Origin of the sequence: Zestomonas insulae (genome assembly GCF_016901015.1) — a bacterium.
Taxonomy (GTDB): domain Bacteria; phylum Pseudomonadota; class Gammaproteobacteria; order Pseudomonadales; family Pseudomonadaceae; genus Aquipseudomonas; species Aquipseudomonas insulae.
In genome coordinates this window covers 279,099-334,078 of sequence record NZ_JAFEUP010000005.1, presented here as the reverse complement: position 1 = coordinate 334,078, position 54,980 = coordinate 279,099, and the positions used below count along the sequence as shown (strand labels likewise).

Here is a 54,980-nt window from a genome sequence, read left to right as displayed (position 1 = left end):
CGGTCGGCGACTTCCATCGCCTCTTCCTGGTCGTGGGTGACGAACACGCTGGTCAGGTTGATCTCCTCGTGCAGGCGCGCCAGCCAGCGGCGCAGCTCCTTGCGCACCTTGGCGTCGAGCGCGCCGAACGGCTCGTCGAGCAGCAGGATCTTCGGCTCCACCGCCAGCGCGCGGGCCAGCGCGATGCGCTGGCGCTGGCCACCGGAGAGCTGCTCCGGGTAGCGGTCGGCGAGCCAGTCGAGTTGCACCATGCTGAGCAGCTCGAGGACCTTGTCCTTGATTTGGCTCTCGCTCGGGCGCACTGCCTTGGCCTTCATGCGCAGGCCGAAGGCAACGTTGTCGAACACCGTCATGTGGCGGAACAGCGCGTAGTGCTGGAACACGAAGCCGACGTTGCGATCGCGCACGTCGTGCTGCGAGACGTCCTCGCCATGGAACACGATATTGCCGGCGTCCGGGGTCTCGAGGCCGGCGATGATGCGCAGCAGGGTGGTCTTGCCGCAGCCGGACGGGCCGAGCAGGGCCACCAGCTCGCCGCTGTGGATGTCCAGGTTGATGTCGTTCAGGGCCTTGAAGGCGTTGAAGTTCTTGCTGACGTTACGGATTTCGATCGACATGACTCATTCATCCTCAGCCGTGTGGCGTAGGCGGGACAGACGGGATTCGGCCCACTGCTTGAGCAGCAGGATGACCAGGGCGAGCAGCAGCAGCAGGCTGGCGACGCTGAACGCGGCGACGTGGTTGTACTCGTTGTAGAGAATCTCGACGTGCAGCGGCAGGGTGTTGGTGACGCCGCGGATATGCCCGGAGACCACCGAGACCGCGCCGAACTCGCCCATCGCCCGCGCGGTGCACAGCACCACGCCGTAGATCAGGCCCCATTTGATGTTCGGCAGGGTGACGTGCCAGAACATCTGCCAGCCGTTGGCGCCGAGCAGGCGCGCGGCCTCCTCCTCCTGGGTGCCCTGTTCCTGCATCAGCGGGATCAGTTCGCGGGCGACGAACGGGAAGGTGACGAAGATGGTCGCCAGCACGATGCCCGGCACGGCGAAGACGATCTGGATGTCGCGGTCCTGCAGCCATTCACCGAAGTAGCCCTGGGCCCCGAACAGCAGCACGTAGATCAGGCCGGCGATCACCGGCGAGACCGAAAACGGCAGGTCGATCAGGGTCACCAGGATGCTCTTGCCGGGGAACTCGAACTTGGTCACGCACCAGGCGGCGGACACGCCGAACACCAGGTTGAGCGGCACCGAAATAGCCACGGCGAGCAGGGTCAGTTTCAGCGCGGACAGCGCGTCCGGCTCGAGGATGGCGGTGAAGAAGGTGCCCAGGCCTTGCTTGAGCGCCTCGCTGAGCACCACGTAGAGCGGCAGCAGCAGGAACAGCGCGAAGGCCAGCCAGGCCAGGCCGATCAGCACGCGACGGCCCCACAGGTTGCCGCGGCGGGCGGCGTTGGCGGCGGAGGTCGCGCTCAGGGTTGCAGTAGTCATGGCGCGTTCCTCAGGGTTTTTCGATGCGGCGCTGCAGCAGGTTGATCAGCAGCAGCAGGACGAAGGCGACCACCAGCATCAGCACACCGATCGCGGTGGCGCCGGTGTAGTCGTACTGGTCCAGCTTGACCATGATCAGCAGCGGCAGGATCTCGGTCTTCATCGGCATGTTGCCGGCGATGAAGATCACCGAGCCGTACTCGCCGACGCCCCGCGCGAAGGCCAGCGCGAAGCCGGTCAGCCAGGCGGGCAGCAGCGCGGGGACGAGGATGTGGCGGAACACCTGCAGCGGCTTGGCGCCCAGGCAGGCGGCGGCTTCCTCGACCTCGCGGGGGATGTCGGCGAGCACCGGCTGCACCGTGCGCACTACGAACGGCAGGGTCACGAAGGTTAGCGCCAGGGTGATGCCGAGCGGCGTGTAGGCGATCTTGAAACCGAGGTCGCTGGCGAACTGGCCGACCAGGCCGGCCGGCGCGTACAGCGCGGTGAGGGCGATGCCGGCCACCGCGGTGGGCAGGGCGAACGGCAGGTCGATCATCGCGTCGATGATCTTGCGACCGAAGAAGTCGTAGCGCACCAGTACCCAGGCGAGCAGGGTGCCGATCAGGCCGTTGATCACCGCGGCGGCGAGGGCGGTACCGAACGACAGCTTCAGCGCGGCGAGGACGCGCGGGGCACTGATGATGGTCCAGAACTGCTCCCAGCTGAGCTGGGTGGTCTTGAGAAACATGGCACCCAGGGGGATCAGCACCAACAGGCTGAGGTACACCAGGGTGTAGCCCAGCGTCAGCCCGAAGCCGGGTATGACGGGGGAAATGCGGCGTGACATTGTCTGTCCTTTATCTGCGTTGGAACGCTCGGAGCAACGGCCGGGCCGTCTGTCCCGATTCGCCTGATTCCGCTCGCGACAAAGGGAAGCCGCGGCTTCCCTCTCTCGTTTTGCTCGGGGCGGCGATTCTAACCCCGCTTTCTGTTCTGGAGGATGGCTCGCTGGCTATCCTCCGGATCGCGCCCTTACTGAGCCTGATAGATCTGGTCGAACACGCCACCGTCGTTGAAGAATTTCGGCTGCGCGGTTTTCCAGCCGCCGAAGTCCTTGTCGATGGTGACCAGCTTGAGGTCCGGGAACTGCTTGGCGAATTCGGCAGCCACCGACTTGTCACGCGGACGGTAGAAGTTCTTCGCCGCGATGCGCTGGCCTTCCGGGCTGTACAGGTGCTTCAGGTAGGCCTCGGCGATGGCACGGGTGCCTTTCTTGTCGACGTTCTTGTCGACCACCGCGACCGGCGGCTCGGCGAGGATCGACAGGCTCGGTGCGACGATCTCGAAGTTCTCGCCACCTTGTTCCTTGAGGGCCAGGAAGGCTTCGTTTTCCCAGGCCAGCAGCACGTCGCCGATGTTGTTGTTGACGAAGGTGATGGTCGAGCCACGCGCACCGGTGTCCAGCACCGGGACGTGCTTGTACAGCTCCTGCACGTATTCCTGCGCCTTGGCTTCGCTGCCGAACTTCTGCACGCCATAGGCCCAGGCGGCGAGGAAGTTCCAGCGTGCGCCGCCGGAGGTTTTCGGGTTCGGGGTGATCACTTCGACGCCCGGCTTGACCAGGTCGCCCCAGTCCTTGATGCCTTTCGGGTTGCCCTTGCGGACCAGGAACACGATGGTCGAGGTGTACGGCGTGCTGGCCTCCGGCAGACGGGTTTGCCAGTTGTCCGGGATCAGCTTGCCGAGCTTGTTCAGCTCGTCGATGTCACCGGCCAGCGCCAGGGTCACCACGTCGGCCTTGAGGCCGTCGATCACTGCACGGGCCTGCTTGCCCGAGCCACCGTGGGACTGCTGAACCTTGACCGGCTCGTGGCCTTGGGCCTGCCAGTATTTGTTGAACTCGGCGTTGTACTCTTGGTACAGCTCGCGGGTCGGGTCGTAGGACACGTTGAGCAGCTCGGTGTCGGCGAGAACCGGTGCGGCGAACAGGGCGCTGGCCAGGCTGGCCAGGGCGAAACGGCGAATGGACATGGTGTAGCTCCTGGAATCTAAGTAGTCGTGCGTATTCAGCTGTCCAGCCTGTTGCCCTGAGGCAGGTGGCCGGGTGAATGGTTGGCGTTGTTGTGAGTTATAGGGGGCACGGCACTTTCCCTCCGGTGGTCCAGTCGGGCGGCGTTTCAGCCGTTTTTCTGGCTAGGGTTCTGCAGCCGGAATTTTTCTTTGCGTTCGATCTGCACGACCTGGCCGTTGTGCACGGTGATTTCCACCGAGCCGAATCGCAGGCCCTGCAACGCGCTTTGGATCTCGCGCAGGATGCCGGCTTCGTCCTGGCCTTCAATGCTGCGAAGGGATGCGCTCATCAATCTGCTCCTTGAGAGAAGCGCCCGGGTTTCAGTGGGCGTGGAGCGGATGTTAGGGATCTCTAGTTATTCTTAAAAATACTATTTAAGAATTTTGTTATAACCGAATTGTCAATCATCCCTCAGACGATTCGCCGCCCTATATGCGCCTTCACTCCGGCACCGAATAACGAAATAAGTGAATAAGTAAATAATTTCTTATTCCTTAACACATATAAGAACGCCGCCTAGACTGCGCTCAATCGAGACCTTCAGGAGGCCGCCATGTCGAGCCAAGCAATTCGTTATCTGATCCTGCCGGGCTGGCAGGGCTCGCCGGACGCGCATTGGCAAAGTCACTGGCAGCGCAGCCTGCCGAACACCGCGCGGGTCGAGCAGCGCGACTGGCAGAACCCGCAGCGCGCCGACTGGGTCGCCGCGCTGGAGCGCGAGATCGCCGCCGACAGCCGCCCGGTCATCCTGATCGCCCACAGCCTTGGCTGCGTCACCGTCGCGCACTGGGCCGCGCAGGCGCCGCTGGCGCTGCTGCGCCGGGTGCGCGGCGCGCTGCTGGTGGCGCCGGCCGACGTCGAGCGGCCCGGCTGCCCGGCCGAGCTGCGCAACTTCGCGCCGATTCCGCGCGAGCTGCTGCCGTTTCCCAGCCAGTTGGTCGGCTCGGACAACGACCCGGCCGCCAGCGTGCCGCGCGTGCTCGAACTGAGCCACGACTGGGGCAGCGAACTGGCGGTGCTCGGCGGCGCCGGGCACATCAATGTGAAGTCCGGTCACCAGCGCTGGGAGCAGGGGTTCGCCTACCTGTATCGCCTGCAGGGCCTGATCGAGCAGCAGGCGCGCCAGCGCGCCTGAGCGCGCACCGCCACCGCCAGTCGCGCGCTGCGGCGGCTGTCACCTTTCATTGCGCCTGAGTCGGGCCCCATGACTCGGGCGGGAGTCGTTTATGAGTCGCCAACCACCCATCGATCAGCCGCTGCTGACCCTGCCGGAAGCCGACAAGAGTCCGCTGAGCATCCGCGCCAAGGCCCTGGTGTTCATCGACCCGCGCTCGCAGCAGTTGCGCGCCGAGCTGCACGAGCTGGCGCCGAGCGGCCTGCCGGTACTGATCCGTGGCGAGAGCGGCACCGGCAAGGAACTGCTGGCGCGGCACATCCACCGCGAGAGCGAGCGGCCCGGGCTGTTCGTCGCGGTCAACTGCGGCAGCCTCAGCCCCAGTCGCGGCGAGGCCGAGCTGTTCGGCTACACCGCCGGCAGTCAGGTCGGCGCGGCCAGCAGTCGTGCCGGCTGGTTCGGCTCGGCGAACGGCGGCACGCTGTACCTCGACGAGATCGGCGACCTGCCGCTGGGCCTGCAAAGCAAGCTGCTCGCCGCCCTGGAAACCCGCGAGGTGACCCGGGTCGGCGCCGGCCAGGCACTGCCGGTCGACGTGCGCCTGGTGGCGGCGACCAGCATCGACCTGGCCCAGGCGGTGGCCGCCGGCAAGTTCCACGAGCGGCTGTTCCACTACCTCGACGAAGGGCGGCTGGTGCTGCCGCCGCTGCGCGAACGGATCGGCGACATCCTGCCGCTCGCCGAATACTTCCTCGGCATCCACGCCCAGCGCCTCAGTCTGGGCTTGCCGCTGCTCAGCGCCAGCGCCCAGCAGGTGCTCGAGGCGCACAGCTGGCCGGGCAACACCCGCGAGCTGGAGAGCGTCATCCACTTCGCCCTGCTGGTCAGCCGCGGCGCGGAGATTCTCCCGGAGCACCTCAACCTGCCGAGCTTCGATCTGGTCCAGCTCAGCGCCCAGCTGCGCGTGCTGGCCGCCGATCCGGCGCAACGCGCGGCGCTGCGCCAGTTGCTCGGCGAGCTGCTGTAGCGTCGCCATCGCCGCGCGTGTGCGCAGTGGTGTCGCTGGGCTGGAGTGCGCCCTGGACTCCCGCCTGCGCGGGAGTGACGGGATACGCTGAGGGCGTTGCCTCCGTTCCGTCGTCCTCGCGCAGGCGGGGACCCAGAGGTTGCCGCCCTCACTGCAGGCCGAGGCGCTCCTTGCTGGCACGCAGGCGCGGCAGCGGCAGGGCAACCAGCAGGGTCAGCGCCAGCGCGCCGACGCCGAGTAGCGGCAGGTTGCTCAGCCCGTACTGGGCACTCAGCCACAGCCCGCCGAGCCAGGCGCCACTGGCGTTGCCGAGGTTGAACGCGGCGTGGCTCAAGGTCGCCGCCAGGCTCGCCGACTCGCCGGCCTGCTCGACCAGCAGCATCTGCAGCGGCGAGGAGATGGCGAAGCTGGCCATCCCCCACAGCAGCAACAGCACGAGCGGCAGCAGCGGCTGTTGCAGCCAGGCGAACAGACCGAGCAGCGCCAGGCCGCTGACCGCCAGGGCGATCGGCACCGCATGGCGCAGGCCGCGGTCGGCCAGACGCCCGCCGAGCAGATTGCCGAGGGTCAGGCCGATGCCGAACAGCAGCAGCGCGCCGTTGTTCTGCTCGGCCGAATAACCGCCCACCTCGCGAAGCAGCGGGCTGATGTAGGTGAACACGCTGAACAGCGCCACCGAGGACAGGCAGCAGACCAGCAGCGGATGCAGCACCGGCCAGCGCAGCACGCCACCCCAGGCGCTGTGCGCGGCGTTGCGCGCCGGCGCCTGGCCGTGCGGCAGCCACAGCGCCATGGCCAGCACCGCCAGCGCGCCGAGCGCGGCGACCACGAAGAAGGTCATGCGCCAGCTGGTGGCCTGGCCGAGCCAGGCGCCGAGCGGCACGCCGAGCACGTTGGCGATGGTCAGGCCGCTGAGCACCAGCGCCATCGCCGAGGCGCGCCGATGCACTGGAGCCAGCTCGGCGGCCAGCAGGGTGGCGCAGCCGAAGAAGCCGGCATGGCTGATCGCGGTGAGCATGCGTGCGGCGAGCAGCCAGTGGTAATCCGGGGCCAGCGCGCAGCCGAGATTGCCCAGCGCATAGGCGCCCATCAGCCACAGCAACGCGCGCTTGCGCGCCAGGCGGCCGAGCAGCGGGCCGAGCAGCGGCGCGCCGATCACCACGCCCATCGCGTAGGCGCTGACCAGCAGGCCGGCGTCGGCCAGGCTGACGCGCAGGTCGGCGGCGACCTCGGGCAGCAGGCCCATGATGATGAATTCGCTGCTGCCGACCACGAAGCCACCGAGGGCCAGGGCGAGCAGGGGCAGGGAGAGGAGCGTGGCGGGGTTCATGCGCGGACTTCCAGCGGGGGCGACAAAAAGCGGGCGCGCATTCTGCGCCAATCCGCCGGGAAAAGCCCCGCCGGATGCAGGTACGGACGTGCCTGGCGCGGGGCTTGGGCGAGCGGTTGGGCGCGCCTAGGCCAGGCGTGCGCGCAGGAACAGGTTGACCCCCAGCGGCTCGCGCTCGATGCGCACGCCCGCCTCGGGCAGCCCGGCCTGCGCGGCCAGCGCCTGCAGCTGCGCGTCAGTGCGGTGATGCAGCACCCAGTCGCCGAACTCCATGTAGGCGCGCGACGGATTGGCCTCGGAGAAATTGCCGACCACCAGCTCGCCGCCCGGCTGCAGCAGCTTGGCCAGCGCCTTGAGGAGGAACACGAACTCGCGGTCGTTGAGGTAATCGAACAGCCCGGCCGACCACACCAGGTCATAGCGTTGCGTGGTGCTGAAGGTGAAGGCGTTGGCCTGGTGGAACAGCACCGCGGCGCCATTCAGCAGCTGCTGGGCGTAGGCGATCGCTTGCCCGTCGAGGTCGACGCATTCGAAGCGCAGCGGGGTGTCGGGGTGCTCCTGCAGGTACTCGTGGATGTCCCGGCACGGGCCGCTGCCGACGTTGAGCACCGTGCGCGGCTGGCCGTCCGCGGCGAGCGCGGTCATTACCTGCTTGAAGTAGTCCTTGCGGTTGCGCACCGCCTGGGTGGCAGGGTGCCAATGGGTGAACAGGTCCCAGTTCTGCAGCTCGGGCAGCGGCGACAGCCAGCGGCTGTAGAGCCGCTCCATGATCTCGAAATCGCCGGAATAGCCATGCGGTTTGAGCGCCGCGAAACCCTGCACGGTGTTCAGCGAGAACGCCGCGCCGAACATCGGCCACAGCTCCTGCACCGAGCGCCCGGACAGCGGCTCGGCGGCGAGCTGGGCGGTGACGCGCTGGAACCAGCCGTCCAGCTCGAGGTATTGCTCGGGCGCCGGGCCACCGGCGCCGACCAGCTGCTGGATGTAGTCCTGGAAATCCTTCATGTGCGCTCCTTGCCGCGGGCGGCTGGATGGTCGCGGATGGCCAGGCGTTGGCGGCGGCCCGGCGTGGCGCCGTGCTGCTCAGTGCGGCGGCGCGGCGCGCGGCTCACCCGGCTGCTCGCCGAGCTGGTCACCGAGGAATTTGCGCAGGAACTGCCGCGTGCGCTCTTCCCGCGGCGCACGGAACAGCTCGCGCGCCGGACCCTGTTCGACGATCACCCCGCCGTCGATGAAGATCGCCCGGCTGGCCACGTCGCGGGCGAAGCTCATCTCGTGGGTGACGATGACCATGGTGCGCTGCTCCTCGGCGAGGCCGCGGATGGTGGCGAGCACCTCGCCGACCAGCTCGGGGTCAAGCGCCGAGGTCGGTTCGTCGAAAAGGATCACGTCGGGCTGCATGGCCAGCGCGCGGGCGATCGCCACGCGTTGCTGCTGGCCGCCGGAGAGGCGCTTGGGATAGGCGTCCTCCTTGCCGGCCAGGCCGACCTTGGCGAGCAGCGCGCGGCCGCGGGCGATGGCCGCGGCGCGCGGCTCCTTCTTGACCACCAGCGGGCCTTCGATGACGTTCTCCAGCGCGGTGCGGTGCGGGAACAGGTTGAAGTTCTGGAACACGAAGCCGACGTGCTGGCGCAGCTGGCGGATCAGGCCCTGCTGCGGCTTGAGCGGCTGGTCGGCGTCGATGGTCACGCTGCCGACCTGGATGCGCCCGCCGCTCGGTACTTCGAGCAGGTTCAGGCAGCGCAGCAAGGTGGTCTTGCCCGAGCCGCTGGGGCCGATGATCGCCACCACCTCGCCGGGGGCGACGTCGAGGTCGATGCCCTTGAGCACCGGCTGGCCGTGGAACTGCTTGCTGAGGTTGCGCACGGCGATCATGGCGCGTCCTGCTCGTGACGGTTGACCCGCGCCTCCAGGCGGCCCTGGAAGTGCGCCAGGACGCTGGCCAGCACCCAGTAGATCAGCGCGGCGGCGAGGTACATGGTGAAGATCTCGAAGGTCCGCGCAGTGATCAGCTGCGCCTGGCGGAACAGCTCGGGGACCTGGATGGTGGCGGCCAGCGCGGTGTCCTTGACCAGCGAGATGAAGCTGTTGCCAAGCGGCGGCAGGGCGGTGCGCGCGGCCTGCGGCAGCACCGCGCGGCGCAGCGTCTGCACGCGGGTCATGCCGATGCTGGCGGCGGCCTCCCACTGGCCGCGGTCGATCGAGGCGATCGCCGCACGGAGGATTTCGCAGGTGTAGGCGGCCATGTTCAGCGAGAAGCCGATCAGCGCCGCCGGCAGCGGTTCGAGCTGGATGCCCAGCTGCGGCAGGCCGTAATAGATCATGAACAGCTGCACCAGCAGCGGCGTGCCGCGGAAGAACGACACGTAGACCTTGGCCAGCCAGCGCAGCGGCGCGATGCCGTAGAGGTGCAGCAGCGCCAGACTGAAGCCGAGCAGCAGGCCGAAGAACATCCCGCCGAGGCTGAGCACCACCGTCCACAGCGTGCCCTTGAGCAGGAACGGCAGTGAGTCCAGCGCCAGTTGCAGGCTGGCTTCGATCATTGCGTGACGTCAGCCTTGAACCATTTCTCAGACAGCGCCTTGAGCGTGCCGTCGGCACGCAGCTTGCCGATCGCCTGGTCGATCGCCGCGAGCAGCGCCGGGTTGCCCTTGCGCAGCGCCACGCCGGCTTCCTGGCGGGAGAACGCCTGGCCGGCCAGGGCCAGCTGGTCGCCGGTCTTGCTGACCATCTCGAAGGCCGCCAGGCGGTCGACCAGGATCGCGTCGATGCGCCCGACGCGCAGGTCCTGGAACTTGGTCGGGTCGTCGTCGTAGGTCTTGATCACCGCGTCCGGCACGTTGTCCTTCAGCCACTGCTCGTAGTTGGTGCCGAGGCCGACGCCAACCTTCTTGCCGGCCAGGCTCTGCGCATTGGTGATGCTCGCCGCGGTGTCCTTGCGGGTCAGCGCCTGGATGCCGGAGACGGTGTAGGGCGTGGAGAAGTCGTACTTCTTCCGGCGCTCCTCGGAGATGGTCACCTGGTTGATCACCACGTCGAGGCGCTTGGATTCCAGCGCGGCGAGGATGCCGTCCCACTTGGTCGGCTGGAACTCGGCCTTGACCCCCAGCTCCTTGGCCAGGGCGTTGGCGAAGTCGACTTCGAAGCCGCTCAGCTGGCCGTTGGCATCCTGGTAGTTGAACGGAGGGTAGGTGCCCTCCAGACCGACCTTGATGCTGCCGTTGGCCTTGATCTCGTCGAGCAGGTCGGCGGCCGAGGCGCTGCCGAGGCTGCCCAGGCCGAGCAGCAGGGCGACGCTGCCGAGCAGCAGGTGACGACGCAGAAACGAATGGATCATGGGAAGTCCCCCAAGCGCGATGGTGTCTATGCAGGGTAGTCAAGCCGCGGCGACTGTGAGGCGCGGGCGCTGCGGCGCTCAGCCGAACGCCGCGCGGTAGGCGAACAGCGCCGGCGCGCCGCCGGTGTGCAGGAACAGCACTGGGCCGTCGGCGAAGGCCTGGCGCTGCACGCCGTCGAGCAGTCCGGCGAACGCCTTGCCGGTGTACACCGGGTCGAGCAGCACGCCTTCCTGGCCGGCCAGCAGGCGGATCGCCGCCAGCGTCGCGGCGTTCGGCTCGCCGTAGCGCGGCGCGAAGTACTGGTCCCACAGCTCGATGCGCAGGCCGCTCGGCACCGCGACGCCGAGCAGTTCGGCGGTGCGCTGCAGCAGGCCCTCGACCTTCGGTCGCTGGGTCGCTTCGGGGCGCGACACGGTGACGCCGATCACCCGCGTGCCGGGCAGCGCATATTCCAGCGCGAGGGCCAGGCCGGCGTGGGTGCCGGCGCTGCCGGAGGCCAGCAGCACCGCGGCGAACTGCTGACCGCTGCGCTGCATCTGCTCGGCCAGTTCCAGCCCGGCGCGCACGTAGCCGAGCGCGCCGAGCGGGCTGGAGCCGCCGATCGGTACCACGTAGGGATGCTTGCCGGCCGCCTGCAGACGCGCGGCACAACTGGCCAGCAGCGCGTCGGCGTCGTCGAGGTCGGCCACCGCTTCCACCGTGGCGCCGAACAACTCGAGGAGCAGGCGATTGCCGTTGGCCAGGTAGTCGCTGTCGCGGGCGGCGATCGGGTTCTCCAGCAGCGCGTGGCAGCCGAGGCCCAGGCGCGCGGCCACCGCGGCGGTCTGGCGCACGTGGTTGGACTGGATCGCGCCGGCGGTGAGCAGCACATCGGCGCCGGCGCGCAGGGCGTCGGCGGCGAGGAACTCCAGCTTGCGCGCCTTGTTGCCACCGAGCGCCAGGGTGGTGGTGTCGTCGCGCTTGATCCACAGCGCGCGGCCAAGCTGCTGCGACAGGCGCGGCAGTGGCTCCAGCGGGGTGGGCGTGGGGATCAGCTCGAGACGCGGGAAACGGGCGAGGGCGGTACTGAGCATGGCGGGAGGTTCCGGAGCGAGTGACCTAGTCACTCTAGTCCGCCGTGTCGCCTCGGGGTGCCCGGCCGCGCGCGGCCGGGCGTTTGCCACTGGGCGTCAGGCCACCTCCGCGGTCAGGGTGGTCACCCGGGTGCGCAGGCGTCGCGCCAGCGGGCTGCTCGGCCGCAACTGCAGGCGCTCGGCGCACAGCGCGCGGGCCAGGGCCAACTGGCCGCCGCGCAGGGCGGCCTCGATCAGTGTCAGGTCGAGCAGGTCGCGTTGCGCGTGGCTGCCGCCGAAGCGCTGGGCGATCGGCCGCACCGCGCGCAGCAGGCGCACGCATTCGGCGTAGCGGCGGGCGACGAAGGCCTGGATGGCCAGCGCCACCGGCTGACCGACCTCGGCGGTGAAGCGCACGTTGTCGCCGTCGCCCTGGCGCGCGCGTTGCTGCGCGGCGAGCAGGCGCTGGGCGGCGTCGACATGGCCGGCGCTGGCGAAGGCCATCATCGCGTGGACGTCGTTGAACGCGTAGTGACCGGCCTCGGCGAGCGGCTCCCAGCGCGCGGCGAGGACTTCCCAGCGGTTGCCGACGTCGACCTCCTGCAACTGCAAGCGCCAGAGCAGCGCCGAGGCGTCGATCAGGTCGAGGGCCAGCGCCGACTGGTCGCCGGCAATCGGCCCGTCATACAACTCGAGCACCTGTTCGTATTCGCCGAGTTCCAGGTGGTAGAGCGCCAGGTGCCACCAGTTGTGGATCTGGAAGAAGCTGTCGGCGGTCCAGGCCGTGCAGTTGGCGCGCATCCAGGCGATGCCTTCGCGTTGCCGGCTCTGCATTTCCAGCACGTGCGCCACCGCGTGCTGCGCCCAGGCGTCGTGCGGTTCGAGCACTACCGCCTGGCGCCCGGCGGCTTCGGCGCGGGCGTAGTCGCCGTTCTCCTCGAGGCCGAAGGCGTACATGCCGAGCAGCGCGTGGTAGCCCGGCCGGCCGATCCGCCAGGCCTGCAGGGCGCGGGCGATGCGGTCGCGGAGCATGCGCGCGTGGCCGCAGAAGAAGTCGATCTGATGGCCGGCCTGCAGGGCCAGGGTGTCATGCGGGTGGTCGATGGCGACGTCTTCGAGCAGGTGCCCGGCGCGGTGCCAGTGGCCGTCGAGCAGCGCGCCGATGGCCGCGACGTGGCCGCGTTCGCGCTCGGTGCCGGCCAGCGCGGCGGCGCGCGCATAGCTGGCGCGTGCCGCGGGCAAGGCGGCCGATTCGGTGCCGAGCAGGTGCAGGTAGGCGCGCAGCACGTGGGCCATGGCGAAGCCAGGGCTGTCGGCGAGGGCGGCGTCGGTTTCGGCGAGGGGATCGCCACGGTAGCAGCGGAACAGGGACAAGGCAGTTTCGAAGTGGGACAGGCTGCGGGAACTGGCGCCAGACACGGCCAGACCCTGCAGATCGCGGACAGTCATTTTGTTTTCTCCCGTTGAGCAAGGCAGCCAGCGCAGGGCGTCGGGTTACGCCGCCCACCATGCCAGCCGGTGCTAAGGTAGGCCCGATGCGACCTAGGACCTTTGTCTGAACCGCCGCTAATCTTGATACAGCCGCCGCCACCGCTCGAAGGCAGGCCCATGGACGCACTTTCCGACGTGCTCGCCGCCGCCCGGCTCTCCGCCGTTGCCTTCCTGCATGCCGAGTTCACCGCGCCCTGGTGCATCATCGCCCAGGTCGGCGAGGCCGATTGCCGGCCGCTCGGCGCGGTGCCGCCGCACATCATTGCCTATCACTACGTGGTCGACGGCAGCTTGCGCCTGGAGTTGCCCGGCGCGCCGGTGCTGCAGCTGCACGCCGGCGACATCGTCATGCTGCCGCGCAACGACCCGCACGTGCTGGCCAGCGCCGCGCACCTGCGCCCGCAGCTGGTCGACAACCTGATCCAGCCGCTCGGCAGCTCCGGTCTGGCGGAGCTGTGCTACGGCGGTGGCGGCGCGGCGACCCACCTGATCTGCGGTTTTCTCGGCTGCGAGCTGCCGCGCAGCCCGCTGCTGGAGACGCTGCCGGCGGTGCTGCACCTGCCGCTTTACGAGGACGTCGCCGGGGTCTGGGTCAGCCAGTCGTTCCACCTCGCCGCCGAAGAGTTCGCCGCCAACCGCCTGGGCTCGACCACAGTCCTGAACAAGCTCGCCGAGCTGCTGTTCGTCGAGGCGGTGCGCCGCTACCTGAGCGAGCTGCCGGCCGGCCAGACCGGCTGGCTGGCCGGCCTGCGCGACCCCTTCGTCGGCCGCGCGCTGGCGCTGTTGCACCATCACCTGGCGCTGCCCTGGACCACCGAGGGACTGGCCCGCGAGGTCGGCCTGTCACGCTCGGCGTTCGCCGAACGCTTCACCCGCCTGGTCGGCCAGCCGCCGATGCACTACCTGGCGCACTGGCGCCTGCAGAGCGCCGCGCTGCGCCTGCGCGACGGCGGCCAGCTGCTGGCGCAGATCGCCTTCGATGTCGGTTACGAGTCGGAAGCTGCGTTCAACCGCGCCTTCAAGCGCGAGTTCGGCCTGCCACCGGCGACCTGGCGGCGCCAGCAGGCGCCGCACTGAGCCTCAGACCTTGCGCCACACGCTGGCCAGCCAGGGCTGCTGGGCGCGTGGCAGACCGGCAGGGCGGTAGTAGTGCTCAAGCTCGGCGAAGCCGGCGGCATGCAAGTAATCGCGCCAGCTGTCGAGGTCGTGGAAGGCGCCGTAGCGGCCGTGGCGCCAGCCTTCCTGATTGTCGCCGCGCGGATTGGAGCAGAACAGCACGCCGCCCGGAGCGAGGCTGGCGTGCAGTTCGCCGAGCACGCGCGGCAGTTCGCTGCGTGGCACATGGAACAGTGAGGCGTTGGCGAAGATGCCGTCGAAGCGTTCGGCGGGCAGGTCGAGCTGCAGGAAATCCTGCTGCCAGACTTCGCAGCCGGCGTCGCTGCGCGCCATCTCGACGAAGCGCGCACAGCCGTCGAGGCCGACCGGCTGGTGGCCGAGTTCGCTGAAGGTGCGCAGGTCACGCCCCGGACCGCAGCCGAAGTCGAGGATGCGAAACGGCCGCGCGGCGTGCACATGGCGCAGCAGCGCGGAGATGTTCTGCTGCACGTCGTGGTCGCGGGTGCCGTCGCGGAAGCTCTCCGCGCTCTGCTAATAGTCGGCGAGGGTCTGTGTGCTGATCCAGGCGAGGTCGTCGGAGTTGCTCATGGGCGGTGTCCAGGGGGCGTGATCGCGTGCCCCCACTCTACGCGCTGGCCAGCACCCGCCGATAGAACAAGGCGCAGACCAGCAGGAACAGCGCCAGGCCGAGCCATTGCGCGGTGCCGGCGAAGTCCGCGCCGACCAGCGCGAGCGGCGCGTCCTGGCCGCTGGCACCGATCAGCGCGGCGAGCAGGATGCCCATCAGGCTCTCGCCGACGATCAGCCCGGAAGCCAGCAGCACGCCGCGCCGGCGTGCCGGCTCGGGATCGCCGCCGCGGCGCGCCAGGGCGTTGTCCTGCAGCCAGGCGAGCAGCGCGCCGACCACCAGGGTCATGCCGATGGTCGGCGGCAGGTAGATGCCCAGGCCGACCGCCAGCACCGGCAGGCTGGCCTTGCCGGTGCGCCGCAGCATGACGTCGACGACGATCAGCGCGATGCCCAGGGCGATGCCGATGAGGATCATGTTCCAGTTCAGCGCGTCGTGGAAAATCCCGCTGGCGATCGCCGTCATCAGCGTCGCCTGCGGCGCGGCCAGCGCCAGCTGCGGGTCCATGCCGGGGCGCGGCAGGGCGCCGGTGAAACCGTAAGCGCCGTACAGCAGATCGAGCACCGCCGGGATCACCAGCGCGCCGACCAGGCAGCCGACGATCAGCGCGACCTGCTGGCGCCACGGCGTGGCGCCGACCAGGTAGCCGGTCTTGAGGTCCTGCAGGTTGTCGTTGGAAATCGCCGCGATGGCGATGATCACCGCGGTGGTGAACAGCGCCAGGGCGATCGCCAGCTTGCCGTGTTCCTGGGCCAGCAGCGGCGGTTCGAGCTGGCCGACGCCTAGGATCAGCAGCGAGACGAGGATCACCGCGATGATGCCGATGCCGGAGATCGGGCTGCTCGAGGAGCCGACCAGGCCGGCCATGTAGCCGCACGCCGCGGCGATCAGGAAGCCGAAGAAGAAGGCGAACACCACGCACACCAGCACCAGCGCCCAGAACGCCAGGCGACTGAGGTCGGGCGCGGCCTGGTCGAGGAAGTAGCTGAACACGCCGAACAGGGCGAGCAGCAGCACCCCGGCGATGGCCAGGATGGCCTTGCCCGGCAGGTCGCGCTCGGTGCGCAGGTTGCTGTGCTCGCTGGTGCCGCGCACCGCGCGCAGCGACGCGCTGACCCCGGCGACCATCGACTGGAACAGGGTGGCCAGGGTCCACAGCGCGGCGATGCCGATGGTGCCGGCGCCGAGAAAGCGCACCTGCGAACTCCACAGCTGGTTACCCAGCTCGGCGAGGCTCTGCCCGGCGGCCGGCACCGCGTTGACGGTGAGCAGCGGCACCGCCACGCCCCAGGCGATGACCACGCCGACGATGATCGCCAGACCGGCAGTGATGCCCATCAGGTAGCCGGCGCCGACCAGCGCCAGGGAGAAGCCGGTGGCCACGCGAAACGCCGCCTGGCCGGCACTGAACCACAGGCTGATGCCTTCGCCGAGCAGCTTGAAGCCGCTGCTGCACAGGCTGAACAGCGCCGCCACCAAGCTGCCGGCGAGGATGTCCTGCAGGCCGGATTGCTGGCTGGCGCTGGCGTCGTCGGTGTCATCGGCGCTGGCGCTGCCGATGCGCAGGATCTCCGCTGCGGCCACGCCCTCCGGGTAGGGCAACTGGCTCTGCACCACCATCACCCGGCGCAGCGGGATGGTGTAGAGCACGCCGAGGATGCCGCCGATCGCGCAGATCGCCGCGGTCTGGCCGAACGGGAAGCCGGCCCAGTAACCGATCATCAGCAGCCCGGGGATGATGAAGATGATCGACGACAGGGTGCCGGCCGCCGAGGCCTGGGTCTGCACCATGTTGTTCTCGAGGATGTTGCTGCCGGCGAAGTAGCGCAGCACCGCCATGGAGATCACCGCCGCGGGGATCGACGAGGCGAATGTGAGGCCGACCTTGAGGCCGAGGTAGACGTTGGAGGCGGTGAACACCACGGTGATCAACGCGCCGAGGATCAGCCCGCGCAGGGTCAGTTCGGCCAGGTTCGCGGTGTCGGGGACGCGTTGCAGCATGCAGGGCTCTCGGCGAGGAATTGGGAGGCGGCAGTCCTAGCGTAGGCCAGTGCTGGCGAAGGCACCTGTCTGGCGCGGCGTTCTGACCGAGTCGTGCGGATTGGGCGGGAAAAGTTGTGCGGCTCTTGTTATGCGTTTCAGGAATTAAAATCTAACTAACAATTCTTTTTTGATTTATTAACTTTTCATTACTGTGCAGCTCATTGGCCGTGAGCAACGGCCGCCGGGGGTACGCGAAGGCCAGGAAACGGACTTCGGCATTGTGACCATGGCGTTACGCTGTATAGAATTGTATATAGCGAAGTCTCCCCCTACGCCTGACCAATAAAGCCAACAAGACCTTTTAGGAGCAAAGCATGAACAAGTCCCCCCTGGTGCTGGCCGTGGCCCTCGCCGCACTCGGCCAGCAGGCGGTCGCCGGTGGCTTCATCGAGGACAGCAAATCGACGCTGACCCTGCGCAATTACTATTACAACCTGAACAGCAAGAACACCGCGAACAACGACAGCGAAGCCAGCGAATGGGGTCAGGGCTTCCTGTTCAACTACGCCTCCGGTTTCACCGAAGGTACGGTCGGCGCGGGGGTCGACGTAGTGGGCCTGCTCGGCGTCAAGCTCGACGGCGGCGGTGATGGCGATGCGAATGTGGGTGATCGGCGCAAGCCGGGCCAATTGTTCCCGCTGGACAGCGATGGCAAGGCGGTGGACGACTACAGCAAGGCCGGCGTGACCGCCAAACTGCGCCTGTCGAAGACCGAAGCACGCCTCGGTACCCTGCAGCCGAAGCTGCCGGTGGTGACCTTCAACGACGGTCGACTGCTGCCGCAGCTGTTCGAGGGCGGGCAGATCACCTCGACTGAAATCGATAACCTGACCCTGATTGGCGGCCAGTTGGAGCACACCAAGACCCGTAGCTCCACCGACGATATCGGCCTGCGCATCGCCGGTGCGAATCGTCCGACGGGGAGTCCTGCGACTGCCGCGATTGCCGACTCCAACAAGTTCTACTACGCCGGCGGCGACTACAAGCTGACCAAGGACCTCACTGCACAGTACTACTACGGCAACCTGGAAGACTTCTACAAACAGCACTTCGTCGGCCTGCTGCACAACTGGGCGATCGGTCCGGGCGTGCTGAAGAGCGACCTGCGTTACTTCGACAGCAACTCCGACGGCAAGAACAGCAGCGTCGCCGGCCGTGCCGAAGGCTATCGCAGCAGCGGCTTCTACGGTGTGACCGGTGCGGGCGCGCCGATCACCACGGGTGAGGTCGACAACCAGGCCTGGAGTGCGTTCTTCACCTACACCCTTGGCTCGCATGCACTGAGCGCCGGCTACCAGGCCCTCAGCGGCGACAGCGCCTTCCCGTTCCTCAACCAGGGTGATGGCTCCACCGCCTACCTGATCACCGACCGCCAGATCGGCAAGTTCCAGAACGCCGGCGAGCGCACCTGGTTGACCGAGTACAGCTACGACTTCGCCAAGGTCGGTGCGCCAGGCCTGAAGGCGATCATCACCTACCTGTCGGGCGACAACATCGACTCGGCGACCGGCGACAAGCAGGAATGGGAACGCGATTTCCGCCTCGACTACACCCTGCAGGACGGTCCGCTGAAGGGCCTCGGTTTCTCCTGGCGCAACGCTACCCAGCGCGGCAACTTCGTCGCCGACTCCGACGAGAACCGGGTGATCCTCAGCTACACCCTGACCCTGCTGTAAGCCAGACGGGCTGCGCCTGGCGCGGCCCACAGAGTTCCTCGAGTGGTGTTCCGCCGGGCCTTGCGCCCGGCTTTTTTATGTCCTCAGGCGGGCTGCCCTCTCGCGCGCCTCGCCGGCGATCAGCCGGTACAGCCAGGCTCTCAGTACCGCGCCGGATTCACCGATGCAGGCAATTGGCCGCTACAATGCGCCACCCCTATGCCGCCCGACGCGCGAGCGCTTTCGACAGGCAGGGGCAGCCACCGAACCGAAGTCTTTCAAGGACGAAATCATGAAACCACTGCACTGCCTCTGCGCAGCGCTGGTCAGCCTGCTGCTGACCGGCTGCGTGTCCTTCACTCCGGCCGGGCCGCTTGGCGATCCGGCGCACAAGGCCGCTTCTCCGCTTCAGCATGCGGCGATGATCGAGGCGGTGCAGGTGACCGACAGCAGCCTCAACGACAGCCGTCGCCAGGAGCTTGGCAAGCAGCTCAGCGCCCAGCTGAATCGCTACGTCGAGCGTGGCGAGTATTTCCAGCAGGTGATCAGCTTCCCCGCCAAGGTGGGCGAGCAGGACGTGGTGCTCAAGTTCAATTTCTCCTCGCTGAAGGGCAAGCGCACGCCGCATCCCGGTTACTTCCCCGGCGCCCTGCTGACCCTGACCATGTGGATCTGGGTCAACGGGCCGATCTACGTCGACAAGTACGACCTGGTCGGCGAGCTGACCATCGAGGACACCCACGGCAAGCAGCTGGTCAGCACCCGCAAGGAGCAGAAGCTCAATCAGAACACCGGCCTGTGGGACGACGACTACTTCAACCTGTCGCTCGGCGCCGTGCAGCTGCGCCAGCTGGTCGACCAACTGCTGGAAGACGGCACCCAGCAACTCGCTCAACAAGAAGGCCGCGTATGAACAAGCTGTTCATTGGCCTGCTGGCCGCCGCCCTGCTCAACCTCACGGGCTGCATTTCCTATTCGCAGCATCAACTCGCCGAGGTGCAGCAGTGGCCGCCGGGCGAGCCGCCGGCGCAGAAGCGCAGCGCCTACCTCAAGGTCGAGAGCCAGTACCTGCTCAACGGCAATCCGCAGGCCGGTGGCTTCAACTCCAGCAACCTGGAGAAGTTGCTGATGAGCAACTACCAGAGCAGCGAGCGTTTCGCGCGGGTCACCACCGCCCAGGAGACCTCCGACCTGTATGTCGACGTGACCGTGCGCAATCACGAGCGAGGCAGCATGCCGCTGGCCTTCATCAGCGGTTTCACGCTGATGGTGATTCCGGCTACCGCGGATAACGAGCTGACCATGGAGACGGTGTTCCGCGATGGTAGCGGTAAGGAACTGGGGCGCATCGAGAAGAAGGAAACCATCACCACCTGGATGCAGCTGGTGCTGATCTTCGCGCTGCCGTTCAACCAGTCGCCGGATGGTGTCCTCAACCAGCTGACGCAAAGCACGCTGGAAGAGGCGGCGCGCCGTCAGCTGATCTGAGCCGTCGCTCAGCCACAAAAAAGCCGGGCATAGTGCCCGGCTTTTTGGTTGTTGCGGTTGAGATTACTGGCCGCTGTACACCTGGTCGAACACGCCGCCGTCGTTGAAGTGGGTCTTCTGGATCTGCGGCCATTCGCCGAAGGTCTTCACCACCGGCAGGAACTCGACTTTCGGGAAGCGATCGGCGAACTCGGCGAGGATCTTCGGGTTGCGCGGGCGCAGGTAGTTGTCGGCGGCGATGCGCTGGCCTTCCTCGGACCACAGGTACTTCAAGTAGGCCTCGGCCTGCTTGCGGGTGCCCTTCTTGTCGACCACTTTGTCGACCACCGCCACCGGCGGCTCGGCTTCGGCGGAGACGCTCGGGTAGACCACTTCGAAACCGCCGCGACCGAATTCGCGGGCGATCATCTCGGCTTCGTTCTCGAAGGTCACCAGCACGTCGCCGATCTGGTTCTGGATGAAGGTGGTGGTCGCCGCGCGGCCGCCGGTATCCAGCACCGGTGCCTGCTTGAACAGCTTGCCGACGAACTCCTTGGCCTTGTTCTCGTCACCGCCGTTCTTCAGCACATAGCCCCAGGCGGACAGGTAGGTGTAGCGGCCGTTACCGGAGGTCTTCGGGTTGGGCACCACCACCTCGACGCCGTCCTTGAGCAGGTCCGGCCAGTCCTTGAGGTTCTTCGGGTTGCCCTTGCGCACGATGAACACGGTGGCCGAGGTGAACGGCGCGCTGTTGCCCGGCAGGCGAGTGGCCCAGTTCTGCGGTACCAGGCCGCCGTGGTCGGCGAGGGCGTTGATGTCGGTGGCCATGTTCATGGTGATCACGTCGGCGGGCAGGCCGTCGATCACCGCGCGCGCCTGCTTGCTCGAGCCGCCGTGGGACATCTGGATGGTCAGCGCGTCGCCACCTTCGGCTTGCCAGTGCTTCTGGAAGGCTGCGTTGTACTCCTTGTAGAAGTCGCGCATCACGTCGTAGGAGACGTTGAGCAGGGTCGCCGCCTGGGCGCCCGAGGCCAGCGCCAGGCCGGCGGCGAGCAGGGAAGAGGTGAGCAGTCGCTTCATAGCAATGTCCTTGTCCTTAGGTGTGAGCGAAACGGGAGGACTATAGAGGCTGTTTTTTATTCTGATAAAGAATATTTGATTAGCTTCTTATAGCTGGATGGCGATGAATTCTAGCGGTCGAGGGAAGAGACTTATATTCTTTTATGATCTAGATAAATTGTTATTTATTCTTTTTAATTCGCCTCGAGCCTGAGCATAGTGAGCGCCACAGAACACGTGCCCAGGAGCTGCACCATGACCCTCAGACTCGGCGATATCGCCCCCGACTTCGAACAGGACTCCAGCGAAGGTCGCATCCGCTTCCACGATTGGCTGGGCAACAGCTGGGGCGTGCTGTTCTCGCACCCGGCCGACTTCACCCCGGTGTGCACCACCGAGCTGGGCTTCACCGCCAAGCTCAAGGACCAGTTCGCCGAGCGCGGTGTGAAGGTCCTGGCGCTGTCGGTCGACCCGGTCGACTCGCACCTGAAGTGGATAGACGACATCAACGAAACGCAGAACACCCGCGTCAACTTCCCGATCATTGCCGACGCCGACCGCAAGGTCTCCGGCCTCTACGACCTGATTCACCCGAACGCCAACGACACCCTCACCGTGCGTTCGCTGTTCATCATCGATCCGAACAAGAAGGTGCGCCTGATCATCACCTACCCGGCCAGCACCGGGCGCAACTTCAACGAGATCCTGCGCGTCATCGATTCGCTGCAGCTGACCGAGCACCACAAGGTCGCCACCCCGGCCAACTGGCAGGACGGCGACGAGGTGGTGATTGTCCCCTCGCTGCAGGACCCGGAAGAAATCCAGCGGCGCTTCCCGCAGGGCTATCGCGCGGTGAAACCTTACCTGCGCCTGACCGCGCAACCGAACCGCTGAGGGCTGGTGATGCTGGTGGTTTTGCTCGGCGGCAGTCCGGCCGTGCGCTCGCGCTCGAACCTGTTGCTGGACCGTTCGCGGCGCTGGCTGGAACGCAGTGGCATCGAGGTGGTGGAGTACCGGATCACCGACTTCGCCGCCGATGACCTGCTGTTCGCCCGCTTCGACAGTCCGCGCATCCGCGACCTGCTCACCCAGGTCGCGCGCGCCGACGGTCTGCTGGTCGCCACGCCGGTGTACAAGGCGTCGTTTTCCGGGGCGCTGAAGACCCTGCTCGATGTGCTGCCGGAGCGCGCCCTCGAGCACAAGGTGGTGTTGCCGCTGGCCACCGGTGGCAGCCCGGCGCACCTGCTGGCGGTCGACTACGCGCTGAAGCCGGTGCTCGGCGCGCTGAAGGCCCAGGAAGTGCTGCACGGCGTGTTCGCCGACGACAGCCAGATCGCCTACGGCGAAGCCGGTGCGCCGGCGCAGTTCTCTGCCGGATTGAGCGAACGGCTGGAGGATGCCCTGGCGCAGTTCCACGGCGCGTTGCTGCGTCGTCCGCAGTTACTCGACAAGAACCTGCTGGCCACCGCCCGCTGGAGTGTTTGAACGAGTTATGTAGGAGCGAATTCATTCGCGATTGAGGTGGCTCGGAGTGGCCGGGATTCGCGAATGAATTCGCTCCTACAAAAAACGGTGCACGCCGGGTAGCCGGCGGCACCATGCAAGCACCATCAGCCTTACTCACCCGCCAACGGGCAAGCAGGCGAACCAAACCAACGTACTCAGAGAAGGAGAGCGCCATGCGCACCATCACTCTGCGTCGGAGCCTGGTCGCCCTGTTTGCCGCGGCCATCACCTTCGGCGCCATCACCCAAGCGCAAGCTGCTTCTCAGGACAAGAGCATCCTGCGTATCGGCTATCAGAAATACGGCACCCTGGTGCTGCTCAAGGCCAAGGGTTCGCTGGAGAAGCGCCTGGCCGAGCAGGGCGTCGAGGTGAAATGGACCGAGTTCCCCGGCGGCCCGCAGCTGCTCGAAGGCCTCAACGTCGGCTCGATCGACTTCGGCGTGACCGGCGAAACCCCGCCGGTGTTCGCCCAGGCTGCCGGTGCCGACCTGCTTTACGTGGCCTACGAGCCGCCCGCGCCGACCAGCGAAGCGATCCTGGTGGCCAAGGACTCGCCGCTGAAATCGGTGGCCGAGCTGAAGGGCAAGAAGGTCGCCCTGAACAAGGGCTCCAACGTCCATTACCTGCTGGTCCGCGCCCTCGAAGAGGCCGGCCTGAAGTACAGCGACATCCAACCGGTGTACCTGCCGCCGGCCGATGCGCGCGCCGCCTTCGAGCGCGGCAGCGTCGACGCCTGGGTGATCTGGGACCCCTTCCAGGCCGCCGCCGAACTGCAGCTGCAGGCGCGCACCCTGCGCAACGGCGAGAAGCTGGTCGACAACCACCAGTTCTACCTGGCGACCCGCCCCTATGCGCAAAAGAACCCGCAGGTGATCGCCACCCTGATCGAAGAAGTTCGCGCCGTCGGTGAGGACTCCAAGGCCGATCCGGACAAGGTCACCGAACAGGTCGCGCCGCTGCTCGGCCTGCCCAAGGACATCACCGCCATCGCGGTGAAACGCCAGGGCTACGGCGCGCAGTTCCTCACCCCGCAAGTGGTCGCCGCGCAGCAGAAGATCGCCGACACCTTCACCGCGCTGAAGCTAATTCCCAAGAAGCTCAGCATCGCCGATGTGGTGTGGCAGCCGGGTGCCGCCAAGGTGGCCAAGGCGCAGTAACCGCTCGAGCGCCAGCGTCATGAGTGGCGCAGGAGCAGGCAGATGAACTACTGGGTCCCCGCCTGCGCGGGGACGACGGAGTCATGGGCAACAGTGTCGCCGAGCCCGCCCCCGTCATTCCCGCGGATGCGGGAATCCACAGGGACCAACCGGCCGCGCAAGAGCAAGTACCGTAGCCCGGAGGCAATCCGGGAAAACCTGGTCCCGGAGTGCATCCGGGCTATGCAAGACCAAGGAGACCACTCCAATGAGCCTCAACCTGTTCTGGTTCCTGCCGACCCACGGCGACGGCCACTACCTGGGCACCGCCGAAGGCGCACGTGCCGTCGATCACGGCTACCTGCAGCAGATCGCCCAGGCGGCCGACCGTCTCGGTTTCGGCGGCGTACTGATTCCCACCGGGCGCTCCTGCGAGGATTCCTGGCTGGTCGCGGCCTCGCTGATCCCGGTCACCCAGCGCCTGAAATTCCTCGTCGCGCTGCGCCCGGGGATCATCTCGCCGACCGTCGCGGCACGTCAGGCGGCGACCCTCGATCGCCTGTCGAACGGCCGCGCGCTGTTCAACCTGGTGACCGGCGGCGACCCGGACGAACTGGCCGGCGACGGTCTGCACCTGAGCCACGAGGAGCGTTACGAGGCCTCGGTCGAATTCACCCGCATCTGGCGCCGCGTGCTGGAAGGCGAAACCGTCGACTACGACGGCAAGCACCTGCAAGTGAAGGGCGCCAAGCTGCTCTACCCGCCGATCCAGCAACCGCGCCCGCCGCTGTACTTCGGCGGCTCCTCGGAGGCCGCGCAGGACCTCGCCGCCGAGCAGGTCGAGCTGTACCTGACGTGGGGCGAGCCGCCGGCCGCGGTCGCCGAGAAGATTGCCCAGGTGCGCGCCAAGGCTGCCGCGCAGGGGCGCGAAGTGCGCTTCGGCATCCGCCTGCACGTCATCGTCCGCGAGACCAACGCCGAAGCCTGGGCCGCCGCCGACCGGCTGATCAGCCACCTCGACGACGACACCATCGCCCGCGCCCAGGCGTCGCTGGCGCGCTTCGATTCGGTCGGCCAGCAACGCATGGCCGCCCTGCACGGTGGCAGCAAGGACCACCTGGAAGTCTCGCCGAACCTCTGGGCCGGCGTCGGCCTGGTGCGTGGCGGCGCCGGTACCGCGCTGGTCGGCGACGGCCCGACCGTGGCCGCGCGGGTCAAGGAATACGCCGACCTCGGCATCGACACCTTCATCTTCTCCGGCTACCCGCACCTCGAAGAGTCCTACCGGGTCGCCGAGCTGCTGTTCCCGCACCTCGACGTGGCGCGCCCGGCGCAGCCCGAAGGGCGCGGCTACATCAGCCCGTTCGGCGAGATGGTCGCCAACGACGTGCTGCCCAAGGCGGCGTCGGCGAGTTGAGGGGCGCCCCTCACCCCTACGCGGGCCGCCCTACCCCCTCTCCCGGAGGGCGAGGGGAATTGGCCGAGCTTCGGCTTGGCGCCGAACTGGCCGGCTACACCGCCAGGCTCCCTCTCCCTTCGGGAGAGAGTTGGGGTGAGGGAGCGCCAGCGGTAGGTACCAGCGATTCAGGAAGACCAAGATGACTGCAACAACCTTCAATAGATTCGCCACGCGCCTGGCCCCCTGGGCCTTGCCGCTGGCCCTGCTGGCCGCCTGGCAGCTGGCGGTGGAGGCCGGCTGGCTGTCGACGCGCATCCTGCCGGCGCCCAGCGCGGTGTTCGCCGCCGGCGTGCAACTGGTGCAGAGCGGCGAGCTCTGGCAGCACCTGGCGATCAGCGGCTGGCGCGCCGGCATCGGCTTCGCCATCGGCGGCGCCCTCGGCCTGCTGCTCGGCCTGATCACCGGCCTGTCGACCTGGGGCGAGCGGCTGCTCGACAGCTCGGTGCAGATGCTGCGCAACGTGCCGCACCTGGCGCTGATCCCACTGGTGATCCTGTGGTTCGGCATCGACGAGAGCGCGAAGATCTTCCTGGTCGCCCTCGGCACGCTGTTCCCGATCTACCTCAACACGTACCACGGCATCCGCAACATCGACCCCGGCCTGCTGGAGATGGCACGCAGCTACGGGCTGTCAGGCTTCGCGCTGTTCCGCCAGGTGATCCTGCCCGGCGCGCTGCCGTCGATCCTGGTCGGCGTGCGTTTCGCCCTCGGCTTCATGTGGCTGACCCTGATCGTCGCCGAGACGATTTCCGCCAGTGCCGGCATCGGCTACCTGGCGATGAACGCCCGCGAATTCCTGCAGACCGACGTGGTGGTCCTGGCGATCCTCCTCTACGCGGTGCTCGGCAAGCTCGCCGACCTCGCCGCGCGCGGCCTGGAACGCGTCTGGCTGCGCTGGCACCCGGCCTACCAGGCCAAAGGCGGTGCCGCATGACGGCCCTGCATACCCTCAAGCGCGGCATCCCGCTGGCGCTCGACGGCATCGGCAAACGCTTCGGCGAGCGCCAGGTGCTGAGTGACATCGACCTGCACATCCCGGCCGGCCAGTTCGTTGCCGTGGTCGGCCGCAGCGGTTGCGGCAAGAGCACCCTGCTGCGCCTCCTGGCCGGTCTCGACCAGCCGAGCAGCGGCGCGCTGCTGGCCGGCAACGGCCCGCTGGCGGCGGCCCGCGAAGACATCCGCCTGATGTTCCAGGACGCCCGTCTGCTGCCCTGGAAACGGGTAATCGACAACGTCGGCCTGGGTCTGTCCGGCGACTGGCGCGCCAAGGCCCGCGAGGCGCTGGAAGCGGTCGGCCTGGCCGATCGCGCCAATGAATGGCCGGCGGCGTTGTCCGGCGGCCAGAAGCAACGCGTCGCCCTGGCCCGCGCACTGATCCATCAACCGCGCCTGCTGCTGCTCGACGAGCCGCTCGGCGCGCTGGATGCGCTGACCCGCATCGAGATGCAGCAGCTGATCGAACGCCTGTGGCAGCAGCATGGCTTCACCGTACTGCTGGTCACCCACGACGTCAGCGAGGCGGTGGCCACCGCCGACCGGGTGATCCTCATCGAGGATGGCCGCGTCGGCCTCGACCTGCCGGTCGGTCTGGCCCGCCCGCGGGCGCGCGCCTCGGCGCGGCTCGCCGCGCTGGAGGCGGAAGTGCTCAACCGGGTGCTCGCGCAACCGCCGCTGCCGCCCGAACCGGAACCCGTTTCACCGCTGCCCACGCAACTGCGCTGGGCGCTGTAACCACTTCATCCCGTACCCTCGACTGCTAGGAGATTCACCATGACCATCAAAGCCATCAACGTCCGCAACCAGTTCAAAGGCACCATCAAGGAAATCGTCCTCGGCGACGTGCTCTCGGAAATCGACGTGCAGACCGCCGCCGGTATCGTCACCTCGGTGATTACCACGCGTTCGGTCAAGGAGCTGGAGCTGGGCGTCGGCAGCGAAGTGATCGCCTTCGTCAAATCCACCGAAGTGTCGATCGCCAAGCTGTAATGCGGCGGGGCGTTCAGGCGTTGCGCGGCCACTCGCTGGCCGGCAGCGGCCGCCCGAACAGATAGCCCTGCCCCATGTCACAGCCGAGCAAGCCGAGCAGCTCCTGCTGCTCCGGCTGTTCGATGCCCTCGGCGAGCACCTTGAGGCCGAGACTGTGGCAGAGGGTGATGATCGAACGGGCAATCGCCACGTCGTCGTGGTCCTGCGGCATGCCGGCGACGAAGCTCTGATCGATCTTCAACTTGTTGACCGGCATGTTCTTCAGGCGCGTCAGCGATGAATAGCCGGTGCCGAAATCGTCGATCGCCAGGCGCACACCGAGCTTGCGCAGGCGCTGCATCATGTCCAGCGCGGCATCCGGATCGAACATCACCGCGCTTTCGGTCACTTCCAGTTCCAGCTTGTGCGGCGGCAGACCGGTTTCGGCGAGCACCCGCGCGACGTGCTGGTCCAGCTCGCCGCGACTGAACAGCCGGCTGGAGATGTTCACCGCGATGAACTCCAGCTGCGGCCAGGCCAGCAGCTGACGACACGCCTGCTCGAGCATCCATTGATCGATAGCGACGATCAGCCCGGTCTCTTCGGCCAGCGGGATGAAGTCGCCTGGCGGCACCAGGCCGCGCTCCGGGTGGCGCCAACGAATCAGCGCCTCGGCGCCGATCAACCGGCCGCTCGCCAGGTCGTGGATCGGCTGGAAGTGCGGTTGCAACTGGCCCAGTTCGAGTGCCTGGCGCAGCGCGCTGCCCAGCTCGATGTGCAGCTGCGACAGACGGGTCAGTTCCTGGCTGTAGAACGCATAGGTCTGGCGGCCGTCGCTCTTGGCCTTGAACAGTGCCGCATCGGCGCTGCTGAGCAGTTCATCGACGGTGCGCCCGTCGGCCGGAAACAGCGCGATGCCGACGCTGGCGCTGACCACCACTTCCCGCTCGCCGAGCTGGAACGGCTGGCTCAGCGCGTCCAGCAGGCGCTGCGCGAGGTTGCCAGCGAAGCTCGGCTGCGCGCACTCCTCGCAGAGCAGGGCGAACTCGTCGCCGCCCATGCGCGCCAAGGTCATGTCCTCGCTGATCTCGGCGCGGAGGCGCTCGCCAACCTGCTTGATCAGCTGGTCGCCGGCGTTGTGGCCGAGGCTGTCATTGATGTGCTTGAAGTGGTCGAGGTCGAGCAGCAGCAGCGCGCCATCGCGGTCGCGCGCCGATTGCTGGCGCTCCAGCGCGTGGGTCACGCGGTCGACGAACAGCAGGCGGTTGGGCAGCTCGCTGAGCGGGTCGTGGTGCGCCAGGTGGTCGAGCTCGTGTTGCGAGCGCTTGATCGCGGTGATGTCGGAGAACACCGCGACGTAGTTCTGCAGTGCGCCGCTTTCATCGTGGATGGCGCGGATGCAGTACCACTGCGGGTAGATCTCGCCGTTCTTGCGGCGGTTCCAGATCTCGCCGCTCCACACGCCGTGATGCTTCACCGACTCGAACAGGCTCTGGTAGAAGCTCTGGTCATGCCGTCCGGACTTGAGCAGGCGCGGGTTCTTGCCGAGCACTTCGTCGACTTCGTAGCCGGTGATGCGACAGAACGCCGGGTTGACGTGGAGGATCTGCGAGCGCAGGTCGGTGACCATCACCCCTTCCTGGGTCGACTCGAACACCGCCGCGGCCTGGCGCAGCTGTTCGTTGTGCTGCAGCAAGGTGCTGCGCTTCGTGCGCAGGCGCCGCTCGCCGGCGCGCAGGAGGAGAAACAGCAGGCCGGCGGTGATCAGGATGAACAGCAGGCGGCGCACGACAATCAGGTATTCGACGCCCGGGAAGTTATCCAGCACCTTCAGTTGGTCGTGGAGCAGCCAGTCGCCGAAGATCATCCACAGAAGAGCGCCCACCAGGTAGGCGAGCGTGAGGCGGCGGGCGTTGAGCGGGATCATCATGCAACTTACTGTAGGCGATGCGGACGGATATGGACGAGGCGGTAGGGGACACATTCTGATCTAAAAGATCGGCTGGTTTTCTGACCTAAGTCAGAGATAATGCCTGCAGGTTTGTCCGACAAACCCGTCCGATTACCCCCCCCTGAGGCATCCCTGTCTATGTGGTACAACGGCTTACTCGACCTGTCGGCCTGGCAGCTGGTGGCGGTCACCCTGGTAATGACCCACATCACCATCGTCTCCGTGACGGTCTACCTGCACCGCTATTCGGCGCACCGCGCGCTGGAACTGCACCCGGCGCTGAAACACTTCTTCCGCTTCTGGCTGTGGCTGACCACCGGCCAGAACACCCGCGAGTGGACCGCCATCCACCGCAAGCACCACGCCAAGTGCGAAACCGTCGATGACCCGCACAGCCCGGTGATCAAGGGCCTCGGCACCGTGCTGCGCACCGGTGCCGAGCTGTACCAGGCCGAGGCGAAGAATCAGGAAACCCTGCGTATCTACGGCAAGAACTGCCCGGAAGACTGGATCGAGCGCAACCTCTACTCGCGCTTCCCGATTGGCGGCGTGACCCTGATGGCGATCATCGACCTGGCCCTGTTCGGCGTGCTCGGCATGACCGTGTGGGCGGTGCAGATGATGTGGATTCCGGTGTGGGCGGCGGGCGTGATCAACGGCCTCGGCCACGCGGTCGGCTACCGCAACTTCGAATGCCGCGACGCCGCTACCAACCTGGTGCCGTGGGGCATCCTGATCGGTGGTGAGGAGCTGCATAACAACCACCACACCTACCCGAACTCGGCCAAGCTGTCGGTGCGCAAGTGGGAGTTCGACATGGGCTGGTTCTGGATCAAGCTGTTCAGCCTGCTCGGCATGGCCCAGGTGCAGCGCGTCGCACCGATCGCCCACCGCGTGGAAGGCAAGTTGAACCTGGACATGGACACCGCCATGGCCATCCTCAACAACCGTTTCCAGATCATGGCGCAGTACCGCAAGCTGGTCATCGCGCCGCTGGTCAAGCAGGAGCTGGGCAAGGCCGACGAGTCGGTGCGCCACCTGTTCCGCCGCGCCAAGCGCCTGCTGTCGCGTGAGCCGAGCCTGCTGGAAGAGCGCCACCAGGCGCGCATCGCCGACCTGCTGGCGCAGAGCCAGGCACTCAAGGTGATCTACGAGAAGCGCCTGGCGCTGCAGCAGATCTGGGCCAAGACCAGCGCCAACGGCCACGACATGCTCGAGGCAATCAAGCAGTGGGTGCACGAGGCCGAGGCCAGCGGCATCCAGTCGCTGCGCGACTTCGCCGAGCAGCTGAAGACCTACTCGCTGCGTCCCGCCGCCATGGCGTAATACGCCGCGCGTCACCGCCAAGCCGCCGCCTCGCCAGAGCCGGCGGCTTTTTCATGCCCGGCGATTGCCGCCAAGGATGAAACGAAGCCCTGCGCGGGTGGTCTACCTCTGTTCGCGAACCAGAGAATCAGCCATTCGGCGGGCACTATGTTGATGAATCAGCGGAAGCAGTATGCTGCGGCTAACGGCCGGCAATTTCCTAGGAGCGGGCTTCTAATGGACGAGAATTCACGCATACCCAGCGAGCTCGAAGAGCTCACTCTGGCGCTGCTGCACAGTCGCGGCGAGGTCGAGCGGCTGCGCGAACGCGAGCAGCTGATCAGCGGCCTGCTGGGCAGTGTCAACGCGGTGCTGTGGGCCTTCAACTGGCAGACCCGGCAGATGATCTACGTCAGCCCGGCCTACGAGCGGGTGTTCGGCCGCTCCGCCGCCCTGCTGCTGGCCGACTACAACGAGTGGCTGAACAGCATCTACCCCGACGACATGGACTACGCCGCCGAGAGCCTCGCCGCGGCGCTGGAGAAGGGCGCGGTGGAGACCCGCGAGTACCGCATCCTGCGCAGCGACGGGCAGCTGCGCTGGCTCAGCGACAAGTGCTTTGTCAGCCGTCACGCCAACGCGCAGGACGGCCCGGTACTGGTCGGCATCGCCGAGGACATCACCGAGAAGAAGCAGCTGGAAGGCGAGCTGCAACGCCTGGCCACCACCGACGTGCTGACCCAGAGCTGCAACCGCCGCTACTTCTTCGAATGCGCGCAGCGCGAGTTCGAGGCGGCGCGCCAGGCCGATGCGCCGCTGGCGTTTCTGCTCCTCGACGTCGATGACTTCAAGCAGATCAACGACACCTACGGCCACCAGATGGGCGACATCGTCCTGCAGCGCATCGCCCAGTGCGGCGCCGCGGCATTGCGGCGTGGCGACCTGTTCGGGCGAATCGGTGGCGAGGAGTTCGCCGCGGTATTGCCGCACTGCGAGGAGGGCGTCGCCAGCCAGATCGCCGAGCGCCTGCAGCGCGAGGTGCAGCGCCTGAGCTTCAGCGCCAACGGCACGACCTTCCGGGTCACCGTCAGCCAGGGCCTGACCAGCCTGACTGCCGCCGACCCGGCGCTGGACACGCTGTTCGGCCGCGCCGACGCGGCGATGTACCAGGCCAAGCGGCAGGGCAAGAACCAGATCGTGGTGGCCTGAGCTCGCACGCCGTGAGTGGCTGCGTGCGTTAGTTCCCCGGCGGGCGAGTGGCAGCGCTAAGGCGCTAGCGGCGTTAGGCGCTAACTGGATTCCCGCCTGCGCGGGGACGACGGGGCAGGGGGCACTTTTCCCGCTTCCGCTTCCGCAGCGGCTGCCACGGCCACTGCCGTTGCGCCCGCCACTGGCACCGCCCCTTGCCCCGTCGTCCCCGCGCAGGCGGGGACCCAGGCCGGCGGCGGCAATCTCAGTAGGTCATCACTACCCAGATTACCGCCGCGCCGCCCCTCAGCGCCCTTGCGGCGCCGGCTGTTGCTGGGTGATGCAGTGGATATTGCCGCCGCCGAGAAGGATCTCGCGGCCCGGCACCATCACCACTTCATGTTCCGGGAACACCCGCTGCAGGATCGCCCGCGCTTCCGCGTCCTTGGCATCGTCGAAGCTCGGCGCGACGATGCCGCCGTTGACGATCAGGAAGTTGACATAGGAACCGGCCAGGCGAATCGCCGGGTCGCGGTCCTGGGTGCCGGCGACCTTGTCGACGCCCTCGCACTCTTCAGCGCTGGCGTGGATCGGCCCGGGGATCGGCATCTTGTGCACGGTCAGCGTGCGGCCCTTGGCGTCGCGGGCGGTTTCCAGCACGCGCATGGCCGCCTGGCAGCGCGGGTAGTTGGGGTCGACCGGGTCGTCGGTCCAGGCCAGCAGCACTTCGCCGGGACGCACGTAGCAGCAGAAGTTGTCGACGTGGCCGTCGGTCTCGTCGTTGAACAGACCGTCCGGCAGCCAGATCACCGTGTCGATGGCCAGGTGCTCGCGCAACACCGCCTCGATGTCCTCGCGCGACAGGTGCGGGTTGCGGTTGCGGTTGAGCAGGCATTCCTCGGTGGTGATCAGCGTGCCTTCGCCGTCGACGTGGATCGAGCCGCCTTCGAGGACGAAGCCCTCGGTGCGGTAGCGCGCGCAGCGCTCGATCTCGAGGACCTTGCTGGCCACCTGGTCGTCGCGTACCCAGTTGGCGTACAGGCCGCCATCCAGCCCGCCCCAGGCGTTGAAGGTCCAGTCCACGCCACGTACTGCGCCGTTGGCGTTGGTGACGAAGGTCGGCCCGGTGTCGCGCACCCAGGCGTCGTCGGTGCTGATCTCGACCAGGCGGATGTTGTCGGCGTCGAGGCGCGCGCGGGCGTTCTCGTACTGCCCGGCGGAGACGCAGACGGTCACCGGCTCGAAGCGCGCGATGGCCTTGGCCACGGCGCCGAAGGCGGCCTGCGCCGGCTTGCCGCCGAGCCGCCAGTTGTCCGCGCGCTCCGGCCAGACCATCCAGGTCTGGCTGTGGGGTTCCCATTCGGCCGGCATGCGGAAGCCGTCGGCGCGCGGGGTGGTGGTGAGGGTGGTCATGGGGTCACCTGTGCGTCATTGGGTTCCCTCGCCCATGCCTGGGAGAGGGGAGGCTAAGAGTTACTCGGACGGGGTTTCGCCGTCGAGGCTGGCGATCGGCCAATACAGGGTCGGCCGGCGGTCGCGGAACACGCCCCAGGCGGTACGCACCTTCTCCAGTTCGTCGAGGTCGAAGCTGTGCACCAGCAGGCCTTCCTCGCTCTGGTTGAGCTCTTCGACCTTGGCGCCGAACTGGTCGGCGATGAACGACGAGCCGTAGAAGGTGATGTCGTAGCCATCCTGCTCTTCCTTGCCGATGCGGTTGCTGGCCACCAGCGGCATCAGGTTGGCGCCGGCGTGGCCCTGCTGCACGCGCTGCCAGTGCTCGCGCGAAGTGATGTTGGCGTCGTGTGGCTCGCTGCCGATGGCCGTCGGGTAGAAGAGGATTTCCGCCCCCAGCAGCGCCATGCTGCGCGCGCACTCGGGGAACCACTGGTCCCAGCAGATGCCCACGCCGATCTTGGCGTAGCGGGTCTGCCAGACCATGAAGCCGGTGTCGCCCGGGTTGAAATAGTACTTCTCATGGTAGCCCGGACCGTCCGGGATATGACTTTTCCGATAAATCCCGAGGTTGCGCCCGTCGGCGTCGATGATGGCGATGCTGTTGAAGCGCGCGCGGCCGGCGCGCTCGAAGAAGCTGATCGGCAGCACTACCTCGAGCTCGGCGGCGACCTTCTGGAAGTGCGCGATGGCGGCGTTCTCGTCCACCGTGGTGGCCAGCTGGGTGTAGTCGGCGTTGGGCTTCTGGCAGAAGTACGGGGTTTCGAACAGCTCCTGGATCAGGATGATCTGCGCGCCCTTGGCGGCCGCCTCACGCACCAGTTTCTCGGCGTTGGCGATGTTGGCCTGGCGATCCCAGGAGCAGGCCATCTGGGTGGCGGCGACAGTGACGATGCGGGACATGGAACACCTCATGGAAGCGATGGCGAAGGGCGTGAACAGCACGCGTGTCGCCACGGTCAGTCGCGGCGAGCGGCCAATTTATATCCGATAAAAATCGGCTTTAGAAGGTGTTTCATGTGATTAATCGAAAAATATTCGGATTTTTATCGAATAAAAATCGACTTATTTCGAGCTTGAGGATGTGCCGAGGAGGTTACGCCAGCGGCGCGCTGCGCTTCGGCAGGCTGGGCGGCAGGTACAGGCCGAGGTAGGCGTCGAACACGCGCATGCCTTCCTCGGCGAGGCGCGGCGTGATGCTGCCGTGCTGCTGCACCGAGCCGGCGTAGACGCGGTCGCCGAGCTCCATGGCCAGGGTGAACACGTCGATGTCGTCGGGCAGCGCCGGCAGCGGGAAGTGCCGGGCGAACAGCTCCTGCATTAGCTGGCCGAGTTCGATGTCGTGGCGGCGGTCGGCCTGGGTCACTTCGGTGAGGCCGTGCTGGGCGAGGATCAGCTGGCGCGCCGCCGGGTCGGCGGCGTAGATCGCCAGCATGCGCTGCTCGACCAGCCGTGACAGGTCGCGCCAGTCACGCAGCGCGGCGTGCTCCACCGGCTCCTGTAGGCAGGCGCGGAAGGCGGCGTGGATGTCCGCGGTGAGCGCCTCGAGCAGTGCCGGCACGCTGGCGAAGAAGTGGTAGACCGAGGACGGCGGAATCTGCGCGCGCTCGGCGACGCTGTAGATCGACAGGCTGGCCACGCCTTCCTCGACCAGCAGCGTGCGAGCGGCGGCGAGGATGCCGGCGATGCGCGCCTGGCTGCTGGCGCGGGGTTTGCGGGGGGTGGGGCGCTGCATGGCCGGCTCCTGTCCGTGGGAGCGCCTATTGGACGTCAGCGCGGCGGGCGCGGCAAGCCTCGCCCGCACCTGCCGGCGGCCTCAGGGCCGCGCGCGGAACTTGCTCCAGGCTGCCTCGCGGCTGCTGGCTAGCTTGTCCGGCAGCGGTTCGAGGAGGAACAGGCGGCGCTTGGTCTCGCGCGACGGGTAGAGGTCCGGATGGGCCTTGAGGGTGTCGCCGAGGAACTCCTTGGCGTCCGCGTTGGCGGTGGGGAACAGCGTCTCGGCGCTGATCTGCGCGGCCACCGCGGGGCGCATCAGGTAGTCGATGAAGCGGTGGGCGAGATCGGCGCGCCGCGCGCTGGCGGGGATCACCAGGTTGTCGATGAACAGACTGGAGCCCTCGGCCGGGACCATGAAGCGCACTGGCTGGCCGGCGTCGGCAGCCGCCAGCGCATCGCCGATCCAGGCCAGCGCCAGGCACAGCTTGCCCTGCTTGAGGTCGTCGATGTAACGCGCGCTGTCGACGTAGCGCAGCTGCGGGCTGAGCGTCTCCAGCGCCTGCCCGGCGCGCTCGATCTGCCGCGGCGAACTGCGCGTCGGGGTCAGGCCCTGGTAGTTGAGGAGGATCGCCATCACCTCGGCCTGGGCGTCCAGCATGCTGATGCCGCAGCCGGCCAGGCGCTTGCTCTGCGTCGGATCGAACAGCAGGCTCCAGCTCTCCGGCAGCGCGCCGCCGAACGCCGCCTCGGCCTGCGGCTGGTTGACCGCCAGGCCGACCGCGCCCCACAGGTAGGGCAGTGCGTAGCGGTTGCCCGGGTCGTCGGCGGCCAGCTTGCTGAGCAGCTGCTTGTCGAGGTGCTGGCGGTTGGGCAGGCGGGTCAGATCGAGCGGCTGCAGGCGGCCGGCCTTGATCAGTTCGGCGAGGTTGTCGTTGGACGGCACGGCGACGTCGATCGCCTCGCCCTTGGCCAGCGCGTCGAGCAGTTCATCGATGGTGCTGTAGGTGTGGTAGTCGACGCGGATGCCGGTTTCCTTTTCGAAATCGGTGAGCACCTGCGGGGCGATGTAGTCGTTCCAGTTGTAGACGTGGATCAGCTCTTCGGCCTGGACGGACAGCGGGGACAGCGCGAACAACAGAGCAGCCAGTAAACGCATCACGACCTCTCCTGAGTCGCGGCCACGGCGCAGCCGGGCGGGCGACGAGTGCTAAGTCAACGCCGCCGTCATCCATGAAGGCTCGATGCGGTCTGGCGCCGTGGGGTTCGGCAGCAGAAAAAACGACGCCGGCAAAAGCCGGCGTCGGGGTGGTGCTTACACGGTATGCAAATACCAGTTGTACTCGAGGTCGGAGATCGAGTGTTCGAACTCCGCCAACTCGCTTTCCTTACAGGCGACGAAGATGTCGATGTACTTCTCGTCGATGTAGCGGGCGAGGATTTCGCTGTCGTCCAGCTCGCGCAGGGCATCGCGCAGGTTGTTCGGCAGGCTCTGTTCGAGCTGTTCGTAGGAGTTGCCTTCGATCGGCTCGTTCGGCTCGACCTGATTGGTCAGGCCATGGTGAATACCGGCGAGGATCGCCGCCATCATCAGGTAGGGGTTGGCGTCGGCACCGGCCACGCGGTGTTCGATGCGCACCTGGTCGGCCGCGCCGGTCGGCACGCGCAGCGCCACGGTACGGTTGTCCAGGCCCCAGCTCGGCGCGTTCGGCACATAGAACTGCGCGCCGAAGCGGCGGTAGGAGTTGACGTTCGGGCAGATGAAGGCCATCGACGCCGGCATGGTTTCCAGCAGGCCGCCGAGCGCGTGGCGCAACGGTGCGTGGGTTTCCGGCTCGTCGCTGGCGAAGATGTTCTTGCCGTCGCGGTCGAGGATCGACACGTGCACGTGCAGACCATTACCGGCCTGACCCGGATAGGGCTTGGCCATGAAGGTCGAGTCCATCTCGTGGTCGTAGGCGATGTTCTTCACCAGGCGCTTGAGCAGCACCGCGTAGTCGCAGGCCTTGAGCGGGTCGGCGACGTGGTGCAGGTTGACCTCGAACTGCGCCGGGGCACTTTCCTTGACGATCGCGTCGGCCGGGATGCCTTGTTCCTTGGCGCCTTCGAGAATGTCCTGCAGGCAGTCGGCGTACTCGTCGAGGTCGTCGATCAGGTAGACCTGGGTGGACATCGGGCGCTTGCCGGAGATCGGCGAACGCGGCGGCTGCGGACGGCCGTTCACGTTTTCCTGGTCGATCAGGTAGAACTCGAGTTCGAAGGCTGCGCAGATGGTCAGGCCCAGTTCGTCGAACTTCTGTACCACCCGGCGCAATACTTCCCGTGGGTCGGCGAAGAACGGCTCGCCTTCCAGCTCGTGCATGGTCATCAGCAGCTGCGCGGTCGGGCGCTTCTGCCAGGGCTCATTGCTCAGGGTATTGGGGATGGGGTAGCAGATGCGGTCAGCGTCACCGATATCCAGGCCGAGGCCGGTGCTTTCCACCGTCGAGCCGTTGATATCCAGGGCAAAAAGAGAGGCGGGGAGGTTGATGCCTTTTTCGTACACCTTGTGGAGGCTGGTGCGTTCGATGCGCTTGCCGCGCACCACGCCATTCATATCTGCAATCAGAAGGTCGACGAACAGGACCTCAGGATGTTCCTTAAGGAACGCGTTCGCTTCGTTAAGCTGAACGGCACGCGGGGGTACCGACATGATGCAACACCTTTTTTGTTAAAAATATCAATCATTCGATTGACAGGTCTTGAGTCAATCGCAAACGCCATTGACTGTCAAGGGACGCACATTCTGCCCCAAATCAGGGCCTTAGCGCCAGTTTTGGGGCATTTCAGGGCATCGCGAACCGCTGCGGCGCCGCGTCGGCTGGGGTGTCCAGAGGGGTGTGTTCAATTTTTTACAGATCTATTGTGTAAAAAAATGAACAAGGCTAAGCTCGGCCGAAACCCATAACAGCAATAAATCGGGTGTCTCATGGCTCGCCTGCCATTGATTGGCGTCACCGCTTGCACCAAGCAGATCGGTCTTCACCCCAACCATATCGTCGGCGACAAGTATGTCCGTGCCGTGGTCGAGGGCGCTTCCGGACTGCCCCTGGTGATCCCCGCCCTGGGCGAGCTGCTCGATTTGCCCACCCTGCTGGAAAGTCTAGACGGCCTGCTGTTCACCGGCTCGCCATCGAACATCGAACCGCATCTCTACGGTGGCCCGGCCAGCGCGCCCGGCACCCCGCATGACCCCGCCCGTGACCAGACCAGCCTCCCGCTTTTGCGCGCGGCGGTGGCCGCCGGCATCCCGGTACTCGGCATCTGCCGCGGCTTCCAGGAACTCAACGTGGCGTTCGGCGGCAGCCTGCACCAGAAGGTGCACGAGGCCGGGCCGTTCATGGACCACCGCGAGCCGGAGAACGAGCCGGTCGACGTGCAATATTCCCCCCGTCATCCGCTGCAGGTGCAGCCGGGTGGCGTACTCGCCGGCCTCGGCTTGCCGCGCGAGATTCGTGTCAATTCCATTCATGGCCAGGGCGTTGATCGTCTGGCGCCGGGCCTGCGTGTTGAGGCTCTGGCCCCTGACGGGCTGATCGAGGCGATCTCGGTCGAGGGAGCCGACAGCTTCGCGCTCGGGGTGCAGTGGCACCCGGAGTGGCAAGTGCGTGCGAATCCCGAATATCTCGCCATCTTCCAGGCCTTTGGTGAGGCTTGCAGGAAGAGGGCGGGGCAACGCTGAGCTCGGCTATAAACAGTTGCAGCTCTTAACCCTGAGGTCTCTATGAGTACCAAACTCGACCAGCTGACCAGCTGGCTGAAAGAACGCAAAATCACCGAAGTTGAATGCTTGATCAGCGATCTTACCGGCATTGCGCGCGGCAAGATTTCGCCGACCAACAAGTTCCTCGACGAGAAGGGCATGCGCCTCCCCGAGAGTGTGCTGCTGCAGACCGTCACCGGCGACTATGTCGAGGACGACGTTTATTACGACCTGCTCGACCCGGCGGACATCGACATGTTCTGCCGCCCCGACGAGCACGCCGTGTTTGTCGTGCCCTGGGCCATCGAGCCGACCGCCATGGTCATCCACGACACCTTCGACAAGATGGGCAACCCCATCGAGCTGTCGCCGCGCAACCTGCTCAAGAAAGTCCTGAAGATGTATGCCGACAAGGGCTGGAAGCCGATCGTCGCGCCGGAGATGGAGTTCTACCTGACCAAGCGCTGCGAAGACCCGGACCTGCCGCTGGAAGTGCCGCTGGGACGCTCCGGCCGCCCGGAGACCGGCCGCCAGTCGTTCTCCATCGACGCCGCCAACGAATTCGACCCGCTGTTCGAGGACATGTACGACTGGTGCGAGCTGCAGGAACTCGACCTCGACACCCTGATCCACGAGGAAGGCCCGGCGCAGATGGAGATCAACTTCCGTCACGGCGAAGCGCTGCACCTGGCCGACCAGATCACCGTGTTCAAGCGCACCATGCGCGAGGCGGCGCTCAAGCACAACGTGGCGGCGACCTTCATGGCCAAGCCGATCACCGACGAGCCGGGCAGCGCCATGCACTTGCACCAGAGCATCGTCGACCTGAAGACCGGCAAGAACATCTTCTCCAACGACGACGGCTCGATGAGCGAGCTGTTCCTCAACCATATTGGTGGCCTGCAGCGTTTCATCCCCGAGGTGCTGCCGCTGTTCGCCCCCAACGTCAACTCGTTCCGCCGTTTCCTGCCGGATACCTCGGCGCCGGTGAACGTCGAGTGGGGCGAGGAGAACCGCACCGTCGGCCTGCGCGTGCCGGATGCCACGCCGCAGAACCGTCGCGTGGAGAACCGCCTGCCCGGCGCCGACGCCAACCCCTATCTGGCGATCGCCGCCAGCCTGCTGTGCGGCTACATCGGCATGGCCGAGGGGCTGAAGCCGTCGCCGCAGGTCAAGGGGCGCGCCTATGAACGGCGCAACCTGCGCCTGCCGTTCACCATCGAGGATGCGCTGGAACGCATGAGCAACAGCAAGACCCTCGAGAAGTACCTCGGCAGCAAGTTCATCACCGCCTACGTGGCGGTCAAGCAGGCCGAGAACGAGAACTACAAACGCGTGATCAGCTCCTGGGAACGCGAGTTCCTGCTGTACTCGGTATGACCTGCGATCCCCGCTGCCGATGCGCAGCGGGGACGCCAGATGATTTTCCGGTCCGCCGCGGCGGGCCCCAGTGAGTGAGGTAGGTAAATGAGCAGCCAATCGAAGAACCCGCAGACCCGCCAGTGGCAAGAGCTGAGCCAGCGCCACCACCTGGCGCCGTTCTCGGACTACAAGCAACTGAGCGAGCAAGGTCCGCGGATCATCACCAAGGCCGAGGGCGTGTACCTCTGGGACAGCGAGGGCGAGAAGATCCTCGACGGCATGGCCGGCCTGTGGTGCATCGCCGTCGGCTACGGCCGCGAGGAGCTGGTCGAGGCGGCCAGCAAGCAGATGCGTGAGCTGCCGTTCTACAACACCTTCTTTATGACCGCCCACCCGCCGGTGCTCGAGCTGGCCAAGACCATCGCCGAGATCGCCCCGGCAGGCATGAACCACGTGTTCTTCACCGGCTCCGGCTCGGAAGGCAACGACACCATGCTGCGTCTGGTCCGCCACTACTGGGCGTGCAAGGGCCAGCCGGAGAAGAAGGTGATCATCAGCCGCCTCAACGGCTATCACGGTTCGACTGTCGCCGGCGCCAGCCTGGGCGGCATGAAATACATGCACGAACAGGGCGATTTGCCGATCCCCGGCATCGTGCACATTCCCCAGCCATACTGGTTCGGCGAAGGCGGCGACATGAGCCCCGAGGAGTTCGGGATCTGGGCTGCCGATCAACTGGAGCAGAAGATTCTCGAAGCCGGCGCCGACAAGGTCGCCGCCTTCATCGCCGAGCCGATCCAGGGCGCGGGCGGCGTGATCATCCCGCCGGACAGCTACTGGCCGCGCATCCGCGAGATCCTCGCCAAGTACGACATCCTGTTCGTCGCCGACGAAGTGATCTGCGGCTTCGGGCGTACCGGCGAGTGGTTCGGCAGCGACTACTACGGCAACGCGCCGGACCTGATGACCATCGCCAAGGGTCTGACCTCCGGCTACGTGCCGATGGGTGGCCTGATCGTCAGCGACAAGGTGTTCGAGGTGATCAACGAAGGCGGCGATTTCAACCACGGCTTCACCTACTCCGGTCACCCGGTGGCGGCCGCTGTGGCGCTGGAGAACATCCGCATCCTTCGCGAAGAAAAGATCATCGAGAAGGTCAAGGCGGAAACGGCACCGTATTTGCAAAAGCGTCTGCGTGAGTTGGCTGATCACCCGCTGGTAGGTGAAGTGCGCGGCGTCGGCATGCTCGGCGCCATCGAGTTGGTGAAGAACAAGCAGACCCGCGAGCGCTTCTCCGGTGAGCTGGCTGTGGGCATGGTCTGCCGCGGTCACTGCTTCGCCAACGGCCTGGTGATGCGTGCGGTCGGTGACACCATGATCATCGCCCCGCCGCTGGTGATCAGCCGTGAAGAGATCGACGAACTGGTGACCAAGGCACGGCTGTGCCTGGACCTCACCGCAAGGGATGTCCAGGGCTGAGGAAATGGGCGTGTTTTATAACCGAAAAGTTGTAAACACGCCCTCGACCTTGCCAGACTTCACCGGTGCGTTGGCCAGGCTCACCGGAAGGCGGTGGAACGGGTTTCAACGCCTTCCGGACACATCAAAACAACAGGAGCGGTACGCATGAAACAATTCGGCAAGTCCCTGCTCGCAGTCGCCCTCGCCGGGCTGATGGCGGGTGCAGTCCAAGCGGACGACAAAGTGCTGCACGTGTACAACTGGTCCGACTACATCGCCAAGGACACCATCGCCAAGTTCGAGAAAGAGTCCGGCATCAAGGTCGTCTACGACGTCTTCGACAGCAACGAGACCCTGGAAGCCAAGCTGCTGGCGGGCAAGTCCGGCTATGACGTGGTGGTACCGTCGAACAACTTCCTGGCCAAGCAGATCAAGGCCAAGGTTTACCAGCCGCTGGACAAGGCCAAGCTGCCGAACTGGAAGAACCTCGATCCGAACCTGTTGAAGACCGTCGAAGTCAGCGACCCGGGCAACCAGTACGCCTTCCCCTACATGTGGGGCTCGATCGGCATCGGCTACAACCCGGAGAAGGTCAAGGCCGCCTTCGGTGGTGACGCCCCGGTCAACTCCTGGGACCTGCTGTTCAAGCCGGAAAACATCGAGAAGCTGAAATCCTGCGGCGTGTCGTTCCTCGACTCGCCGACCGAAATCCTCCCGGCCGCCCTGCACTACTTGGGCTACAGCCCGGTCAGCCAGGACCCGAAAGAACTCAAGGCGGCTGAGGACCTGTTCCTCAAGATCCGTCCGTACATCACCTACTTCCACTCCTCGAAGTACATCGCTGACCTGGCCAACGGCAACATCTGCGTGGCCGTCGGTTACTCGGGTGACGTGTACCAGGCCAAGTCCCGCGCCGAAGAGGCCAAGGGTGGTGTGACCGTCGCGTACAACATTCCGAAGGAAGGTGCCGGCACCTTCTTCGACATGGTCGCGATCCCGGCCGATGCGGAGAACAAGGAAGGCGCCTACGCCTTCATGAACTTCCTGATGAAGCCGGAAATCATGGCCGAAATCACCAACGAGGTGCAGTTCCCCAACGGCAACGTCGCTGCCACCCCACTGGTCGACGAAGCGATTCGCAACGACCCCGGTGTCTACCCGACCCCGGAAACCATGAAACAGCTGTACGCCTTCCCGGATCTGCCCGCGAAAGTGCAGCGCGCGATGACTCGCAGCTGGACCAAGATCAAGTCCGGTAAGTAAGCGCATGACACCCTCCGGCGGGTGCTCCCGCCGGAGGCCCGCAGGAGAGTGTGTCGCATGAGCCAGCCAATCCCGCCGTATGTTGCAGGGGATGGCGCCTCCGCCTTGGAGGCCCCGTCAGGGGGAGCGTGTGCGCCGTCGCCGGGTGCGCGGGACTAACGGAGCGTCGGGAGACGGCCGCAACCATGAACAAGAACGAGGACTGACATGTGCGAATTTCCTTCCGCAAAACCTTGATCGGTGCATTGGCCACGCTGGGTCTGAGCGCCGTCGCTCAGGCTGAATCGACGGTGCATGTCTACAACTGGTCCGACTACATCGGCGAAACCACGCTGGTCGACTTCGAGAAGGCCACCGGTATCAAGCCGGTCTACGACGTGTTCGACAGCAACGAAACCCTGGAAGGCAAACTGCTCGCCGGTCGCACCGGCTATGACGTGGTGGTGCCGTCCAACCATTTCCTCGGCCGGCAGATCAAGGCCGGCGCGTTCCAGAAGCTGGACAAGAGCCAGCTGCCGAACTGGAAGAACCTCGACCCCGGGCTGATGAAGCGGCTCGAGGCGAACGACCCCGGCAACCAGTACGGTGTGCCGTACCTGTGGGGTACCAACGGCATCGGCTTCAACGCCGAGAAGGTCAAGGCGGTGCTGGGCACTGACCAGATCGACTCCTGGGCGGTGCTGTTCGAGCCGGAGAACCTCAAGAAGCTCCACCAGTGCGGCGTCGCTTTCCTCGACTCCGCCGACGAGATGATCCCGGCAGTGTTGCAGTACCTGGGCCTCGACCCGAACAGCAAGAACCCCGAGGACTACAAGAAGGCGGAAGCCAAGCTGATGGCGGTGCGCCCGTACGTCACCTACTTCCACTCCTCGAAGTACATCACCGACCTGGCCAACGGCGACATCTGCATCGCCGCCGGTTTCTCCGGCGACGTGTTCCAGGCGGCCAGCCGCGCCGAAGAGGCGGGCAAGGGCGTGAAGATCACCTACGTGATTCCCAAGGAAGGCGGCAACCTGTGGTTCGACCTGCTGGCGGTTCCCAAGGACGCGGCCAACGTGAAGGAGGCGCATGCCTTCATCAACTACCTGTTGCAGCCGGAGGCGATCGCCAAGGTCAGCGACTACGTCGGCTACGCCAACCCGAACCCGGCGTCGGGCGAGCTGATGGACGAATCGATCCGCAATAACCCGGTGGTGTATCCGCCGCAGGCCGTCGTCGACACGCTGTTCGTTTCCAGCGAACTGCCGCCGAAGATCCTGCGCCTGATGACCCGCTCGTGGACCAAGATCAAGTCGGGCAAATAAATCCAGAAAGAACGGCCCCGGCCAACCGGGGCCCACACAGTTGGGAGTTGTGGTATGGCGATAGCCTCCGGTGCCTACAAGAAAGCCCTCGCGGGCGACCAGAAACCTAAAGAGGTTCTGGTGAAAATCGACCGGGTCAGCAAGCAATTCGACGAGACCCTGGCGGTCGACGACGTTTCGCTGACCATCAACAAGGGCGAGATATTCGCCCTGCTCGGCGGCTCCGGCTCCGGCAAGTCGACCCTGCTGCGCATGCTCGCCGGCTTCGAGCGCCCGACTGAAGGACGCATCTTCCTCGACGGCGAAGACATCACCGACCTGCCGCCGTACGAGCGCCCGATCAACATGATGTTCCAGTCCTACGCGCTGTTCCCGCACATGACCGTGGCGCAGAACATCGCCTTCGGCCTCAAGCAGGACCGCATGCCCAAGGACGAGATCGACGCCCGCGTGGCCGAGATGCTCAAGCTGGTGCGCATGAGCCAGTACGCCAAGCGCAAGCCGCATCAGCTGTCCGGCGGCCAGCGGCAGCGCGTGGCGCTGGCGCGTTCGCTGGCCAAGAGCCCGAAGCTGCTGCTGCTCGATGAGCCGATGGGCGCGCTGGACAAGAAACTGCGTTCGCAGATGCAGCTGGAACTGGTGGAGATCATCGAGCGGGTCGGCGTGACCTGCGTGATGGTGACCCACGACCAGGAAGAGGCCATGACCATGGCCCAGCGCATCGCCATCATGCACCTCGGCATGATCGAGCAGATCGGCAGCCCGGTGGACGTCTACGAGACGCCGATCAACCGCCAGGTCTGCGAGTTCATCGGCAACGTCAACCTGTTCGACGGGCAGATCGTCGAGGACGCCGAAGGCCACGCGTTGATCGATTGCCCGGACCTCGAGCGCAACATCTACGTCGGCCACGGCGTGACCACCTCGGCAGAGGACAAGAGCATCACCTACGCGATTCGTCCGGAGAAGCTGCTGGTCACCACCGAGCAGCCGACCTGCGAGTACAACTGGTCGCGCGGCGTGGTCCACGACATCGCCTACCTCGGCGGCCACTCGGTGTTCTACGTCAAGCTGCCGAGCGGGGCGATCGTCCAGTCGTTCGTCGCCAACGCCGAGCGGCGTGGCGCGCGGCCGACCTGGGATGACGAAGTGTTCGTCTGGTGGGAAGACGACAGCGGGGTCGCGCTGCGCTCATGAAAATTTCCAGCCTGAAAAAGCGTCTGCCCACAGGGCGCCACGGCGTGATCGGCGTGCCGTTCGCCTGGCTGTTCCTGTTCTTCCTGCTGCCGTTCCTGATCGTGCTGAAGATCAGTTTCACCGAGGCCGACGTCGCCATTCCGCCGTACACGGAGATCTACACCTGGGCGGAGAACCAGCTGTCGATCGTCCTCAACGTCAACAACTACCTGATGCTCACCGAGGACCAGCTGTACCTGGCGGCCTACCTCGGCTCGCTGAAGATGGCCTTCTTCAGCACCATCATCTGCCTGCTGATCGGCTACCCGATGGCCTACGCCATCGCCCGCGCCAGCAAGGAAATGCAGACCACCCTGCTGCTGCTGATCATGATGCCGACCTGGACCGCGATCCTGATCCGCGTCTATGCCTGGATGGGCATTCTCAGCAACAACGGCCTGCTCAACGGCTTCCTGATGGACATGGGGCTAATCAGCGCACCGCTGCAGATCCTCAACACCAACCTCGCGGTGTACATCGGCGTGGTCTATTCCTACCTGCCGTTCATGGTCCTGCCGCTGTTCGCCAACCTGGTCAAGCACGACACCAGCCTGCTGGAAGCCGCTGCCGACCTGGGTTCGAGCACCTTCAACAGCTTCTGGAAGATCACCGTGCCGCTGTCGAAGAACGGCATCATCGCCGGCTGCATGCTGGTGTTCATCCCGGTGGTCGGTGAGTTCGTGATCCCCGAGCTGCTCGGCGGTCCGGAAACGCTGATGATCGGCAAGGTGATGTGGCAGGAGTTCTTCAACAACCGCGACTGGCCGGTGGCGTCCGCCCTGGCAGTGGTGATGCTGTTGATCCTTATCGTGCCGATCATTCTGTTCAACCGTAACCAAGCGAAAGAGCTGGAGGGCAAGGTATGAAGCGCTTCAGTTTCTCGACCCTGATGCTGTGGCTGGGCCTGACCTTCATCTACGCGCCGATGGTCATCCTGGTGATCTACTCGTTCAACGCCTCCAAGCTGGTCACGGTGTGGGGCGGCTGGTCGGTGAAGTGGTACGTCGGCCTGCTCGACAACACCCAGCTGATCAGTGCGGTGATGCGTTCGCTGGAGATCGCCTGCTACACGGCGATCGCCGCGGTGGCGCTGGGCACCCTGGCCGCCTTCGTGCTGACCCGCATCCCGCGCTTCAAGGGCCGCACGCTGTTCGGCGGGATGGTCACCGCGCCGCTGGTAATGCCGGAAGTGATCACCGGTCTGTCGCTGCTGCTGCTGTTCGTCGCCATGGCCCAGCTGATCGGCTGGCCGGAAGAGCGCGGCATCGTCACCATCTGGATCGCCCACACCACCTTCTGCACCGCCTATGTCGCGGTGGTGGTGTCGGCGCGCCTGCGCGAGCTCGACCTGTCGATCGAGGAAGCGGCGATGGACCTCGGCGCCAAGCCGTGGAAGGTGTTCATGCTGATCACCATTCCGATGATCGCGCCGTCGCTGGCGGCCGGCGGCATGATGTCGTTCGCCCTGTCGCTCGACGACCTGGTGCTTGCCAGCTTCGTCTCCGGACCCGGCTCGACCACCCTGCCGATGGAAGTGTTCTCCGCCGTGCGCCTCGGCGTGAAGCCGGAGATCAACGCCGTCGCCAGCCTGATCCTGCTGGTGGTGTCGCTGTTCACCTTCCTCGCCTGGTACTTCAGCCGGCGTGCCGAAGAGCGTCGCAAACGCGCCATCCAGCAAGCCATGGAAACCATGGCCGAAGAGGCCGGTGCGACGACCTGGAAGGCGACCACGCAAACCGCTTAAGCGGCGCGCGACGCAACACACAACGGGCCCCGCGGGGCCCGTTTTTCATGCCCGGGGTGAACCGTTGGCAGGATGGGTTGAGCGCAGCGCTACCCATCGATGCGATGGGTAGCGTCGCTGCGCTCAACCCATCCTACGGCCCGCTTCCCCCACAACGCACAAGGCCCCGCGATTGCGGGGCCTTGTGCGTTTCACGCGTGGACGCTTAGTGCGCCGGCACCAGGTGCAGGGTGCCCTTGGTGTTGGCCTTCACGTCCTCGTCGGTGTAGTGCTGCGGCAGGTACTGGCCCTGGATGTAGGCCTCGGCCTGGTCCTGGTAGTGCGCGTCGAACGGCACGCCGCTCTGCCCGACCGGGTTGATGCCGAGGCTGTGGCTGGCGTCGGCGAGGTCGATCAGGCGTCGCGTCGACGGTCCGTAGATCACCTGCCAGGGCGCCGGGCCGACGCGGTGCGACAGGTTGTTCGGCACCTCGTGACCACCCGGTGCGGCGAACGGGCCGACGTTGAACAGCTTGTCGAGTGGCTTCTGCTGGCCCAGCGGGTGGCCGTGGGTCAGGCTGTGTGCGCTGCTCCACTGCCACTGCGCCGGGTCGTTGCCGAGGGTCTTGTGCAAGTGCGCGAGGCTGGCCTGCCAGGCCTTCTTCACCGTCTCGGCGCGGCCTTCCTTGGCCGGCGTGCTGCGGTCGTCCCACCACGGCGAGGCGGCATTGGCGGCCAGGCGCGGCAGCAGGGTGTCGAGCACGCGGGTGTACAGCAGGTTGTCGAAGAACTGCTCGCCCAGCTCGTCGCGGGTCGCCGCATTGGCCAGCTCGTAGGTCAGCTGGTTGAACAGCGTGGCCGCCGTCGAGTCGAGTTGGTGGTCACCGTCCCAGCTGGCCAGCTGTTCGACCAGCGCGCGCTCGGCGTCGTCCGCCGCGGCCGCGCGCAGGTCGGCGAGCAGCGGCTGGAGCAGGCGCTGCGGGTAGCCGGTGGCGGTTTCCAGCTGCAGCGCCTGGCTGTTCTGCAGGTCCCACTTCACGTCCGGCTGCGCCAGCCGGTCGTTGAGGCGCTGACCGCGGTCGGCGAGGTTGTAGTAGCCGGGGATCGCCACGCCGGTCGGCGACAGCGGCTGGTAGTTGGCCGAGACGATGTAGCCGCGCGCCGGGTTCTCCTCGTGCGGGTTGGCCGAGAACGGCAGGAAGCCGGGCTTGTCCGCCTCGTGGCTGCTGCCGTCGAGGATGAAGCTCGGGTTTACCCCGGCCGGGCGCTGCGGCAGCTTGGCCGCGGCCCACCAGCCGATGTCGCCGCTGGCGTTGGCCCAGATCACGTTGAGGCCCGGTGCGTGGATCTTCGCCGTGGCGGCGCGGGCCTTGTCCAGGGTGTCGGCTCGGTTCAGTTGATAGAAGGCGTCGAGGATCGGGTTCTCGGTCTCGAGGAACGCCCACCACATGGCGATCGGCGTCTTGCCGGCGCTGGCACCGAGCGCATCGTTGATGATCGGCCCGTGCGGCGAGCGGCGCAGGGTCAGCTTGACCGGTTCGCCGTCCTTGACCTGGATGGTCTCCTCGCGGCTCTGCAGCTCGACCCACTGGCCATTGATCTGCACCTGGTTGGGGTTGTCCGGGTTGACCTTCTCGGCGATCAGGTCCAGATCGTCGTTCTGGAACATGGTCAGGCTCCAGGCGAACCGCGGGTTGTGGCCCAGCGAGGCGTAGGGATTCAGCGCCTGGTGGTGGCCGTACAGCTCGAAGCCCGGCGCGCTCAGCTGCGCCTCGTACCACACCGCCGGCACGGCGAAGCGGATGTGCGGGTCGCCGGCGAGCAGCGGCTTGCCGCTCTTGGTGTGGCTGCCGGCCACCGCCCAGGCGTTGCTGCCCTCGAACTGCGGCAGGCCGGCGTCGACCAGCGCCTGCTGGCTGAGGCTGGCCAGCTTGTTGAGGTCCTGCCAGTCGCTGGCGGCCAGCGCCGGTGCGCCGATCACCCCGTCCGGGTGCCAGTCGAGGTCGAAGTCCTTCAGGTAGTCGGCGCCGAGCTGGTCGCGGATGTAGGTCAGCACCGGCTCGGTGCGGAACGCCGCGGCGAAACTGTAGGCCATGTAGCCGGCGACGCTGACGGTGTCCTCGACGGTGAACGGGCGCTTGTGGATGCCCAGCAGGTCGAACTCGACCGGGGCCGGGCGGTTGTCCTGGAACTGGTTGATGCCGTCGAGGTAGGCCTGCAGCGCCTGCATGGCCGGCGACTGCGGGTCGAGGGTCTGGCTGAAGCGGTCGGCGTGCTCGCGGATGCCCAGGGTGCGGAACAGCCGGTCGGTGTCGACCAGCTTGGCGCCGAGCACTTCGGCCAGCTCGCCGCGCGCCAGGCGGCGCAGCATCTCCATCTGGAACAGGCGGTCCTGGGCGTGCACGTAGCCGAGCGCGCGGTACATGTCGGCCTCGTTCTGCGCCTGGATGTGCGGTACGCCGCGCTCGTCGTAGCGCACGCTGACCGGCGCCTGCAGGTGGGCGAGGGCCAGTTCGCCGCTGCGTTGCGGCTGCTTGCTGTGCATGTACCAGGTGGCACCGGCGGCCACCGCGGCGACGGCGATGGCGAGGACGGTCAGGCTGCGTTTCATGGGGTGACAACTCCGTGTTTTCGTTCTTGTAGTGACCCGATTGTCCGCAGTCGTTCGCTGCTCGGCATTGACTGAACACCTCGTGGCTGCAAGTCTTCGGTCAATTAGCCCTGGAGTCCGCATGTCCCTGCCGCTCGATCCGCCCGCCAGCGACTCGCCGCTGACCCACTCGGCCACCCTGCGCCGCCTGCTTTACGAGGCGCTCGCCGATCTCGGCCTGGACCCCACCGAGATCTACCGGCGCGTCTACCAGCACCGCCGCGTCGCCGTGCCGACCACCGACAACCGCCTCGAACACGACAATGCGCCGCTGTTCTGGCAGGCCCTGCCGGAGATCACTGGCGACCGCGACATCGGCCTGCACCTCGGCGAAGTGATGAAGCCGCGCGTGCTCGACGTGGTCGGCTACCTGCTGCTGGCCAGCCGCGACCTGCGCGAGGCGGTGGAGAGCTTCGTGCGTTTCCAGCACATCATCTCCGGCGGCCTGGTCGCCCAACTGCAGGTGGACGGCGAGCAGGCGCGCCTGGTGATCGACCTCAACTACCTCGGCGTTGCTTCGCTGCGCCATCAGATGGAGTGCGTGGCGCTGCTGATCCGCAAGCTGATGGCGCTGGTCAGCGACGACGAGTTCCGCCTCAGCGGCGTGCATTTCCGCCACGCGCAGCCGCGCCAGCTGCGCGAACACCGCCGGCTGTTCGGCCTGCAGCCGCTGTTCGAGCAGGCGCACGACGCCCTGCTGTTTCCCGCCGCGCTGCTGCAGCGCCCGTCGCGCACCGCCAACCCCGAGCTGCACGCGCTGCTCAGTGAGCACGCCCAGCGTCAGCTCGACGGTCTGCAGGAGAACCAGTTGCTCAACCGCCTGCGCTACCTGCTCGGCGTGCGCCTGGGCGGCGGCGACTGCAGCCTGGCCGGCTGTGCGCGCGAACTGGGGGTGTCGGCGGCCGGTCTGCAACGTCAGCTGGCGGCGCAGGGCTGCAGCCTGAGACAGGTGCGGGAGGTGGTGCGGCGGGATCGGGCTACCGAGCTGCTGCGCGGCGGCGGGTCGATTCGCGAGGTGGCGCGGGCCTGCGGCTTCGCCGAGCTGTCGCCGTTCTATCGGGCGTTCCGCCGCTGGCACGGCGAGACCCCCGAGCAGCATCGCCAGCGCGTGCGCGCCGGGTGAAGCGGCCGCGCCCCAAGGCGGGCGCGGCGCAGCGGGTTACTCGACCAGCGGCACTTCGCGGGTGTTGGCCAGCAGGCTGATGGCGTCGAGCTGGTTCTCGATCTGCAGCCAGCGCAGCGAACGCTTCGGCGAGACTTCCTTGGCGACCCGTTCGACGTACTTCTCTTTGAGCTCCTGGCGGTCTTCCTGCAGGTCGAGCATCTGCTCCTGCAGTTTCTTCGCCGTGGCGTCGTCTACCGAGCCGCTGTTGTAGGCCTTGGCGTAGTCGAGCAGCAAGGCGATGGCGTCCTTGCTCAGCTTGTCGGCCTCGGTGCGGTAGCTGTTGTACACCGGCCAGAACGCTTCACCTTCCTTGGCGTCGAGACCCATCGCCGCTTCGACGATCTGCTTGCGCTTGTAGTCGATGTCGGCGATCTGGTTCTGGATCGAGGATTTGTACTCTTTCATGATCTGCTGGGTCGACGCGGCATCGCCGGCGACGGCGCACAGTGGCGCGGCAGCGCCGAGCAGCAGGGCGAGGGTGGCAGCTTTGAACATAGCGACTCCTTGAGGCTGGCCGGATCCGTCGTTGGACCCAGCGAGGAGTCTAGACCGCTTTGTGCAGGCTGCCGGGCGAGCCGCGCCGGCGCTTAGTCGGGTTGCGCCCAGGCGCAGAAGCAGCCGACCGCCAGAGTGTTGCTGGCGTTGACCGTACGGCCGGCGGCCAGCGCTTCGAGGATCGGCTCGATGAAGCTGTTGCTCGAGGTGCAGCTGGCGCCTTCGCTGTAGGGGCCGAAGTAGGCCAGGCGGCCTTGCGCGTCCCAGATGCCCACCGCCGGGCTGGCCGGCAGCTGCGCACTGCCGGGCAGCGCCGGCAGCGCTTCTATGGCGCTCAGGGTCGGCGGTAGCTGGCCGTGGCTGCCGGGCTTTTGCAGCGCATAGAACTTCACCCCCTGCGGCGCGAAGCGCGCCAGCAGCTCGGCGAGGTGCTGCTGGTTGCCGACGTTGCACGGGCAGGCCGGGTCCCAGAAATGCACCACGCGGATCGGCCCGGCGCCGCGCAGCGCGGCCGGCAGCTGCAGCTGGGTGCCGTCGAACAGCTGGGTCTGGGCGGCGAACGGGCGCAGGTAGCGGCCCTCGTACCAGCGCACGGCGGCGAGCGCGGCGGCCAGGCCGAGCAGCAGCAACAGGCCGGCGAGCAGGGTCTTGCGACGGGACGGGGACATGGCGGATCGGTCGGCAGCGGGGCGCATAGCTTGCCATGCCGCGCCGCGCAGCTGAATATCGGCAGCCGCCCGTCAGTCAGTCCCTTCAGCGATGTCCGAGTCCATGCCCGAGCGTTTCCAGCCCGATCTGTTGCGCGCCCACCTGCGCCCGCTGGCCGAAGCCGCCGCCGAAGCACCGCAGCTGGCCGCCTACCGCGCCTTCTACGGCCTTGAGTTCGCCGGCGTGCACGGCCGCATGGGGGTGTTTCCGGCGGCCGGCTTCCAGATCGTCGCCCAGGCCTGGTGGCCGGCGCAGCCGCGCGGCACGCTGCTGCTGCAGCATGGCTACTACGACCACGTCGGCCTGTACCGCCACCTGATCGCCTGGGCGCTCGCGCAGGGCTTCGCGGTGCTCGCCTGCGACCTGCCGGGCCACGGCCTGTCCAGCGGCGAGCGGGCCAGCATCGGTGACTTCGCCGACTACCAGGCGGTGCTCCACTGCCTGTTCGGCGAGGCCGCGGCGCTCGGCCTGCCGACCCCCTGGCACCTGTGCGGGCAGAGCACCGGCGGGGCGATCCTCATCGACTACCTGCTGCGCGGCACGGTGCGCGCGGAGATCGGCGAGACGCTGCTGCTGGCGCCGCTGGTGCGGCCGCGCGCCTGGGCCTGGTCGAAACTCAGCTACCGCCTGCTGCAGCCGTTCGTCAGCAGCATTCCGCGGCGCTTCAGCGAGAATTCCAACGATCCGGCGTTCCTCGCCTTCCTGCAGCGCGACCCGCTGCAGCCACTGGTGCTGCCGACCGCCTGGGTCGGCGCGCTGGCGCGTTGGGTGCCGGCCATCGAGGCGGCGCCGCCGAGCGCGCGGCGGCCGCTGATCGTGCAGGGTGATGCGGACATGACGGTGGACTGGCGGCACAACCTCGGCGTGCTCGGCGCCAAGTTCGCCGGCACCGAGACGCTGATGCTGCCTGGCGCGCGCCATCACCTGGCGAATGAAAGCGCTGCGCTGCGCCAGCGCTACCTGGACTTCTTCAGCGCCCGGCTGGCCTAAACGGCGCTCAGATGCTCGGCTGCGCCGGGGCCAGGTTGCTGCTGCTCTGGCCGACCGCCAGGCCGGCGCGCACGGCGGCTAGCGCCGCCTGGTAGTAGGCCTTACCGTCGGCCGACTCGGCGAAGCTGGCGAACTCCTCCAGTTCCGGATCGGACAGCTCGCGGTAGACATACAGCAGGGTGTTGTCGAGGTCGCCGCCGATCTGCTGCATCAGCCGCTCGCGCTGGCTGTTGAGCATGCCCTGCGCCTGGTCGCCGCCGAGCAGGCCGGGAATCATCTGGCTGAGGCTGTCGGCGGCCACCCCGGCCAGCGCCAGGCTCACCTCGGCGCCGGCTTCGCGGGCCGGCAGCGCTTGCGCCAGGTGGTTGATCAGCAGGCGGCGGGTGGCGTCGGCCTGGGTGCGCGGCAGGCCATTGGCGTTCTTCAGCAGCTCCTCGCGGCTGGTCGCCTTGACCTCGGCGGCGATGACCTTGCGGCCCAGCGGCGACTGGAAGAACTGCAGCGCCGGCTGCGGGTTGGCCAGTTGGCGCAGCGCAGCCTGGGCGCGCTGGTCCATGGCCTGGGCGGCGAAGCGCTGGTTACTGTTGTCGACCAGCGCCTGGTACACCGCCGGCGGCAGGCTGGCGCGGTAGCGCTGCTGGGCTGCCTGCAGAGCCGCGCTGAAATGCGCGCGCTGCTCCGGCCAGCCCGCCGCCTGGTACAGCTGGGAATGGTCGTCGGCCCGACCGGGCAGGCTGAGAAGCAGCAACACACAAGCGATAAGGGCGCGCATAAGGACTCCTGTCAGGCAGGCGGCTATTTTTGCGGCGTCGCGGCGGCTTGTCGAGGAGCGCGTCGGCCGCTGGTAGAATCGCCGGCATGTCCGCACTCGCCGATCCCACCCTGTTATCCCGCATTGTCGATGACCTCGCCCAGCAAGGCTGGTCGCGCCAGGCCGCGTTCCTGCCTGACGATCTGACCCGGCAACTGGCCGAAGAGTGCCGCCAGCGCGCGCAGCAGGGCGCCCTGACCCCGGCCGCGGTCGGTCGCGGCGGCAGCCAGCAGGTGCGCGAAGGGGTACGCGGTGACCGCATCCAGTGGCTGGAGGCGGGCCAGACGGCGGTCTGCGATCGCTATCTGGCGCTGATGGACGGGCTGCGCCAGGCGCTCAACGAGGGCCTGTACCTCGGCCTGGCGGATTTCGAGAGCCATTTCGCCTGCTACCCGCCGGGGGCGTTCTACCAGCGGCATGTCGATCGCTTCCGCGACGACGACCGTCGCGTGGTGTCGGCACTGGTCTACCTCAACGATGAGTGGCAGGCGGGCGACGGCGGCGCGCTGCGCCTGCACCTCGCCGACGGTGCGGCCGAGCGGGCGCTGGATATTCCGCCGCTGGGTGGCAGCCTGGTGCTGTTCCTCTCCGCCGAGCTACCCCACGAGGTGCTGCCGGCGAGCCGCGAGCGCCTGTCGCTGGCCGGCTGGTTCCGCCGCCGCGCGCTGTAGCTCAGAGCCTGTTCAAAGGCTTGCGAGCTAGAGCCAGGCAAGGCGCAACGACCAACGGGAGTAACAGCCGTAGGCTGGCCCGAAGGGTGAGCGCCAGCGAGTAAATCGGGCGAAGACGCGCACTTTACGAGCTGTAAATGAGCATCTGAGCCCGACTGCAACGCAGCATGGCCGACGCGCAGCAGCCTTGGGGCGGGCTCTCAGTGCCCCCAGACCTTGATAGTGCCGCGCAGGTCGTTGATGTCGCGGATCGCCAGGGTGCCCAGCCGGCTTTCGCCGACGTACATGTCGCCCTGCAGGCGCACGCGGATGCGCACGGGGTCGAGGCCGCCCTGCACCAGCTGCTGGTTGATCGTGGTCAGGTCGGGCAGGGTCAGTTGCAGCTGCTTCTGGCCATTGCCGGCGGTGACCACGTCGACCTGCAGGGTCGGCACGTTGATGCCGAGGAACGGCAGACTGAGGCCGAGCTGCGCCGGGCCGAAGGCGATCGCCGCCGGGCAGTCGCCGGGGCTGACGCAGCCGTTGTCGATCTTCACGTTGCGCAGCGAGACGCTGCCGCCATCGTCGTCCCAGCGCAACTGGCGGATCTGCGCCTGCAGGTCGACGCGAATGCTGATGCCGGCCTGGCCGCTAACCTCGCTGAGGGTCTGGTTGTCGAGGTCGAGCAGGGCGGCTTGGCCGGGGCCGGCGCACAGCAGGGCAAGGCCGGCGAGCAGGGGGCGGAGCTGGAGTATGCTGGGCATGACGGGCGTTTCCTTCGCGTCTTCGCGGGAGTGGGGCGCAGTCTGGGTCGCGCCGGGTGAGCTGGCCAGCGCCGGCCCGCGCTTCCCGTCGAAGGATGGGCCGCCCGCGCGGCGC

At 66.8% G+C, this 54,980-nt stretch carries 51 protein-coding genes and 1 pseudogene (1 of these 52 only partly in view); 26 read left to right on the top strand and 26 right to left on the bottom strand.

From position 1 onward, the window contains the following. From JQX08_RS17430 to oscA, 5 genes are all read right to left on the bottom strand, one after another. Positions 1–617: the 5' portion of a sulfate/molybdate ABC transporter ATP-binding protein gene (locus tag JQX08_RS17430; RefSeq protein WP_205349682.1), read on the bottom strand. Its footprint begins 373 nt before the window's first position; 617 of the gene's 990 nt are visible here — the first part of the coding sequence; it begins with the start codon at positions 615–617; the stop codon falls past the left edge of the window. Positions 618–620: 3 nt separating this feature from the next. Beyond that, the gene (gene cysW / locus JQX08_RS17425; protein ID WP_205349681.1) at positions 621–1,493 is read right to left on the bottom strand and encodes a sulfate ABC transporter permease subunit CysW; all 873 of its coding nucleotides are present in this window, start codon (positions 1,491–1,493) and stop codon (positions 621–623) included. 10 nt (positions 1,494–1,503) lie between these two features. Beyond that, on the bottom strand, positions 1,504–2,322 hold the full coding sequence (gene cysT, locus JQX08_RS17420) for a sulfate ABC transporter permease subunit CysT (protein ID WP_205349680.1): 819 nt from the start codon (positions 2,320–2,322) through the stop codon (positions 1,504–1,506). 185 nt (positions 2,323–2,507) lie between these two features. Further along, on the bottom strand, positions 2,508–3,506 hold the full coding sequence (locus JQX08_RS17415; RefSeq protein WP_205349679.1) for a sulfate ABC transporter substrate-binding protein: 999 nt from the start codon (positions 3,504–3,506) through the stop codon (positions 2,508–2,510). Positions 3,507–3,652: 146 nt separating this feature from the next. Further along, positions 3,653–3,835, bottom strand: coding sequence for a sulfur starvation response protein OscA (gene oscA / locus JQX08_RS17410; protein ID WP_205349678.1), 183 nt, complete (start codon positions 3,833–3,835; stop codon positions 3,653–3,655). Between the two features lie 264 nt (positions 3,836–4,099). Between oscA and JQX08_RS17405 the strand changes: the two genes are divergently transcribed. Together JQX08_RS17405 and JQX08_RS17400 are read left to right on the top strand one after the other, a co-directional pair. After that, positions 4,100–4,681, top strand: coding sequence for an RBBP9/YdeN family alpha/beta hydrolase (locus tag JQX08_RS17405; RefSeq protein WP_205349677.1), 582 nt, complete (start codon positions 4,100–4,102; stop codon positions 4,679–4,681). A 91-nt stretch (positions 4,682–4,772) separates the two neighbouring features. After that, positions 4,773–5,687: a sigma 54-interacting transcriptional regulator gene (locus tag JQX08_RS17400; protein WP_205349676.1), complete on the top strand. Its 915-nt coding sequence runs from the start codon at positions 4,773–4,775 to the stop codon at positions 5,685–5,687. A 148-nt stretch (positions 5,688–5,835) separates the two neighbouring features. Here the strand turns inward: JQX08_RS17400 and JQX08_RS17395 are convergent, their stop codons facing one another. From JQX08_RS17395 to JQX08_RS17365, 7 genes are all read right to left on the bottom strand, one after another. Beyond that, positions 5,836–7,017 (bottom strand): MFS transporter, encoded by a 1,182-nt coding sequence (locus JQX08_RS17395; RefSeq protein WP_205349675.1) that lies wholly within the window; start codon positions 7,015–7,017, stop codon positions 5,836–5,838. 126 nt (positions 7,018–7,143) lie between these two features. Further along, entirely contained in the window at positions 7,144–8,022 is an 879-nt protein-coding gene (locus JQX08_RS17390) for a class I SAM-dependent methyltransferase (protein ID WP_205349674.1), read from the bottom strand. Positions 8,023–8,100: 78 nt separating this feature from the next. Continuing rightward, positions 8,101–8,892: an L-cystine ABC transporter ATP-binding protein TcyN gene (gene tcyN, locus JQX08_RS17385; protein WP_205349673.1), complete on the bottom strand. Its 792-nt coding sequence runs from the start codon at positions 8,890–8,892 to the stop codon at positions 8,101–8,103. Next, positions 8,889–9,560 carry a cystine ABC transporter permease gene (tcyL, locus tag JQX08_RS17380; RefSeq protein ID WP_205349672.1) on the bottom strand — a complete coding sequence of 224 codons (672 nt, stop codon included), beginning with the start codon at positions 9,558–9,560 and terminating at the stop codon, positions 8,889–8,891. Before tcyL ends, tcyN begins: the two co-directional genes overlap by 4 nt. Then, positions 9,557–10,354, bottom strand: coding sequence for a cystine ABC transporter substrate-binding protein (tcyJ, locus tag JQX08_RS17375; RefSeq protein ID WP_205349671.1), 798 nt, complete (start codon positions 10,352–10,354; stop codon positions 9,557–9,559). The genes tcyL and tcyJ overlap by 4 nt, the downstream gene beginning before the upstream one ends. A 78-nt stretch (positions 10,355–10,432) precedes the next feature. Further along, positions 10,433–11,428, bottom strand: a complete 996-nt coding sequence (locus tag JQX08_RS17370; RefSeq protein WP_205349670.1) for a D-cysteine desulfhydrase — start codon at positions 11,426–11,428, stop codon at positions 10,433–10,435. A gap of 96 nt (positions 11,429–11,524) precedes the next feature. Further along, on the bottom strand, positions 11,525–12,856 hold the full coding sequence (locus JQX08_RS17365; protein ID WP_239482219.1) for a tetratricopeptide repeat protein: 1,332 nt from the start codon (positions 12,854–12,856) through the stop codon (positions 11,525–11,527). A 159-nt stretch (positions 12,857–13,015) separates the two neighbouring features. Between JQX08_RS17365 and JQX08_RS17360 the strand changes: the two genes are divergently transcribed. After that, a complete protein-coding gene (locus tag JQX08_RS17360; protein WP_205349669.1) occupies positions 13,016–13,975 on the top strand; it encodes an AraC family transcriptional regulator in 960 nt (319 codons plus the stop codon). 3 nt (positions 13,976–13,978) lie between these two features. On the opposite strand, the pseudogene JQX08_RS17355 reads toward JQX08_RS17360, so the two are convergent. Both JQX08_RS17355 and JQX08_RS17350 read right to left on the bottom strand, forming a co-directional pair. Next, positions 13,979–14,602: pseudogene (locus tag JQX08_RS17355) on the bottom strand (class I SAM-dependent methyltransferase). Between the two features lie 37 nt (positions 14,603–14,639). Continuing rightward, the gene (locus tag JQX08_RS17350) at positions 14,640–16,643 is read right to left on the bottom strand and encodes an OPT family oligopeptide transporter (RefSeq protein ID WP_205349667.1); all 2,004 of its coding nucleotides are present in this window, start codon (positions 16,641–16,643) and stop codon (positions 14,640–14,642) included. Positions 16,644–16,999: 356 nt separating this feature from the next. Here JQX08_RS17350 and JQX08_RS17345 point away from each other — a divergent pair, with 356 nt between their 5' ends. The 3 genes from JQX08_RS17345 to JQX08_RS17335 all read left to right on the top strand — a co-directional run bounded on the left by JQX08_RS17345 (position 17,000) and on the right by JQX08_RS17335 (position 19,828). After that, positions 17,000–18,361 carry an OprD family porin gene (locus tag JQX08_RS17345; RefSeq protein ID WP_205349666.1) on the top strand — a complete coding sequence of 454 codons (1,362 nt, stop codon included), beginning with the start codon at positions 17,000–17,002 and terminating at the stop codon, positions 18,359–18,361. Between the two features lie 271 nt (positions 18,362–18,632). Then, on the top strand, positions 18,633–19,253 hold the full coding sequence (locus JQX08_RS17340) for a hypothetical protein (protein ID WP_205349665.1): 621 nt from the start codon (positions 18,633–18,635) through the stop codon (positions 19,251–19,253). Beyond that, positions 19,250–19,828, top strand: coding sequence for a hypothetical protein (locus tag JQX08_RS17335; RefSeq protein ID WP_205349664.1), 579 nt, complete (start codon positions 19,250–19,252; stop codon positions 19,826–19,828). The genes JQX08_RS17340 and JQX08_RS17335 overlap by 4 nt, the downstream gene beginning before the upstream one ends. 63 nt (positions 19,829–19,891) lie before the next feature. On the opposite strand, the gene JQX08_RS17330 is transcribed toward JQX08_RS17335, so the two are convergent. Then, positions 19,892–20,887 (bottom strand): sulfate ABC transporter substrate-binding protein, encoded by a 996-nt coding sequence (locus JQX08_RS17330; RefSeq protein ID WP_205349663.1) that lies wholly within the window; start codon positions 20,885–20,887, stop codon positions 19,892–19,894. A gap of 234 nt (positions 20,888–21,121) precedes the next feature. On the opposite strand from JQX08_RS17330, the gene JQX08_RS17325 reads away from it, so the two are divergent. The 7 genes from JQX08_RS17325 (at position 21,122) to JQX08_RS17295 (ending at position 26,953) form a co-directional block, all read left to right on the top strand. Continuing rightward, complete coding sequence (locus JQX08_RS17325) at positions 21,122–21,760, top strand: peroxiredoxin (RefSeq protein ID WP_205349662.1); 639 nt, start codon at positions 21,122–21,124, stop codon at positions 21,758–21,760. Between the two features lie 9 nt (positions 21,761–21,769). Continuing rightward, positions 21,770–22,351, top strand: coding sequence for an NADPH-dependent FMN reductase (gene ssuE, locus JQX08_RS17320; RefSeq protein WP_205349661.1), 582 nt, complete (start codon positions 21,770–21,772; stop codon positions 22,349–22,351). Between the two features lie 194 nt (positions 22,352–22,545). Further along, complete coding sequence (locus JQX08_RS17315) at positions 22,546–23,529, top strand: sulfonate ABC transporter substrate-binding protein (RefSeq protein WP_205349660.1); 984 nt, start codon at positions 22,546–22,548, stop codon at positions 23,527–23,529. A 247-nt stretch (positions 23,530–23,776) separates the two neighbouring features. Then, complete coding sequence (gene ssuD / locus JQX08_RS17310; RefSeq protein WP_205349659.1) at positions 23,777–24,925, top strand: FMNH2-dependent alkanesulfonate monooxygenase; 1,149 nt, start codon at positions 23,777–23,779, stop codon at positions 24,923–24,925. A 181-nt stretch (positions 24,926–25,106) separates the two neighbouring features. After that, positions 25,107–25,901 carry an aliphatic sulfonate ABC transporter permease SsuC gene (gene ssuC, locus JQX08_RS17305; protein WP_205349658.1) on the top strand — a complete coding sequence of 265 codons (795 nt, stop codon included), beginning with the start codon at positions 25,107–25,109 and terminating at the stop codon, positions 25,899–25,901. Continuing rightward, positions 25,898–26,698: an aliphatic sulfonates ABC transporter ATP-binding protein gene (ssuB, locus tag JQX08_RS17300; RefSeq protein ID WP_205349657.1), complete on the top strand. Its 801-nt coding sequence runs from the start codon at positions 25,898–25,900 to the stop codon at positions 26,696–26,698. The genes ssuC and ssuB overlap by 4 nt, the downstream gene beginning before the upstream one ends. Positions 26,699–26,737: 39 nt before the next feature. Beyond that, a complete protein-coding gene (locus tag JQX08_RS17295; RefSeq protein WP_181086546.1) occupies positions 26,738–26,953 on the top strand; it encodes a TOBE domain-containing protein in 216 nt (71 codons plus the stop codon). A gap of 13 nt (positions 26,954–26,966) precedes the next feature. Here JQX08_RS17295 and JQX08_RS17290 read toward each other — a convergent pair whose 3' ends face one another. Beyond that, positions 26,967–28,862, bottom strand: coding sequence for a putative bifunctional diguanylate cyclase/phosphodiesterase (locus JQX08_RS17290; RefSeq protein WP_205349656.1), 1,896 nt, complete (start codon positions 28,860–28,862; stop codon positions 26,967–26,969). A gap of 159 nt (positions 28,863–29,021) precedes the next feature. Here JQX08_RS17290 and desA point away from each other — a divergent pair, with 159 nt between their 5' ends. Together desA and JQX08_RS17280 are read left to right on the top strand one after the other, a co-directional pair. Continuing rightward, complete coding sequence (desA, locus tag JQX08_RS17285) at positions 29,022–30,209, top strand: delta-9 fatty acid desaturase DesA (RefSeq protein ID WP_205349655.1); 1,188 nt, start codon at positions 29,022–29,024, stop codon at positions 30,207–30,209. 216 nt (positions 30,210–30,425) lie between these two features. After that, positions 30,426–31,397, top strand: a complete 972-nt coding sequence (locus JQX08_RS17280; protein WP_205349654.1) for a GGDEF domain-containing protein — start codon at positions 30,426–30,428, stop codon at positions 31,395–31,397. Positions 31,398–31,682: 285 nt separating this feature from the next. Here the strand turns inward: JQX08_RS17280 and aguA are convergent, their stop codons facing one another. The 5 genes from aguA to JQX08_RS17255 all read right to left on the bottom strand — a co-directional run bounded on the left by aguA (position 31,683) and on the right by JQX08_RS17255 (position 37,233). Continuing rightward, a complete protein-coding gene (gene aguA / locus JQX08_RS17275) occupies positions 31,683–32,789 on the bottom strand; it encodes an agmatine deiminase (RefSeq protein ID WP_205349653.1) in 1,107 nt (368 codons plus the stop codon). A 60-nt stretch (positions 32,790–32,849) separates the two neighbouring features. Beyond that, a complete protein-coding gene (gene aguB / locus JQX08_RS17270) occupies positions 32,850–33,731 on the bottom strand; it encodes an N-carbamoylputrescine amidase (RefSeq protein WP_205349652.1) in 882 nt (293 codons plus the stop codon). A gap of 193 nt (positions 33,732–33,924) precedes the next feature. Next, on the bottom strand, positions 33,925–34,563 hold the full coding sequence (locus JQX08_RS17265; protein ID WP_205349651.1) for a TetR/AcrR family transcriptional regulator: 639 nt from the start codon (positions 34,561–34,563) through the stop codon (positions 33,925–33,927). Between the two features lie 81 nt (positions 34,564–34,644). Continuing rightward, the gene (locus JQX08_RS17260) at positions 34,645–35,703 is read right to left on the bottom strand and encodes an extracellular solute-binding protein (protein WP_205349650.1); all 1,059 of its coding nucleotides are present in this window, start codon (positions 35,701–35,703) and stop codon (positions 34,645–34,647) included. 153 nt (positions 35,704–35,856) lie between these two features. Beyond that, a complete protein-coding gene (locus JQX08_RS17255) occupies positions 35,857–37,233 on the bottom strand; it encodes a glutamine synthetase family protein (RefSeq protein WP_205349649.1) in 1,377 nt (458 codons plus the stop codon). Between the two features lie 276 nt (positions 37,234–37,509). Here JQX08_RS17255 and JQX08_RS17250 point away from each other — a divergent pair, with 276 nt between their 5' ends. From JQX08_RS17250 to JQX08_RS17215, 8 genes are all read left to right on the top strand, one after another. After that, complete coding sequence (locus JQX08_RS17250; RefSeq protein ID WP_205349648.1) at positions 37,510–38,262, top strand: gamma-glutamyl-gamma-aminobutyrate hydrolase family protein; 753 nt, start codon at positions 37,510–37,512, stop codon at positions 38,260–38,262. A 42-nt stretch (positions 38,263–38,304) separates the two neighbouring features. After that, positions 38,305–39,663 carry a glutamine synthetase family protein gene (locus JQX08_RS17245; RefSeq protein ID WP_205349647.1) on the top strand — a complete coding sequence of 453 codons (1,359 nt, stop codon included), beginning with the start codon at positions 38,305–38,307 and terminating at the stop codon, positions 39,661–39,663. An 87-nt stretch (positions 39,664–39,750) separates the two neighbouring features. Next, positions 39,751–41,124, top strand: coding sequence for an aspartate aminotransferase family protein (locus JQX08_RS17240; protein ID WP_205349646.1), 1,374 nt, complete (start codon positions 39,751–39,753; stop codon positions 41,122–41,124). 147 nt (positions 41,125–41,271) lie between these two features. After that, a complete protein-coding gene (locus JQX08_RS17235; protein ID WP_205349645.1) occupies positions 41,272–42,369 on the top strand; it encodes a polyamine ABC transporter substrate-binding protein in 1,098 nt (365 codons plus the stop codon). 215 nt (positions 42,370–42,584) lie between these two features. After that, the gene (locus JQX08_RS17230) at positions 42,585–43,673 is read left to right on the top strand and encodes a polyamine ABC transporter substrate-binding protein (RefSeq protein ID WP_430472549.1); all 1,089 of its coding nucleotides are present in this window, start codon (positions 42,585–42,587) and stop codon (positions 43,671–43,673) included. 54 nt (positions 43,674–43,727) lie between these two features. Further along, complete coding sequence (locus JQX08_RS17225) at positions 43,728–44,870, top strand: ABC transporter ATP-binding protein (RefSeq protein WP_205349643.1); 1,143 nt, start codon at positions 43,728–43,730, stop codon at positions 44,868–44,870. After that, entirely contained in the window at positions 44,867–45,775 is a 909-nt protein-coding gene (locus JQX08_RS17220; protein ID WP_430472546.1) for an ABC transporter permease subunit, read from the top strand. The genes JQX08_RS17225 and JQX08_RS17220 overlap by 4 nt, the downstream gene beginning before the upstream one ends. Beyond that, positions 45,772–46,653: an ABC transporter permease subunit gene (locus JQX08_RS17215; protein WP_205349642.1), complete on the top strand. Its 882-nt coding sequence runs from the start codon at positions 45,772–45,774 to the stop codon at positions 46,651–46,653. The genes JQX08_RS17220 and JQX08_RS17215 overlap by 4 nt, the downstream gene beginning before the upstream one ends. A 205-nt stretch (positions 46,654–46,858) precedes the next feature. Here the strand turns inward: JQX08_RS17215 and JQX08_RS17210 are convergent, their stop codons facing one another. After that, positions 46,859–49,243, bottom strand: coding sequence for a penicillin acylase family protein (locus JQX08_RS17210; RefSeq protein ID WP_205349641.1), 2,385 nt, complete (start codon positions 49,241–49,243; stop codon positions 46,859–46,861). Between the two features lie 121 nt (positions 49,244–49,364). Here JQX08_RS17210 and JQX08_RS17205 point away from each other — a divergent pair, with 121 nt between their 5' ends. Beyond that, the gene (locus JQX08_RS17205; RefSeq protein WP_205349640.1) at positions 49,365–50,405 is read left to right on the top strand and encodes an AraC family transcriptional regulator; all 1,041 of its coding nucleotides are present in this window, start codon (positions 49,365–49,367) and stop codon (positions 50,403–50,405) included. A 36-nt stretch (positions 50,406–50,441) separates the two neighbouring features. Here JQX08_RS17205 and JQX08_RS17200 read toward each other — a convergent pair whose 3' ends face one another. Next, complete coding sequence (locus JQX08_RS17200) at positions 50,442–50,942, bottom strand: transcriptional regulator (RefSeq protein ID WP_205349639.1); 501 nt, start codon at positions 50,940–50,942, stop codon at positions 50,442–50,444. Positions 50,943–51,034: 92 nt separating this feature from the next. Next, on the bottom strand, positions 51,035–51,610 hold the full coding sequence (locus JQX08_RS17195; protein ID WP_205349638.1) for a DUF6436 domain-containing protein: 576 nt from the start codon (positions 51,608–51,610) through the stop codon (positions 51,035–51,037). 103 nt (positions 51,611–51,713) lie between these two features. Here JQX08_RS17195 and bipL point away from each other — a divergent pair, with 103 nt between their 5' ends. Then, positions 51,714–52,640, top strand: coding sequence for a phospholipase BipL (gene bipL, locus JQX08_RS17190; protein ID WP_205349637.1), 927 nt, complete (start codon positions 51,714–51,716; stop codon positions 52,638–52,640). A 7-nt stretch (positions 52,641–52,647) separates the two neighbouring features. On the opposite strand, the gene JQX08_RS17185 is transcribed toward bipL, so the two are convergent. Next, the gene (locus JQX08_RS17185; protein WP_205349636.1) at positions 52,648–53,412 is read right to left on the bottom strand and encodes a hypothetical protein; all 765 of its coding nucleotides are present in this window, start codon (positions 53,410–53,412) and stop codon (positions 52,648–52,650) included. 86 nt (positions 53,413–53,498) lie between these two features. On the opposite strand from JQX08_RS17185, the gene JQX08_RS17180 reads away from it, so the two are divergent. Continuing rightward, a complete protein-coding gene (locus JQX08_RS17180; RefSeq protein WP_205349635.1) occupies positions 53,499–54,122 on the top strand; it encodes a 2OG-Fe(II) oxygenase in 624 nt (207 codons plus the stop codon). A gap of 200 nt (positions 54,123–54,322) precedes the next feature. Here the strand turns inward: JQX08_RS17180 and JQX08_RS17175 are convergent, their stop codons facing one another. After that, positions 54,323–54,865 (bottom strand): DUF6160 family protein, encoded by a 543-nt coding sequence (locus JQX08_RS17175; RefSeq protein ID WP_205349634.1) that lies wholly within the window; start codon positions 54,863–54,865, stop codon positions 54,323–54,325. Positions 54,866–54,980 lie beyond the last annotated feature (115 nt).

Bases quoted from the DNA above. Each gene is read 5' to 3' on its own strand.
- JQX08_RS17345 (WP_205349666.1), top strand. From the start codon at position 17,000: ATGAACAAGTCCCCCCTGGTGCTGGCCGTGGCCCTCGCCGCACTCGGC.
- JQX08_RS17335 (WP_205349664.1), top strand. From the start codon at position 19,250: ATGAACAAGCTGTTCATTGGCCTGCTGGCCGCCGCCCTGCTCAACCTC.
- JQX08_RS17295 (WP_181086546.1), top strand. From the start codon at position 26,738: ATGACCATCAAAGCCATCAACGTCCGCAACCAGTTCAAAGGCACCATC.
- JQX08_RS17315 (WP_205349660.1), top strand. From the start codon at position 22,546: ATGCGCACCATCACTCTGCGTCGGAGCCTGGTCGCCCTGTTTGCCGCG.
- tcyL (WP_205349672.1), bottom strand. From the start codon at position 9,560: ATGATCGAAGCCAGCCTGCAACTGGCGCTGGACTCACTGCCGTTCCTG.
- JQX08_RS17200 (WP_205349639.1), bottom strand. From the start codon at position 50,942: ATGTTCAAAGCTGCCACCCTCGCCCTGCTGCTCGGCGCTGCCGCGCCA.
- JQX08_RS17395 (WP_205349675.1), bottom strand. From the start codon at position 7,017: ATGAACCCCGCCACGCTCCTCTCCCTGCCCCTGCTCGCCCTGGCCCTC.
- JQX08_RS17255 (WP_205349649.1), bottom strand. From the start codon at position 37,233: ATGTCGGTACCCCCGCGTGCCGTTCAGCTTAACGAAGCGAACGCGTTC.
- ssuE (WP_205349661.1), top strand. From the start codon at position 21,770: ATGCTGGTGGTTTTGCTCGGCGGCAGTCCGGCCGTGCGCTCGCGCTCG.
- oscA (WP_205349678.1), bottom strand. From the start codon at position 3,835: ATGAGCGCATCCCTTCGCAGCATTGAAGGCCAGGACGAAGCCGGCATC.
- JQX08_RS17185 (WP_205349636.1), bottom strand. From the start codon at position 53,412: ATGCGCGCCCTTATCGCTTGTGTGTTGCTGCTTCTCAGCCTGCCCGGT.
- JQX08_RS17330 (WP_205349663.1), bottom strand. From the start codon at position 20,887: ATGAAGCGACTGCTCACCTCTTCCCTGCTCGCCGCCGGCCTGGCGCTG.
- JQX08_RS17290 (WP_205349656.1), bottom strand. From the start codon at position 28,862: ATGATGATCCCGCTCAACGCCCGCCGCCTCACGCTCGCCTACCTGGTG.
- JQX08_RS17175 (WP_205349634.1), bottom strand. From the start codon at position 54,865: ATGCCCAGCATACTCCAGCTCCGCCCCCTGCTCGCCGGCCTTGCCCTG.
- aguB (WP_205349652.1), bottom strand. From the start codon at position 33,731: ATGTCCCGCATCGTCACTGTCGCCGCCACCCAGATGGCCTGCTCCTGG.
- JQX08_RS17210 (WP_205349641.1), bottom strand. From the start codon at position 49,243: ATGAAACGCAGCCTGACCGTCCTCGCCATCGCCGTCGCCGCGGTGGCC.
- JQX08_RS17245 (WP_205349647.1), top strand. From the start codon at position 38,305: ATGAGTACCAAACTCGACCAGCTGACCAGCTGGCTGAAAGAACGCAAA.
- JQX08_RS17215 (WP_205349642.1), top strand. From the start codon at position 45,772: ATGAAGCGCTTCAGTTTCTCGACCCTGATGCTGTGGCTGGGCCTGACC.
- JQX08_RS17265 (WP_205349651.1), bottom strand. From the start codon at position 34,563: ATGCAGCGCCCCACCCCCCGCAAACCCCGCGCCAGCAGCCAGGCGCGC.
- tcyN (WP_205349673.1), bottom strand. From the start codon at position 8,892: ATGATCGCCGTGCGCAACCTCAGCAAGCAGTTCCACGGCCAGCCGGTG.
- JQX08_RS17195 (WP_205349638.1), bottom strand. From the start codon at position 51,610: ATGTCCCCGTCCCGTCGCAAGACCCTGCTCGCCGGCCTGTTGCTGCTG.
- tcyJ (WP_205349671.1), bottom strand. From the start codon at position 10,354: ATGATCCATTCGTTTCTGCGTCGTCACCTGCTGCTCGGCAGCGTCGCC.
- JQX08_RS17325 (WP_205349662.1), top strand. From the start codon at position 21,122: ATGACCCTCAGACTCGGCGATATCGCCCCCGACTTCGAACAGGACTCC.
- aguA (WP_205349653.1), bottom strand. From the start codon at position 32,789: ATGACCACCCTCACCACCACCCCGCGCGCCGACGGCTTCCGCATGCCG.
- JQX08_RS17220 (WP_430472546.1), top strand. From the start codon at position 44,867: ATGAAAATTTCCAGCCTGAAAAAGCGTCTGCCCACAGGGCGCCACGGC.
- JQX08_RS17350 (WP_205349667.1), bottom strand. From the start codon at position 16,643: ATGCTGCAACGCGTCCCCGACACCGCGAACCTGGCCGAACTGACCCTG.
- JQX08_RS17370 (WP_205349670.1), bottom strand. From the start codon at position 11,428: ATGCTCAGTACCGCCCTCGCCCGTTTCCCGCGTCTCGAGCTGATCCCC.
- JQX08_RS17180 (WP_205349635.1), top strand. From the start codon at position 53,499: ATGTCCGCACTCGCCGATCCCACCCTGTTATCCCGCATTGTCGATGAC.
- JQX08_RS17250 (WP_205349648.1), top strand. From the start codon at position 37,510: ATGGCTCGCCTGCCATTGATTGGCGTCACCGCTTGCACCAAGCAGATC.
- JQX08_RS17365 (WP_239482219.1), bottom strand. From the start codon at position 12,856: ATGACTGTCCGCGATCTGCAGGGTCTGGCCGTGTCTGGCGCCAGTTCC.
- bipL (WP_205349637.1), top strand. From the start codon at position 51,714: ATGCCCGAGCGTTTCCAGCCCGATCTGTTGCGCGCCCACCTGCGCCCG.
- JQX08_RS17390 (WP_205349674.1), bottom strand. From the start codon at position 8,022: ATGAAGGATTTCCAGGACTACATCCAGCAGCTGGTCGGCGCCGGTGGC.
- cysT (WP_205349680.1), bottom strand. From the start codon at position 2,322: ATGTCACGCCGCATTTCCCCCGTCATACCCGGCTTCGGGCTGACGCTG.
- JQX08_RS17225 (WP_205349643.1), top strand. From the start codon at position 43,728: ATGGCGATAGCCTCCGGTGCCTACAAGAAAGCCCTCGCGGGCGACCAG.
- JQX08_RS17240 (WP_205349646.1), top strand. From the start codon at position 39,751: ATGAGCAGCCAATCGAAGAACCCGCAGACCCGCCAGTGGCAAGAGCTG.
- JQX08_RS17340 (WP_205349665.1), top strand. From the start codon at position 18,633: ATGAAACCACTGCACTGCCTCTGCGCAGCGCTGGTCAGCCTGCTGCTG.
- desA (WP_205349655.1), top strand. From the start codon at position 29,022: ATGTGGTACAACGGCTTACTCGACCTGTCGGCCTGGCAGCTGGTGGCG.
- ssuB (WP_205349657.1), top strand. From the start codon at position 25,898: ATGACGGCCCTGCATACCCTCAAGCGCGGCATCCCGCTGGCGCTCGAC.
- JQX08_RS17235 (WP_205349645.1), top strand. From the start codon at position 41,272: ATGAAACAATTCGGCAAGTCCCTGCTCGCAGTCGCCCTCGCCGGGCTG.
- cysW (WP_205349681.1), bottom strand. From the start codon at position 1,493: ATGACTACTGCAACCCTGAGCGCGACCTCCGCCGCCAACGCCGCCCGC.
- ssuD (WP_205349659.1), top strand. From the start codon at position 23,777: ATGAGCCTCAACCTGTTCTGGTTCCTGCCGACCCACGGCGACGGCCAC.
- JQX08_RS17405 (WP_205349677.1), top strand. From the start codon at position 4,100: ATGTCGAGCCAAGCAATTCGTTATCTGATCCTGCCGGGCTGGCAGGGC.
- JQX08_RS17205 (WP_205349640.1), top strand. From the start codon at position 49,365: ATGTCCCTGCCGCTCGATCCGCCCGCCAGCGACTCGCCGCTGACCCAC.
- JQX08_RS17360 (WP_205349669.1), top strand. From the start codon at position 13,016: ATGGACGCACTTTCCGACGTGCTCGCCGCCGCCCGGCTCTCCGCCGTT.
- ssuC (WP_205349658.1), top strand. From the start codon at position 25,107: ATGACTGCAACAACCTTCAATAGATTCGCCACGCGCCTGGCCCCCTGG.
- JQX08_RS17400 (WP_205349676.1), top strand. From the start codon at position 4,773: ATGAGTCGCCAACCACCCATCGATCAGCCGCTGCTGACCCTGCCGGAA.
- JQX08_RS17415 (WP_205349679.1), bottom strand. From the start codon at position 3,506: ATGTCCATTCGCCGTTTCGCCCTGGCCAGCCTGGCCAGCGCCCTGTTC.
- JQX08_RS17280 (WP_205349654.1), top strand. From the start codon at position 30,426: ATGGACGAGAATTCACGCATACCCAGCGAGCTCGAAGAGCTCACTCTG.